Source organism: Coriobacteriia bacterium (genome assembly GCA_034370385.1).
Classification (GTDB): Bacteria; Actinomycetota; Coriobacteriia; order Anaerosomatales; family PHET01; genus JAXMKZ01.
This window is the reverse complement of the sequence record JAXMKZ010000023.1, coordinates 1-57,671: the sequence shown is the minus strand read 5'-3', so window position 1 is coordinate 57,671 and position 57,671 is coordinate 1. Positions and strand designations below refer to the sequence as shown.

56 protein-coding genes (1 of these 56 running past the window's edge) are annotated in these 57,671 nt (G+C 64.9%); 50 read left to right on the top strand and 6 right to left on the bottom strand.

What is annotated here, in order from left to right; genetic code table 11:
• The 11 genes from accB to U1E26_05625 all read left to right on the top strand — a co-directional run.
• Positions 1-213, top strand: the 3' portion of a protein-coding gene (gene accB, locus U1E26_05675; GenBank protein MDZ4169126.1) for an acetyl-CoA carboxylase biotin carboxyl carrier protein. The gene continues 1,635 nt to the left of window position 1, outside the view; only the last 213 of its 1,848 coding nucleotides appear in the window; the start codon falls outside the window, past its left edge; the stop codon is at positions 211-213.
• A 17-nt stretch (positions 214-230) separates the two neighbouring features.
• Positions 231-1,580, top strand: coding sequence for an acetyl-CoA carboxylase biotin carboxylase subunit (accC, locus tag U1E26_05670; protein MDZ4169125.1), 1,350 nt, complete (start codon positions 231-233; stop codon positions 1,578-1,580).
• A gap of 24 nt (positions 1,581-1,604) precedes the next feature.
• A complete protein-coding gene (locus tag U1E26_05665) occupies positions 1,605-1,955 on the top strand; it encodes an Asp23/Gls24 family envelope stress response protein (GenBank protein ID MDZ4169124.1) in 351 nt (116 codons plus the stop codon).
• 3 nt (positions 1,956-1,958) lie between these two features.
• On the top strand, positions 1,959-2,387 hold the full coding sequence (gene nusB / locus U1E26_05660; GenBank protein ID MDZ4169123.1) for a transcription antitermination factor NusB: 429 nt from the start codon (positions 1,959-1,961) through the stop codon (positions 2,385-2,387).
• Positions 2,380-2,661: an exodeoxyribonuclease VII small subunit gene (xseB, locus tag U1E26_05655; GenBank protein ID MDZ4169122.1), complete on the top strand. Its 282-nt coding sequence runs from the start codon at positions 2,380-2,382 to the stop codon at positions 2,659-2,661. The genes nusB and xseB overlap by 8 nt, the downstream gene beginning before the upstream one ends.
• Before the next feature lie 5 nt (positions 2,662-2,666).
• Entirely contained in the window at positions 2,667-4,619 is a 1,953-nt protein-coding gene (gene dxs, locus U1E26_05650) for a 1-deoxy-D-xylulose-5-phosphate synthase (protein ID MDZ4169121.1), read from the top strand.
• Positions 4,585-5,403 carry a TlyA family RNA methyltransferase gene (locus U1E26_05645; GenBank protein ID MDZ4169120.1) on the top strand — a complete coding sequence of 273 codons (819 nt, stop codon included), beginning with the start codon at positions 4,585-4,587 and terminating at the stop codon, positions 5,401-5,403. Before dxs ends, U1E26_05645 begins: the two co-directional genes overlap by 35 nt.
• A complete protein-coding gene (locus U1E26_05640; GenBank protein MDZ4169119.1) occupies positions 5,381-6,232 on the top strand; it encodes an NAD(+)/NADH kinase in 852 nt (283 codons plus the stop codon). The genes U1E26_05645 and U1E26_05640 overlap by 23 nt, the downstream gene beginning before the upstream one ends.
• On the top strand, positions 6,233-7,858 hold the full coding sequence (gene recN / locus U1E26_05635) for a DNA repair protein RecN (GenBank protein MDZ4169118.1): 1,626 nt from the start codon (positions 6,233-6,235) through the stop codon (positions 7,856-7,858).
• 127 nt (positions 7,859-7,985) lie between these two features.
• Positions 7,986-9,113, top strand: a complete 1,128-nt coding sequence (steA, locus tag U1E26_05630; GenBank protein MDZ4169117.1) for a putative cytokinetic ring protein SteA — start codon at positions 7,986-7,988, stop codon at positions 9,111-9,113.
• Between the two features lie 15 nt (positions 9,114-9,128).
• Positions 9,129-9,977: a copper transporter gene (locus U1E26_05625; protein ID MDZ4169116.1), complete on the top strand. Its 849-nt coding sequence runs from the start codon at positions 9,129-9,131 to the stop codon at positions 9,975-9,977.
• A 17-nt stretch (positions 9,978-9,994) separates the two neighbouring features.
• Here U1E26_05625 and U1E26_05620 read toward each other — a convergent pair whose 3' ends face one another.
• Together U1E26_05620 and murJ are read right to left on the bottom strand one after the other, a co-directional pair.
• Positions 9,995-10,669, bottom strand: a complete 675-nt coding sequence (locus U1E26_05620) for a glycosyltransferase (GenBank protein MDZ4169115.1) — start codon at positions 10,667-10,669, stop codon at positions 9,995-9,997.
• On the bottom strand, positions 10,669-12,270 hold the full coding sequence (gene murJ, locus U1E26_05615; protein MDZ4169114.1) for a murein biosynthesis integral membrane protein MurJ: 1,602 nt from the start codon (positions 12,268-12,270) through the stop codon (positions 10,669-10,671). Before murJ ends, U1E26_05620 begins: the two co-directional genes overlap by 1 nt.
• A gap of 170 nt (positions 12,271-12,440) precedes the next feature.
• Here murJ and U1E26_05610 point away from each other — a divergent pair, with 170 nt between their 5' ends.
• The 11 genes from U1E26_05610 to U1E26_05560 all read left to right on the top strand — a co-directional run bounded on the left by U1E26_05610 (position 12,441) and on the right by U1E26_05560 (position 26,905).
• Entirely contained in the window at positions 12,441-14,753 is a 2,313-nt protein-coding gene (locus U1E26_05610; GenBank protein MDZ4169113.1) for a hypothetical protein, read from the top strand.
• Entirely contained in the window at positions 14,750-15,787 is a 1,038-nt protein-coding gene (locus U1E26_05605; GenBank protein ID MDZ4169112.1) for a hypothetical protein, read from the top strand. The genes U1E26_05610 and U1E26_05605 overlap by 4 nt, the downstream gene beginning before the upstream one ends.
• Positions 15,788-15,852: 65 nt before the next feature.
• The gene (locus tag U1E26_05600) at positions 15,853-17,466 is read left to right on the top strand and encodes a CTP synthase (protein MDZ4169111.1); all 1,614 of its coding nucleotides are present in this window, start codon (positions 15,853-15,855) and stop codon (positions 17,464-17,466) included.
• Between the two features lies 1 nt (position 17,467).
• Complete coding sequence (locus tag U1E26_05595) at positions 17,468-18,601, top strand: M20/M25/M40 family metallo-hydrolase (GenBank protein ID MDZ4169110.1); 1,134 nt, start codon at positions 17,468-17,470, stop codon at positions 18,599-18,601.
• Positions 18,602-18,604: 3 nt separating this feature from the next.
• Complete coding sequence (locus tag U1E26_05590) at positions 18,605-19,690, top strand: DUF3866 family protein (protein MDZ4169109.1); 1,086 nt, start codon at positions 18,605-18,607, stop codon at positions 19,688-19,690.
• Positions 19,691-19,852: 162 nt separating this feature from the next.
• Positions 19,853-20,968, top strand: coding sequence for an alanine dehydrogenase (ald, locus tag U1E26_05585; GenBank protein ID MDZ4169108.1), 1,116 nt, complete (start codon positions 19,853-19,855; stop codon positions 20,966-20,968).
• Between the two features lie 75 nt (positions 20,969-21,043).
• The gene (locus tag U1E26_05580; protein MDZ4169107.1) at positions 21,044-21,949 is read left to right on the top strand and encodes a site-specific tyrosine recombinase; all 906 of its coding nucleotides are present in this window, start codon (positions 21,044-21,046) and stop codon (positions 21,947-21,949) included.
• A gap of 94 nt (positions 21,950-22,043) precedes the next feature.
• The gene (locus U1E26_05575; protein ID MDZ4169106.1) at positions 22,044-23,120 is read left to right on the top strand and encodes a BMP family ABC transporter substrate-binding protein; all 1,077 of its coding nucleotides are present in this window, start codon (positions 22,044-22,046) and stop codon (positions 23,118-23,120) included.
• Between the two features lie 99 nt (positions 23,121-23,219).
• A complete protein-coding gene (locus U1E26_05570) occupies positions 23,220-24,812 on the top strand; it encodes an ABC transporter ATP-binding protein (protein ID MDZ4169105.1) in 1,593 nt (530 codons plus the stop codon).
• Positions 24,805-25,956, top strand: a complete 1,152-nt coding sequence (locus U1E26_05565; protein ID MDZ4169104.1) for an ABC transporter permease — start codon at positions 24,805-24,807, stop codon at positions 25,954-25,956. Before U1E26_05570 ends, U1E26_05565 begins: the two co-directional genes overlap by 8 nt.
• Positions 25,946-26,905, top strand: coding sequence for an ABC transporter permease (locus U1E26_05560; GenBank protein ID MDZ4169103.1), 960 nt, complete (start codon positions 25,946-25,948; stop codon positions 26,903-26,905). The genes U1E26_05565 and U1E26_05560 overlap by 11 nt, the downstream gene beginning before the upstream one ends.
• A 48-nt stretch (positions 26,906-26,953) precedes the next feature.
• Here the strand turns inward: U1E26_05560 and U1E26_05555 are convergent, their stop codons facing one another.
• From U1E26_05555 to U1E26_05545, 3 genes are all read right to left on the bottom strand, one after another.
• The gene (locus U1E26_05555; protein MDZ4169102.1) at positions 26,954-27,214 is read right to left on the bottom strand and encodes a hypothetical protein; all 261 of its coding nucleotides are present in this window, start codon (positions 27,212-27,214) and stop codon (positions 26,954-26,956) included.
• A gap of 13 nt (positions 27,215-27,227) precedes the next feature.
• Positions 27,228-28,262, bottom strand: a complete 1,035-nt coding sequence (locus U1E26_05550; GenBank protein MDZ4169101.1) for a DUF4349 domain-containing protein — start codon at positions 28,260-28,262, stop codon at positions 27,228-27,230.
• A 121-nt stretch (positions 28,263-28,383) separates the two neighbouring features.
• On the bottom strand, positions 28,384-28,524 hold the full coding sequence (locus U1E26_05545) for a hypothetical protein (protein MDZ4169100.1): 141 nt from the start codon (positions 28,522-28,524) through the stop codon (positions 28,384-28,386).
• 402 nt (positions 28,525-28,926) lie between these two features.
• On the opposite strand from U1E26_05545, the gene mraZ reads away from it, so the two are divergent.
• From mraZ to ftsZ, 14 genes are all read left to right on the top strand, one after another.
• The gene (mraZ, locus tag U1E26_05540) at positions 28,927-29,361 is read left to right on the top strand and encodes a division/cell wall cluster transcriptional repressor MraZ (protein ID MDZ4169099.1); all 435 of its coding nucleotides are present in this window, start codon (positions 28,927-28,929) and stop codon (positions 29,359-29,361) included.
• 9 nt (positions 29,362-29,370) lie between these two features.
• Positions 29,371-30,321, top strand: a complete 951-nt coding sequence (gene rsmH, locus U1E26_05535) for a 16S rRNA (cytosine(1402)-N(4))-methyltransferase RsmH (GenBank protein MDZ4169098.1) — start codon at positions 29,371-29,373, stop codon at positions 30,319-30,321.
• A 47-nt stretch (positions 30,322-30,368) separates the two neighbouring features.
• On the top strand, positions 30,369-30,935 hold the full coding sequence (locus U1E26_05530; GenBank protein MDZ4169097.1) for a hypothetical protein: 567 nt from the start codon (positions 30,369-30,371) through the stop codon (positions 30,933-30,935).
• A 26-nt stretch (positions 30,936-30,961) separates the two neighbouring features.
• On the top strand, positions 30,962-32,719 hold the full coding sequence (locus U1E26_05525; protein MDZ4169096.1) for a penicillin-binding protein 2: 1,758 nt from the start codon (positions 30,962-30,964) through the stop codon (positions 32,717-32,719).
• A 44-nt stretch (positions 32,720-32,763) separates the two neighbouring features.
• A complete protein-coding gene (locus U1E26_05520; protein ID MDZ4169095.1) occupies positions 32,764-34,212 on the top strand; it encodes a UDP-N-acetylmuramoyl-L-alanyl-D-glutamate--2,6-diaminopimelate ligase in 1,449 nt (482 codons plus the stop codon).
• Positions 34,206-35,621, top strand: a complete 1,416-nt coding sequence (gene murF, locus U1E26_05515; GenBank protein MDZ4169094.1) for a UDP-N-acetylmuramoyl-tripeptide--D-alanyl-D-alanine ligase — start codon at positions 34,206-34,208, stop codon at positions 35,619-35,621. The genes U1E26_05520 and murF overlap by 7 nt, the downstream gene beginning before the upstream one ends.
• Complete coding sequence (gene mraY / locus U1E26_05510; protein ID MDZ4169093.1) at positions 35,611-36,690, top strand: phospho-N-acetylmuramoyl-pentapeptide-transferase; 1,080 nt, start codon at positions 35,611-35,613, stop codon at positions 36,688-36,690. The genes murF and mraY overlap by 11 nt, the downstream gene beginning before the upstream one ends.
• 2 nt (positions 36,691-36,692) lie before the next feature.
• Positions 36,693-38,072, top strand: a complete 1,380-nt coding sequence (gene murD / locus U1E26_05505) for a UDP-N-acetylmuramoyl-L-alanine--D-glutamate ligase (protein ID MDZ4169092.1) — start codon at positions 36,693-36,695, stop codon at positions 38,070-38,072.
• Positions 38,069-39,313 (top strand): putative lipid II flippase FtsW, encoded by a 1,245-nt coding sequence (gene ftsW / locus U1E26_05500; protein ID MDZ4169091.1) that lies wholly within the window; start codon positions 38,069-38,071, stop codon positions 39,311-39,313. Before murD ends, ftsW begins: the two co-directional genes overlap by 4 nt.
• The gene (gene murG, locus U1E26_05495) at positions 39,267-40,385 is read left to right on the top strand and encodes an undecaprenyldiphospho-muramoylpentapeptide beta-N-acetylglucosaminyltransferase (protein MDZ4169090.1); all 1,119 of its coding nucleotides are present in this window, start codon (positions 39,267-39,269) and stop codon (positions 40,383-40,385) included. The genes ftsW and murG overlap by 47 nt, the downstream gene beginning before the upstream one ends.
• A gap of 8 nt (positions 40,386-40,393) precedes the next feature.
• Positions 40,394-41,776, top strand: coding sequence for a UDP-N-acetylmuramate--L-alanine ligase (gene murC, locus U1E26_05490; GenBank protein ID MDZ4169089.1), 1,383 nt, complete (start codon positions 40,394-40,396; stop codon positions 41,774-41,776).
• The gene (murB, locus tag U1E26_05485; GenBank protein ID MDZ4169088.1) at positions 41,773-42,690 is read left to right on the top strand and encodes a UDP-N-acetylmuramate dehydrogenase; all 918 of its coding nucleotides are present in this window, start codon (positions 41,773-41,775) and stop codon (positions 42,688-42,690) included. Before murC ends, murB begins: the two co-directional genes overlap by 4 nt.
• Positions 42,635-43,663: an FtsQ-type POTRA domain-containing protein gene (locus tag U1E26_05480; protein ID MDZ4169087.1), complete on the top strand. Its 1,029-nt coding sequence runs from the start codon at positions 42,635-42,637 to the stop codon at positions 43,661-43,663. Before murB ends, U1E26_05480 begins: the two co-directional genes overlap by 56 nt.
• Positions 43,664-43,888: 225 nt before the next feature.
• Complete coding sequence (ftsZ, locus tag U1E26_05475; protein MDZ4169086.1) at positions 43,889-44,965, top strand: cell division protein FtsZ; 1,077 nt, start codon at positions 43,889-43,891, stop codon at positions 44,963-44,965.
• Between the two features lie 146 nt (positions 44,966-45,111).
• Here ftsZ and U1E26_05470 read toward each other — a convergent pair whose 3' ends face one another.
• Entirely contained in the window at positions 45,112-46,053 is a 942-nt protein-coding gene (locus U1E26_05470; GenBank protein MDZ4169085.1) for a DUF4013 domain-containing protein, read from the bottom strand.
• A gap of 92 nt (positions 46,054-46,145) precedes the next feature.
• Here U1E26_05470 and U1E26_05465 point away from each other — a divergent pair, with 92 nt between their 5' ends.
• The 14 genes from U1E26_05465 (at position 46,146) to U1E26_05400 (ending at position 57,524) form a co-directional block, all read left to right on the top strand.
• Complete coding sequence (locus U1E26_05465; protein ID MDZ4169084.1) at positions 46,146-47,009, top strand: polyphenol oxidase family protein; 864 nt, start codon at positions 46,146-46,148, stop codon at positions 47,007-47,009.
• Between the two features lie 115 nt (positions 47,010-47,124).
• Positions 47,125-47,790: a phosphate signaling complex protein PhoU gene (phoU, locus tag U1E26_05460; protein MDZ4169083.1), complete on the top strand. Its 666-nt coding sequence runs from the start codon at positions 47,125-47,127 to the stop codon at positions 47,788-47,790.
• Positions 47,791-47,799: 9 nt separating this feature from the next.
• A complete protein-coding gene (locus U1E26_05455; GenBank protein MDZ4169082.1) occupies positions 47,800-48,480 on the top strand; it encodes a YggS family pyridoxal phosphate-dependent enzyme in 681 nt (226 codons plus the stop codon).
• A 24-nt stretch (positions 48,481-48,504) separates the two neighbouring features.
• Positions 48,505-49,065, top strand: a complete 561-nt coding sequence (locus U1E26_05450; protein MDZ4169081.1) for a cell division protein SepF — start codon at positions 48,505-48,507, stop codon at positions 49,063-49,065.
• Positions 49,066-49,072: 7 nt separating this feature from the next.
• Positions 49,073-49,906, top strand: coding sequence for a pyrroline-5-carboxylate reductase (proC, locus tag U1E26_05445; protein MDZ4169080.1), 834 nt, complete (start codon positions 49,073-49,075; stop codon positions 49,904-49,906).
• On the top strand, positions 49,903-50,166 hold the full coding sequence (locus U1E26_05440) for a YggT family protein (GenBank protein ID MDZ4169079.1): 264 nt from the start codon (positions 49,903-49,905) through the stop codon (positions 50,164-50,166). Before proC ends, U1E26_05440 begins: the two co-directional genes overlap by 4 nt.
• A 45-nt stretch (positions 50,167-50,211) precedes the next feature.
• The gene (locus U1E26_05435; GenBank protein ID MDZ4169078.1) at positions 50,212-50,997 is read left to right on the top strand and encodes a DivIVA domain-containing protein; all 786 of its coding nucleotides are present in this window, start codon (positions 50,212-50,214) and stop codon (positions 50,995-50,997) included.
• Positions 50,998-51,002: 5 nt separating this feature from the next.
• A complete protein-coding gene (locus U1E26_05430; GenBank protein ID MDZ4169077.1) occupies positions 51,003-51,281 on the top strand; it encodes a DUF167 domain-containing protein in 279 nt (92 codons plus the stop codon).
• 49 nt (positions 51,282-51,330) lie between these two features.
• A complete protein-coding gene (locus tag U1E26_05425) occupies positions 51,331-51,579 on the top strand; it encodes a hypothetical protein (GenBank protein ID MDZ4169076.1) in 249 nt (82 codons plus the stop codon).
• Between the two features lie 135 nt (positions 51,580-51,714).
• Positions 51,715-52,269, top strand: coding sequence for a hypothetical protein (locus U1E26_05420; GenBank protein MDZ4169075.1), 555 nt, complete (start codon positions 51,715-51,717; stop codon positions 52,267-52,269).
• A gap of 423 nt (positions 52,270-52,692) precedes the next feature.
• Positions 52,693-55,458, top strand: a complete 2,766-nt coding sequence (gene ileS / locus U1E26_05415) for an isoleucine--tRNA ligase (protein ID MDZ4169074.1) — start codon at positions 52,693-52,695, stop codon at positions 55,456-55,458.
• Between the two features lie 108 nt (positions 55,459-55,566).
• The gene (locus U1E26_05410; GenBank protein ID MDZ4169073.1) at positions 55,567-55,932 is read left to right on the top strand and encodes a TraR/DksA C4-type zinc finger protein; all 366 of its coding nucleotides are present in this window, start codon (positions 55,567-55,569) and stop codon (positions 55,930-55,932) included.
• Positions 55,905-56,498, top strand: a complete 594-nt coding sequence (gene lspA, locus U1E26_05405; protein ID MDZ4169072.1) for a signal peptidase II — start codon at positions 55,905-55,907, stop codon at positions 56,496-56,498. The genes U1E26_05410 and lspA overlap by 28 nt, the downstream gene beginning before the upstream one ends.
• Positions 56,499-57,524, top strand: a complete 1,026-nt coding sequence (locus U1E26_05400) for an RluA family pseudouridine synthase (protein ID MDZ4169071.1) — start codon at positions 56,499-56,501, stop codon at positions 57,522-57,524.
• Positions 57,525-57,671: the final 147 nt, after the last annotated feature.

Here is a 57,671-nt window from a genome sequence, read left to right as displayed (position 1 = left end):
GGTACGTTCTACGCGGCTCCGGCGCCAGGCGCCGCGCCGTTCGTCGCCGTCGGCGATGCGGTGGCCGAAGGTCAGGCGCTGTGCATCGTCGAGGCGATGAAGCTCATGAACGAGATCACCACCGAAGAGGCGGGCACCATCCGTGAGATCGGTGTCGAGACCGGCGATCCCGTTGAGTACGGGACGGTGCTCTTCTACTACGAACCCGCCTAGCGGGGAGAGGCGGAAGCGTGTTTCAGCGTATTCTCATCGCCAACCGCGGCGAAGTGGCGCTGCGGGTCATCAGGGCCGCGCGCGAGATGGGCATAGAGACGGTCGCCGTCTACTCAGAGGCCGATCGGGACTCGTTGCCCGCGCGCATGGCCGATCACGCGGTATGCGTGGGGCCCGCCCCGTCCACTCAGTCCTATCTCAACATGCCCAACATCATCTCCGCGGCGCTGACGACGGGTGCCCAGGCGGTGCACCCGGGCTACGGGTTCCTGTCGGAGAACGCCGCGTTCGCCCGAGCGTGTGCCGACTCGGGCCTGACCTTCATCGGGCCATCGCCTGATGCTATCGACCGCATGGGCGACAAGGCGCAGGCGCGGACGACGGCTGCGGCGGCCGGTGTGCCGTGCGTGCCGGGTTCGGACGGCCCGGTGGATACTGCCGAGGAGGCGTTGCGCTTCGCCCGTGAGGTCGGCTTCCCCGTACTGATCAAGGCATCGGCAGGCGGTGGCGGCAAGGGCATGCGAGTCGCCAAGGACGAGTCCGAACTAGCAGCCAACTTCACGGCCGCAAAGACCGAAGCGGCTGCGTCATTCGGAAACGACGAAGTCTATCTTGAGAAGTATCTGCTCCGGCCACGGCACGTGGAGATCCAGGTGCTGGCGGACACCCAGGGCAACGCGGTGTATCTGTTCGAGCGAGACTGCTCCATTCAGCGGCGCCACCAGAAGCTCGTCGAGGAAGCGCCGAGCCCCGCGCTTGACCCCGAGACGCGTGCAGCGATGGGCGAGGCCGCCATCAAGCTTGTCAAGAACGTCGACTACGTCAACGCGGGCACCATCGAATTCCTGCTCGACACCGACGGCCGCTTCTACTTCATGGAGATGAACACCCGTGTGCAGGTAGAGCACCCGGTGACCGAGCAGATCACCGGCGTCGATATCATCAAGGAACAGATTCGAATCGCGGCAGGTCTGCCCATGAAGCACGCGCGGCAGGACCAGATCGTGCTGCGCGGCCACGCCATCGAGTTTCGCATCAACGCTGAAGACCCGGCGCACAACTTCCGTCCTAATCCCGGGACGGTCGCGGTGTTCAGCCCGCCCGGCGGCTTCGGGGTGCGTGTGGACAGCCACGTGTACTCCGGCTACACGGTTCCGCCGAACTACGATTCGCTCCTGGGAAAGCTCATCGTGTGGGGAGAAACGCGCGAAGAGGCTATAGCGCGCGGGCACCGCGCCCTAGACGAGTTCATCGTCACGGGAATCGCCACGACGATACCGTTCCACCTGAGCGTGCTCGAGACCCCCGCGTTCGTGCGAGGCGAGGTCTATACTGACTTCATTGACACCGAGATGAACGCCGGATGACCGGCGTCTGCCAGGAGCGACACCATGTCTGATGAGATTCGCCTTGAGGGGCTCGGCGTAGCGCCGGGAGTCTTGGACACGATCGTCATCGTCGCGACCGAGGGGGTCGATGGCGTCGCGAGCGTCGGTGCACCCGGTATCGCCGGGCTCGTCCAGAAGGGCGCGCGCAAGGGCTCGTCGCGGGCAGTCGATGTGACCGTGGGCGAGGACAACGCTCTCACGGTGACGGTGCACATCCAGATCACGTACGGCGAGCATCTTCGCGTGGTGGCGGCGGGTGTGCAGCAGGCTGTGGCAGAGGCGCTGGCCAGTCAGGTCGGGGTCCCGGTTGAGGCGGTCGACGTGTACGTCGACGGCCTCGTGTTCTCCGAGTAGGCCATGGTACGAACCGAGCGCCATCGCGCACGCATCCAGGCTTTGCAGATGCTCTATCAGCGCGAAGTGACCGGTGATGGAATCGAGAAGATCCTCGCAGACGAGAGCTACACTCTCGAAGAGGGTGTCCCCGACGAATTCTCAAGGCAACTCGCACTGGGCGTCGAAGAACACATGGGTGACCTCGACAGCGTGATCGGCGAGACCTCCGAGCACTGGTCCGTCTCGCGCATGCCGCTCGTGGACAAGAACATCTTGCGCATCGCCACCTATGAACTGCGCTATCTGGCTGACGTTCCGCACAGCGTCGCCATCAACGAGGCCGTCGAACTGGCGAAGGTCTATGGGGGAGACGAGTCATCGAAGTTCGTCAATGGAGTGCTTGGCCGAATCGCCGAGCGCAGTGGCACCCCGGGAGGGTTGCATGACTGAAGAACCGCGCACTTTCACTCAGGCTCGTGCCCGACTCGAGGAGATCGTGACGCAGGTCCGCAAGAAGGACACGTCGCTCGAGAAGAGCCTCGACCTGCTTGAAGAGGGCGTCAAGCTCGCCAACCAGTGCACCGAGCTGATCGACCACGCCGATTGGGAGGACGCAGGTAGCGCAAGCGAGCTCGACGACGCGGACTCCGCCGACGAGACCGCTGACGGCGATAGTGCGCCAACCGCCGCAGGTGCCGACGATGAGACGACGGAGCTGAACTGAGCCAAGTGAATCCCGTCCGGCTGCTCGATACCATCGAGTCCCCCTGTGACGTCAAGGGGTTGGACTCAGACGAGCTTGTCCAGCTGGCGAGCGAGATCAGAGCGGAACTCATCAGCACCGTTTCATCGACAGGCGGGCACCTCGCACCCAACTTGGGAGTCGTTGAGCTCACCTTGGGCATACACCGGGCGCTGGATTGCCCCGACGATCGTGTGATCTTCGATGTTGGCCACCAGAGTTACGTCCACAAGTTGCTGACGGGGCGGCGTGATCGCTTCTCGACGTTGCGCCAGTACGGTGGAGTGTGCGGTTTCCCTAAGCGCAACGAGTCGCCGTTCGACTCCTTCGACGCGGGGCACGCCTCAGACTCGCTGTCGGTAGCGCTCGGCATGGCGCTCGCCCGGGATGCCCGAGGCGGTGCCGAGAACGTGCTCGTGGTCATAGGCGACGGTTCGATGACCGGCGGGATGGCGTTTGAGGCCCTCAACCACATCGGACACCTCGGGGCACGGATGGTGATCGTGCTCAACGACAACGAGATGTCGATATCTGAGAACGTGGGAGCGCTCGCGAGCTATCTGGCCCGGGTGCGGCTGGACCCGCGCTACGTGCGGCTTCGTGATGGCGTGGAGTCTCGCCTGTCAACCATGCCGCTTGGGCGCGCTATGGTCGATGCCGGCGAGGCGGTCAAAGAATCCGTGAAGCAGTTGTTGGTCCCCGGCATGCTGTTCGAAGAGCTGGGACTCAAGTACGTCGGTCCGATTGACGGGCACGATGTCGCGGCCGTCGAATCAGCCGTTGCGGCGGCAGCCCGTACCGACGGACCGGTGATCATCCATGCGGTGACGCGCAAGGGTGCGGGCTACGAACACGCAGAGGATCAGCCCGACGCCTTCCATGGCATCGGACCCTTCTCGATCGAGACCGGTAAGGCGAACGGTTCGGGCGGGCCGATCAGCTTCACCGAGGCCTTCTCGCGCGCGCTTGTCGAAGAGGCCCGGCGTGAGGAGCGGATCGTGGCGATCACCGCAGCGATGCCGTCCGGCACCGGACTCGATCGGTTCGCGGACGAGTTTCCCGCACGGTTCTTCGATGTGGGCATAGCCGAGGAGCACGCAGTTGGCCTCGCCGCCGGTCTGGCGCTGGGCGGCAGACTCCCCGTCGTCGCCATCTACTCGACGTTCATGCAGCGGGCGTACGACCAACTCATCATGGACGTATCGCTTCAGAACCTGCATGTGGTCTTCTGTCTGGACCGGGCCGGACTCGTGGGGGAGGACGGACCCACGCACCATGGCGTATTCGACCTCACGTACCTGAGGTCCATTCCAAACATGATGGTGCTTGCGCCCTCCGATGAGGCGGAGCTTGCGCATGCACTCCATACCGCGCTTGCGGCGGACGGCCCTGTGGCCATCCGCTACCCGCGCGGAGCGGGCAGCGGTGTCGGTCTGCCCGCGGAGACGCAGATCTGGACGCCGGGCTGTGCGGAGATCAGGCGTCGGGGCACGGACGTGGCCATCTTGGCGGTAGGCCGGATGGTCGGCGCCGCCGAGGCCGCAGCGGAGCTTCTCGCCGAGGAGGGCATCACGGCGTCCGTGTACGACATGCGCTGGGTCAAGCCGCTTGATAGCGATGCAGCCAAGGAGGCCGCGCTCGGTCACCGCTTGGTGGTGACGGCAGAAGAGAACACCGCCTGCGGTGGGTTCGGTGCCGCGGTCGCCGAAGTGTATGCCGACATGGGCCTTGCGGTGCCGCTGCTCCGTATCGCCGTCCCCGACTGCTTCGTCACTCACGGGGCGATGGGTCTGCTCCTTGAAGAGGTCGGTCTCACGCCCCAAGGAATCCGTGATGGCGTTCTCAGACGGCTCAACGAACGGCCTGGCACGCAGCCAGGCACGAACGAATCGACGGTGGGATCCGATGGTGCGCCGGCGCATCGACGCGCTGCTCGCTGAGCAGGGGTTGTTCGCCTCCCGCGAACAGGCTCGTGCTGCCGTCTTGGCGGGCGAGGTCCGCGTAGCCGGGCAGATCGTGCTCAAGGCGGGCGATCAGGTAGACGAGGACGCGCCGATCGAAGTAACGCAGCGTCGGCGATTCGTCTCTCGCGGGGGAGACAAACTGGCAGCGGCTCTTGATGAGTTCGCGCTGGATGTCTCGGGGTTGCGGGCGGTCGATGTCGGTGCGTCGACCGGTGGCTTCACCGACTGTCTTCTGCAGGCTGGTGCGGCATCGGTGGTTGCGGTCGACGTCGGCTACGGGCAGTTGGCGTGGTCCCTGAGGTGCGATGACCGCGTGACCGTCTTCGAGCGCCTGAACATCCGCGCCGCTGACCCTGCGGCGCTCGGTGCACCGTTTGATGTGGTCGTTGCGGACCTGTCGTTCATATCGCTTCGGATCGTACTACCGAGCCTGCTCGCGCTCATGGGCGCCGATGCCCATCTCGTGATGCTGGTTAAGCCGCAGTTTGAAGCTGGTAAGTCGAACGTGGGAAAACGAGGCGTCGTGAAGGATCCGGCGGTACACACGGAGGCCCTGAGCGACGTTGTGCGGGCATTGGAGGCTGGCGGGCTCGTGGTCAGAGGGCTGACCTTCTCGCCCCTGACAGGGCCGCAAGGTAACATCGAGTTCCTGACATGGGCGAGCTTCGGTGGCGAGCGGGTGGACGTATCCGCGGAGTCCGTCGTCGAAGCGGCCCACGAGGCACTGGGAGGCATGCGTGCGCGTCCTGCTCGTACCTGATATCACGAACGAATCCGCACTCCGCGGGACGGGCGAGATAGCGGCCTGGTGCGGCGCTAACGGCATCGAGCCGGCGCTGGTCGCCGCGGACGCCGAGGCGTGCGGGCTCGAAGGATTCGGCATAGCCAGCCGCGACATCGGCGAGCCCGTGCTCGTGGTGGCCCTCGGCGGCGACGGCACCATTCTCAAGGCGGTTCACCTGGTGGGTGATGTGGCCGTGCCCATCCTCGGGGTGAAGTTCGGACGGCTGGGATTCCTGTCCGGAGCGACGCCCGAGCGCATGCGCGAGGCGATTCTGTCCACCCTGGCGGGCGATGTCTTGATCGAGAGACGCACCACGCTCAAGGCCGAGGTGATCATGGACGGACGTAACGCCGGAACGTATCGCGCGCTCAATGAGGTGGTCGTCTCGAGGGGCACCTCGCGCCGCGTGATAGCGTTCGACATCCATGTGGGCGGCCACGAGGTTGCGCGGCTGTCTGGCGACGGCGTGATAGTGGCAACCGCCACCGGTTCGACCGCCTACGCCCTTTCTGCCGGCGGGCCTGTGGTGGCACCCGGTTTCGGCGGCATGGTCATCGTGCCGGTCGCTGCGCACACGCTGCGCAGCCGAGCGTTGGTGACCGAGGCGGCTGAGACGGTTGAGATCGTGCTGTCCGACCCGCAGCGATCCGACGCGTGTATCACGGTGGACGGCGCCCCGATGCCCTGTCGGCGTGCGGTGGAGCGGCTGGTGGTCTCTAGGGCGGAGCACGACGTGCTGTTGGCCAAACTCGACGGTCGGGATTTCTACGAGACCGTCGCCGAGGAGTTCTTCGGGGGTCGCTAGATGCTCGAAGAACTCCATGTTCGCGACCTCGCGCTCATCGAGGAGGCCTGGCTCGGATTCGGCAGCGGGATGACCGTGCTGACCGGCGAGACCGGCGCGGGCAAGACGGTCTTGCTCGGAGCGCTCAAGCTGCTTGTCGGCGAGCGAGCCGACACCTCAGCGGTGCGCGCCGGTGCGGTCGAGGCCGTCGTGGAAGGCACGTTCACGGCCTCGGGGTGTGATCTGATCGTGAGGCGTCGCGTGAGCGCCGACGGGCGCAGCCGCTGCGTCGTGGACGGGGAGATGGCGACGGTGGGCGCGCTTGCAGAGCGCGTCGGGCCCCTGGTCGACCTGCACGGCCAACACGAGCATCAGGCGCTGCTCGCCACAGCGACCCACATCGGCTTCCTCGACCGGTGGGCTCCCGAGTCGTGCGAACCGGCACGTGCGACCTACCGTGAGGCGTTCGAGGCCTATGCGCAGTCGGTGGGGGCGTTGGCGCAACGTGAGCGCCTTGTCGCCGAAGCACTGCACGACGCGGACCGCCTGCGATTTCTCGTCGATGAGGTCGACAAGGTTGCTCCCGCCCCGGGTGAGGACGAGATGATCGAAGCGCGTCTGCCTGCGTGGACGCACGCCGAGCGGCTCGCCGAGGCCGCCTCTGAGGCCGTCGGGCTTCTGCGCGGTGACGGCGGAGCGCTCGATGCGGTCTCAGCCGCCCAGGCGGCGCTTGCACGTCTCGCCGGTATCGACCCCGCACTCGACGACCTCGCCGCTCGTGTGGGAGAGGCAGGCACGTTGGTCGATGATGCGAGTGCCACGCTGCGGCGCTATCGCGATGGCGTCGAGCATGACCCGGCCGCCCTCGATGCCGCGCACGTGCGACTTGCGGCGCTCACGTCACTCAAGAGGCGCTACGGGCCCACCCTGGGCGATGTGATCGACGCACGAGAGCGGGCCGCACACGGCCTTGCGGCGGTTGATGCGGGCGAGGAGGCACTCGCCGAGGCGCGTGCGCTCGTGGAGCGCACCGGCAGCACGCTCAAGGATGCCGGGGGCGCTCTCGACGGCGTGCGCCGCGCCGCTGCGCCCGGATTCAGCGAGGCGCTCGGCCGGGAGGCCGCTGAGTTGGCGATGACGGGGGCTTCGTTCGAGATCGCGTTCGCCGACCTGCCGTGGGGCCAGTGGAACCCCGAGGGACCGCATACGTGTGAGTTCCTGTACTCGCCGGCCGAAGGGCAACCCGCTCGCTCCCTTGCGCGCATTGCATCAGGCGGCGAGCTCTCCCGCGTGATGCTCGCCCTGAAGGGGGTCTTGGGAAGCGCGGATCGGGTCGAGACGCTCGTGTTCGATGAAGTGGACGCCGGCATCGGTGGGGCGACGGCGATCTCGATCGGCCAGCGGCTGGCCCGGCTCGCGCGCACCCATCAGGTCATCGTCGTGACGCACCTGGCGCAGGTCGCCGCGTTTGCGGACGCACATCTCGTGGTGCGCAAGCTCGCGCAGGACGAGGGCGTGGCCACGACGGTGGTGCCTGTGGAGGGCGAGGACCGAGTCGCCGAGATCGCCCGGATGCTGTCGGGCGCGGTCTCGGACGCCAGCAGGATGCACGCTGCCGAGCTTCTTGCGCAGGCGCGGGAGGCATAAGAGAGGCCGCAGGTGTCTGCGCGGCTCGCTCACAAGGGCGCTATGGATGCGTGGTAGGATACCGCGCAGGTCGCGCCCGCCGCCTGTCGCAGGGGCATGCGTTTTCACCGTCTTTGACCGGAGTGAGATGCGCCACCAGGGAACAGCGAGACTCGACAAGCGTACGAAGGATCTCGTGCAGCGCCTCGGCCCCGAGGACGTGGCCATCATCGACCACGTCGACATGGACCGCGTGAGTGCTGAGGCGCTCGTCGGCACCGGTGTCGAAGTCGTCGTCAACGCCGCACCGTCCATCTCCGGGGCGTACCCCAATGTCGGGCCGCTGCTCCTGGCGCGCGGTGGGGTGACCCTCATCGACGCGGTCGGCGCCGAGATATTCGAGTGCCTGCACGAGGGCGATTCCATCGAGGTGGTCGGCGACGACGTGGTCATCAACGGCCGGGTGTGCGCATCGGGAGAACGCCTTTCGGTGGCCGAGATCGAAGCCAGGATGGAGGCCGCCAAGGCCAACCTCGGCGACCAGCTGGATTCGTTCGCGCGCAACACCCTGCAGTATCTGGACCGCGAACGCGCCATACTCACTGACGAGATGTGGGTGCCGGTGGTCAAGACGCCCATCCACGGACGCCACGTTCTTGTGGTCGTGCGCGGCTACGACTTCAAGGAGGACATCGACGCGCTCAAGCCCTACGTGCGCGAGATGCGGCCGGTCCTTGTAGGCGTCGACGGCGGAGCCGACGCGATCATCGATGCGGGATTCAAGCCGGACATCATCGTCGGGGACATGGATTCGGTGACCGATGCGGCGCTCACCAGTGGCGCTGAACTCATCGTGCACGCCTATGCAGACGGCCGCGCGCCCGGCCGCGCGCGACTCGAAGCGCTCGGCGTCGCCGATGCGGCACACACCTGGCCTCTGACTGCCACGAGCGAGGATCTCGCTCTTCTGCTGGCCTGGGAGTCCGGAGCCGATCTCATCGTCGCAGTGGGCACGCACGCTAACCTCGTGGAGTATCTCGACAAGGGGCGCAAGGGTATGGCCTCGACGTTCCTTGTGCGCCTGAAGGTCGGACCGAAGCTCGTCGACGCCAAGGGCGTGAGCAAGCTGTATCGGAGCGCCGTCGGCCCCGCCCACCTGATGGTGATCGTCGGAGCCGCTCTGGTGGCCGTCAGTGCCGTCGTGCTGATCTCGCCCGACGTTCGTTCGTTCCTTGAGCTCTTCATTCTGAACCTGCGCGCGCTTATCGGCGCGTGACCCGAGGGGGGACCTGTGTACAACCTTCGCTACCACATCGCATCTCTTGTGGCCCTGTTTCTTGCTCTGGCGCTGGGACTGATTCTTGGTGGTCTCGTGGTGCAGAGTGGAGCGGTCTCGCGCCAGCAGAACGCGCTCGTCAAGGGCTTGGAGAAGCAGTTCGCCGAGCTCCGTGAGGAGAACAGCGGCCTGTCTGCGGACAACGAGGTGCTCGATGCGTTCGGCTCGACCCTGACCGATGAGTGGGTGCGCGGACGACTCGAGGGCAAGACGGTCATCGTCGTCACCAACGGCGGGAGGGCGAGCGGTGGCGAAGCGGCGCTCGAAGCGGTCGAGGGAGCTGGCGGGGCGGTCGCAGGTGTCGTGCTTCTACAGCCGGACCTTGGGCTCGAAGACGTCGATGTGCGCTCGCAAGTGGAGAGCCTCGTGTCATCCGACGGCGAGTTGCTCGAAAGCGTCGTGACCTCGCTTGTGGCCGAGTGGGCGTCTGCGGAGACGACGAGGCCGGTGACCGCCGCGTTGGTTGAGGCGGGGGCACTGAGAATCGACGGCTTCACCGATGGGATGGACGTCGTCGGCCTGCTGGATCTTGCGATGACGCAGGGTAAGGTCGAGCCTGCCGGCATCGCTCTGGCGACGGCGTTTCAGGAGTTCGGCGTCGGCGTTGCCGCCCAGGTCGAGGGGGAAGACCCGGGTATCACGCAGGCAGCCGATGATGCGGGGATCTCGGCGTTCGACACCCTTGGAAACGACGTAGGGAGCTACACCCTCGTTGCGTTGTTCACGGGCTCGAAACCGGGCATCTACGGCACGGGCGAGGGTGCGAACGCGGCGTTTCCGGATCCACCTGAGATCACGCCGTAGTCGAACTGCTTGCGCGGCTAGCGCTTCTCGAACGCCAGCTTCGTGAGCGCGATCGAGACGTGCACGAACTGCCGCCCGCGATGGGTGAACCCCGCCGCGTCCCGTCCCGTGGCCGCGTGCGCCATCTGGGTAGGCACCTCGACCACACGCAGTCCCTTGCGCAGGGCTCGGACCGTGAGGGCGACCTCGACGCCATACCCCGATGCGAACGGGCGTGTCGCCTCTAGGCACGCGCGGGTGAGCGCACGCTGGCCCGACAGAGGGGCCATCGCCTCGAACCCGCCGCCCATTCTCCGGATGCCGGACCGAGCCATGCCTTTGACGAGTCCGAACCCCGCCTTGCCGACGGGCGGTGGGAACGTCGCAACGCTCATGTCGGCCCGCCCGGCCAGCACGGGCTCCAGCAAGAGGGTGGCCTGTGAAGCCGTCTCGCCCAAGTCCGCGTCAAGGAGAAGGATCACGTCGGCATCGGCCACCCGTGCTGCACCCGCTTCCAGCGTCGCTCCCTTGCCGACGTTGAACGCCAGGCGGACGACCTTGGCTCCGGCCGCATGAGCGATGTCGGCGGTGTCGTCGGCCGATGCGTCATCGACGACCACGCAGCGGGATATACCCGGTAGCGCCAGCACCGCGGTTACGGTGGCGCCGATACGCTCGGCCTCTTGGAACGCCGGGATGAGCGCGGCGATCATCACGTGTCATCACCCTTCTTCGAGCCGCTCAGGCGGCGTGTGACCCTGGTGCCCAGCTCGGCGACGATCGCCATCTCTTCGATGCGCAGCAGTCGGGCGACGACAAAGGCGGTAGCGAGCCCGGCGATGCCGGCCACGGTGACTTGCAGGAGGGCTTGAGCCACGCTCGGTCCGGTACCGGCCAGGGCACCTGATACATACCAAGCGACTACGCCGGCTGCGATCGAAGCCACAATGGTGCGTGCGAAGGTGGACATGAAACCGCGCATATCGAGCTCGCCGACGCGTTTGCGCAGGAGTAGGGCGAGGATGCCGAACTGAACCGCGTAGAAGAGCCCGTCGGCCACGGGTATTCCGTTGAGCCCAAGCCCCGACCATGCCCCGATCCCGGTGGTCAGAACGAGGTATCCGATGATGTGCAGCGTGGTCGTGAACAGGTTCGTGAGCATCGGTGTCAGGGTGTCCTTGAGCGAGTAGAACGCACGCAATACGAACATCATGCAGGCGAAGAAGACGAGCCCCAGTGCCCAGAATCTGAGCGCCCCGGCGACCGCAGGGACATCCGTGGCGCTGAAGCGTCCGATGAGGTAGAGCGTGGCAAGAGGTGTCGATAGCGCCACAAGCAGAGCCGACGTAGGCATGACCAGCAATGCTGTGGCTCGCAGGCCCTTCGAGAACGTTGTTCGAAAGGCGGCGATGTCCTGTTTGCCGGCAGCGTCTGACATCTCGGTGAAGACCGCGGTGGCGAGTGCGACCGCCAGTATGCCGTAGGGAAGCTGGTAGAACGTCCACGCGTACGCCAGTACCGCAGGCCCGTTCGGGGTGACTGACAGTGCGCTGGCGTTGCGAAACGAGACCGCTACCAGGTTCGTCACCACGTAGATGACGGTGGGAACGGCCAGCACCAGCATCCTTCGCACATAGGGATCGTTCAGCCCGAGTGAGGGCGTGTAGCGCACGCCGGTGCGCACGAGCGAGGGAATCATGACGGCGAACATGGCTACGACGCCCAGCGTCGTGCCGACGGCGAGAACGACGAGCGTCGTCCGATTGAGCGGCATGCGATAGACAGCCAGCATCGTAGCGATGACGACGAGGTTGTTGAACACCGGGCCAAGCGCGGGCCACAGGTACTTGCGCTCCGCGTTGAGCAGCCCCTGAATGACCATCCCGCCGCCGTAGAAGACCACCTGGATGGCGAAGAACGTGAAGAAGAAGGCAGCCGCGGTTTGAACGGCAGCGCCAGAAGCGCCGCTTGAGCGGAAGGTCTGGGTCCAGATGAACGGCGCCGGGAAGAGCGTTCCGGCAACCGCCACCACTCCCAGTGCGAGCACGATGAGCGTGAACACGCGGCTCGCGAAGCGCCCTGCCTCCTCGGGACCGCGGGCGGCTTTGACTTCGAGGTAGGTCGGGATGAACAGGGAGGAGAGGATGCCTCCGGCAACCAGTTCGAAGATCATGTTGGGGACGTTGTTCGCGACCCCGTAGGCGGCCGTGAGGCCGCTGGCTCCCAGCGCGAGCGCCATGGCCCACATGCGCACGAAACCCGTCACGCGTGACAGCAGCGTCGCGACTGACATCAGGGCGGTCGAACGGGCTATCGAGGGCGCGGCGATGATGGCTCCCGTGTACGTCGGCGCTGACCGTGCCGCGCGAGGTCGCGCGGGCCGTGACCAGTGTACCTGAGCTCAGATGGCACGATTCGGGCGTCGCGAAGGCGTCAACCGCTCGTCACCGCGCCGATCACGCGCATCCGCTACCATAGGCACCGATGAAACGCCTCTTCACGACAGCAGTGCTGGCTGCCGCGCTCTCTTGCGCGTGGCTCAGCGCTACCCCTGCCTCCGCGCAGCCTCAGGCGAAACGCGTCGTCATAGTGCTTGCTCCCTACCTCACGTGGAGTGATGTCACGCCGACGTCGACGCCGACGATCTGGAAACTCGCGGACAAGGGGGCGATCGGCGATATCAACGCGCGCAGTCGCGCGAGGAGACTCGGTGAGCCGTCTTCGCCCCTAGAGGGTGCACTCACGATCTCGGCAGGCGCGTGGTCGGTGCCCGACTTTCAGGCTGCTGCCGCGTACCACGTCAACGAGCGCTACGAGGTCGGTGACGCGGCCGAGGCGTTTCGGCGCACGACCGGCTATCAGGTGCGGGCCAACCAGATCGTCTTCCTCGGAATGCCCGTCACGCAACGCGCGAATGCCGAGCGTTCGTTCGAGGTGGTCCTCGGCACACTCGGCCAAGCCGTCGAGGATGCGGGCGGTCTTACGGCGGCGGTCGGAAACTCCGACGTCGGGTACGTGACCGGCGAGCAGCGCAAGGTCCGTGCGGCCGCATTGGCGGCCATGAACCAGCAGGGACTGGTCGCTGCGGGAGATGTGTCCGCGCGGCTGCTCCGTGAGGACCCGAACGCGCCGTTCGGCATCGAGACCGACCCCGATGCATTCGACCGGGCCCTTCAAGATGTGGCGAGCGCCTCGATGGACGTCACCGGACCCGCGCTGGTGGTGCTCGATGCGGGCGACGCGTACCGGGCAGCGAGATTCGAGTCACAGGTGACGACCGCGATCGCTGCCCGGCACCGCCAGCACGCGGTAGAGGCCCTCGATCACGTGGTCGCGATGGCGGGGGAGCGCTTTCCTGACGCCACCTTGATCGTCGCCTCACAGTCGACGCTCGATCCGAGTATCGGTCGGCTCGAGGGGCTGGGTCCCATCGTCGTGTCGGGCGAAGGTTGGTCCGGGTTCCTGACGTCGAGCTCAACCCAGCGATCCGGATTCGTGACGAACCTCGATCTGACCGCGACGGTGCTCGATATCTTTGGAATCGAGCGCCCCGTCCAGGTTCTGGGCAACGAGATGACGCTTCTCGCCGCACCGGAGTCTCTTGAAGCACGCATCGCGATTCTCGATCGGATGAATCGCACCGCCGTCTCGGTCGATGCGGCGAAACCCGGCGTGGTGAACGGCTTCGTCATGTTCACGGTGCTCGTACTCCTGCTCTCGAGCATGGTGATCGTGCGCTCGCGGCTGTGGTCGTCGAGGTTGCGCACTGCGTGGGTGTACGCGCTGGGCGCGGCGCTGTTGTACGCCTTGTGCATCCCTGTCTCGTCGTGGCTGATGTTCGCCTGGATGCCGTGGCCCGCAACCGTGGCTGAGGTGCTGGTCGGATTGTTCGCCTCCGCGACGGCACTGTGGCTGCTGTCGCTCATCTCGCTGAAGTTCCTCCCGCCGAGGGTGCCGGTAGCGGCGCTCTCACTGCTCACGAGCCTCGTGCTTCTGGTTGACCAGTTCCTCGGCGCACCCGCATCCTTCACCAATATCTTCGGCTACTCGCCCCTGATGGCGGCTCGTTTTTACGGCATCGGCAATGAGGCCTCGGCGATACTGTTCGGGGCCACGATAGTCGGCCTTGCGATGCTGTTCGATGAGTGGGCCGGAAAGCGTTGGACGAGCGTGTTCAAACGCCTCGGGCTGCCCGTTGTGGGTGTAGTCATCGTCGTCGTCAGTGCGGCACCCTTCCTCGGGGCCAACGTGGGTGTGGTGGCGTGGGGCACGGTGGGCTTCGTGCTCGCCTGGGTGCTCATGAACGGGCGTCACGTGTCCTTCAAGACCGGGGTCTGGATTGCTCTGATCGTCATCGTGGTCGTGGGGGCGTTCGCCGCCATCGACCTGTTCGGCGGTGGCGAGAAGACGCACCTCGCGCGCGCGCTGGAGTCTGCGGACTCCGGAGGCGTCATCGAGCTATGGAAGATCGTGGCGCGCAAGGCGGAAACCAACATGCGCGTTCTGACCCACACACGCTGGGCCTACATCCTCATCGCGGTCGTGGCGTTCTTGGCGTTCATGAGGTGGCGGCCGCAAGGCGATTTCGCGGACACGCTGGCCGAGAACCCGAACTTCGCTGATGCCATCACCGTCTCGCTTGTCGCGGGCCTTGCGGCGTACTTCACCGAGGACTCGGGCATCGTCCTGCCTGCGCTCGAGGTGTTCTACATCGGCGTGGCCTTGGCGTGGCTCATGCTCGCGCGTCTGCTCGATGCGCCAAGCAGGCCCGACACGCAACGGGCGGACGTACGGTGAGCACCGCAGCGCCCGCGGCATTGGTTCTGGGCGCTGCACTCCTTGGGGCGCTCCTCCCGTGGCTCTTCATGCGCATGCTGGAGCCCGCGCTGGCGACCGCGTCCAAGGCGGCCGCGTTGAACTACCGCGGCACGCGGGTCCACCTCGGGCTTGGCGTGGTGTGGTTGATCTGGGCCGGCGCAGCCATCGTGGGCGGCATTGCCGCAGCCGCAGTATCTGATACGAGCGTGCTGCGGGTGCTGACGCTGGCGGGCCCTCTGGCGCTTGTCGCGTTCGCGCTGGGCATGGTCGACGATGCGTTCGGGACCGGTGAGACACGCGGGTTTCGGGGGCACCTCGGCGCGATGCGTCGGGCGCGCCTGACGACCGGTGGCCTGAAACTGGTCGGCATCGGACTGGCGTGCCTGGTGGCGGCTGCTATCGTGTCCCAGGTCGCGCCGTGGGGAACGACACGGGTATCTGACGCTGCGCAAGTGGGGGTGCGATTCGCTCTCACGCTCGTGGCGGGGGCGGCGATCGCGCTGACTTCGAACTTCGTGAACCTCATGGATCTGCGCCCCGGGCGGGCGCTCAAGACGTACTCACTGCTCGCCTTGGTGGGTGTGGCGTCAACGGTGATGGCGGCCCTCTACCGACCGACCGTGTTCGGGAGCACGACCGGGCATATCGCCGTGGACGGCTTGGCCCTGTCGGTGTTTCTCCTTGGCCCTGTTGCCGCAGTGTGGCGAAGCGACCTGGGTGAGCGCGGGATGTTGGGCGATGCGGGGGCCAATCCGATGGGCGCCGTGGCGGGGATGTTCATCGTACTGGGGCTGCCGGTGTGGGGACTGCTCGTCTACGCATCACTCATGTTCGTCGCCAATGCAGCGAGCGAGCGCGTCAGCTACTCGCGCGTTATCGAGGCCAACCCTGCGCTGAGGTGGCTTGATGGCCTGGGGCGCTTGGGCGGTGGCGAGCCCTCTCAAGGCGCGTCCACGAGGTTCGAATCCGATAGTGGGCAATCCGATGGCGACGATGTCGCATCGTCGAAGTAGAATCGACGGAGTCAGGGTATTTGCGATTTTCAGACGCTGGTGACGATGGAGAGAAGAAGGAGCACATGACCAAGCACATCTTCGTGACCGGTGGAGTAGTCAGTTCGCTGGGAAAGGGCATCACGGCGGCCTCGCTTGGCCGACTTCTCAAGTCCCGTGGCCTCAAAGTCACCATCCAGAAACTCGATCCCTATCTGAACGTCGATCCCGGCACGATGAGTCCCTTCCAGCACGGCGAGGTCTTCGTGACCGACGATGGGGGAGAGACCGACCTCGACCTCGGGCACTACGAGCGGTTCGTGGATGAGTCGCTGTCGCGCGACTGCAACGTCACTGCCGGATCCGTGTATCAGAACCTCATCGGCAAGGAGCGCCGGGGAGACTTTCTCGGCGGCACCGTCCAGGTCATTCCGCACGTCACGAACGAGATCAAGGAGCGCATCAACAGGCTCTCCGAGCAGACCCGCCCCGACGTGATCATCACCGAGGTCGGCGGCACGGTCGGCGACATCGAGTCCTTGCCGTTCTTGGAGGCGATACGGCAGATGCGCAAGGACAAGGGTCGCGACAACGTGTGCTACATCCACGTGTCTCTCGTCCCGTGGATCGCCGCGTCGAGCGAGCTCAAGACCAAGCCGACGCAGCACTCAGTCAAGGAGCTGCGCTCCATCGGTATTCAGCCCGACTTCATCGTATGTCGCAGCGACCGTCCCATCGACGTGAGCATCCGTCGCAAGATCGCGCTGTTCTGCGACGTCGAGCCAGAGGCCGTCGTGTCCGCGCAGGATGCCCGCAGCATCTATGAGGTACCGATGCGGTTGCGGGAGCAGAAGCTCGATACGATGGTCATGGATCGCCTCGCGCTGACCGCGGGCGAGCCTGACATGGCCGAATGGGAAGCCTTCGTGGCGCACTCAGCCGCGCTGCCCGATGAGGTTCGGATCGCCCTCGTGGGGAAGTACGTGGCACTGCCGGATGCGTACCTGTCGGTGACTGAGGCACTTGACCACGCCGGCATCTACCACGAGCACAAGGTGAAGATCGAATGGGTGGACGCTGAGTCGCTCACCCCCGAAGAGGTGGCGACCACGTTTGCCGCCTTCGACGGCATCCTCGTGCCCGGCGGTTTCGGTATCCGCGGTGTGGAGGGCAAGATCCGCGCAGCCCGGTACGCCCGCGAGAACGATGTCCCCTACTTCGGCATCTGCCTGGGCATGCAGGTGGCCGTGGCCGAGTTCGCTCGGCACGTTGCGGGTCTTGATGGCGCCAACTCAAGCGAGTTCGATCCGGTGACCGAGCACCCGGTCATCGACCTGATGCGCGACCAGCACGATGTGGCTGACATGGGTGGCACCATGCGGCTTGGAGCCTACCCGTGCAAAGTCACGCCCGATACCAAGGGATGGGCTGCGTACGGAGAGGAAGTCATCTACGAGCGTCACCGCCACCGCTATGAGGTCAACAACGCGTACCGTGACCAGCTCGTCGAAGCAGGCCTCATCGTGAGCGGCGTGAGTCCTGATGGTCGCCTCGTCGAGATGGTGGAGTTGCCCGGACACCCGTGGTTCCTGGGCAATCAGGGGCACCCCGAGTTCAAGAGCCGGCCCACGAGGCCCGCACCACTGTTCCGCGACTTCGTGGGCGCCGCGGTGGCGTTCCGGCGCTCGCGCGAGGGCTGACATGGGCGAGCATCCGCCGATCGATGCGGGGCGGTTGCTGGCGACCTTCCTGGAGCTTTGCCGAACGTACAGCCCTTCCGGCACCGAGAGTGCCTGTGCCGCGCTGTGCGCAGATGCACTCAGATCCGCAGGGTGCGCCGTGCGTTTTGATGACTCAGCCGCCACCACAGGGTCCGACACAGGGAACCTGATCGCGGTGCTTCAAGGCACCACACCCGGAACCCTCGTGCTGTGCGCACACCTCGACTGCGTGGAACCGTGTGATGGGGTCGAGCCGATCATCGAGGATGGCATCATCACGTCGGCAAGCCAGACGGTTCTTGGAGCCGATGACAAGGCGGGCCTCTCTGCGGCCATCGAGTGCGTTGCCGTGATGGCCGCTTCGAGCAAGCCGCGACCTACCCTGAAGTGCGTGTTCACCGTACAGGAGGAGGTCGGCCTGCGAGGGGCCAAGGCGCTCGATCCATCAGTCGTATCGGGTGACGTATGCCTCGTGCTCGACGCTGAGGGCGAGCCGGGCGGAATAGTCATCGCGGCGCCGACCCACATCACCTTCACAGCCGAGTTCACAGGCCGTGCGGCTCATGCCGGGGTCTCGCCTGAGCAGGGCGTGTCGGCCATTGCCATGGCGGCTGATGCCGTGTGCAGGCTCCCGAGCGGGAGGGTCGACGAGTTGTCAACGGCCAACGTCGGCACCATCGAGGGGGGAACGGCAACCAACGTGATCGCCGGATGGGCCCGGTTGACCGGCGAATGCCGCTCTATTGACAGGGTGCGTGCCGAGGCGCTACAGGGCACGATGGATCAGATCATCCGTTCAGCAGCTCGAGAAGCCGGCGGTGAGGTCGAACTCCTGTGGACTGTTGAGTACGAGGGGTTCACGTTCGCTGAGACTGAGGGGCCGGTGGAGCTCGTGCGGGCGGCGTGCATCGATGTCGGAATACCTCCCCGCTTCTTCGCGACCGGGGGCGGGAGTGATGCGAACGTCATCGCCGCCCTCGGAGTGCCTGCGGTCGCCTTGTCGTGCGGGATGAAGGGCGTTCACGGCACGGCCGAGTCGCTCGCCGTCTCCGACCTGGAGCGTCTGACAGAGCTGTGCGTGGCGGTGGCCGCGCGCATGGCTCGGGAGGACTGAGCCATGCGACTGGTCTGGGGGACGATCAGCGCGATCAAGGATGCGCACGACGGCATGCAACGGCTTGCCGTGGCGCTGGATGACGGCAGCGTCGGCTACGCGATCTGCTACCTGGGGTTGTCCGGCGCATGCGGGCCGGGTGACCGCGTCGTGGTCAACACCACGGCGATGGACTTGGGGCTCGGAACCGGCGGCGCCCATTTCGTGGTTGCGCGCGCCGGTCGTGGCGAGGGCGTCATACATGATGTCGCCTCAGGTGGTCACATCATGAAGCTACGGTACTCGCCACTTCAGGTCGACGTGCTGGCTGCGGAGGCGCAGGAGTCGCCCCACCACGAACGCCTGCGCACTGCTGATTCACTCGGAGGCCTTCCCGTTGTGTGTTGCGGGCTGCACAGCCAAGTTCCTCTTGTCGCCGCTGCAGTCAAGCAGGCAGACCCGGATGCCGTTGTCGTGTACTGCATGACCGATGATGCTGCACTGGCACTCGGTCTGTCCGACGTGATTCGGTCAAGTATCAGCGCCGGGCTGATCGATGCCACGGTGACGTGTGGCCAGGCCTTCGGCGGTACGCTCGAGTCCGTCAACCTACACTCCGGGCTGCTTGTGGGCGCGCACATCTGTGGCGCCGCCGTGTTGATCGTCGCGATCGGACCGGGCGTCGTTGGGACGGCCACCCCCTTCGGGCACGGCGGGGTTTCGCAAGGGGAGGCCATCAATGCGGTGGCAGCCCTCGACGGCGTGCCGATAGCCTGCCTTCGGGTCTCCTTCGCCGACTCTCGGCAACGGCACAGGGGAGTCAGCCATCACTCCATCGCCGCACTGACGCGCATCGCGCTTGCTCCTGCGAAGGTGCCGGTACCCGACGTCATCGCTGAGCAGAAGGCCGTGATAGACGCTGCCCTGGAGCAGGCGGGAGTGTGGGTGCGTCACGAACGGGTGGATTCCGCTGCCGGCGCATCTCTGCCGTCGATGCGCGGCGTCCAGGTGTCCAGCATGGGACGGGTGCTGGCCGATGACCCCGCCTTCTTCGCTGCGGCGTTCGCTTCGGGCGATGTTGCGGCGCGGTTGGCGCGTGCGGCGACCTAGTTCGCTGCGCATATAAAACCGTTGCGCTCAGGATTTCTCTCTGAGGCATTGCGCCCAGCGTCCAAGACGTTACACTTAGCAACAATCTCGTTCCCAATAGCGAGATTCCGTAAATGGACAACGTCCCCGCGATAGCAGTTCGTCAAGGAGGTCTGGTCAGCCGTGATCATCGGAGTACCCAAAGAGATCAAGAACAACGAGTTTCGGGTCGGCCTTACGCCCGGTTCCGTGCGCGAGTTCGTTCGTGCCGGTCATGGTGTGCTTGTTGAGAAGACGGCGGGTGATGGATCCTCATTTCCCGATGCGGAGTATGCGGCTGCAGGAGCGCGTATCGTCGAGAGCGCTGATGAGGTCTTCGCCAGCGCCGACATGATCGTGAAGGTCAAGGAGCCGCAGGCGGTCGAGATCGCCCGCCTGCGCCCGGGTCAGATCCTGTACACGTACCTGCATCTGGCGCCCGACCTCGCACAGACCGAGGGGCTCATCAACTCGGGTGCCGTGTGTATCGCTTACGAGACCGTCGAGTTGCCCAACAAGACGTTGCCGCTGTTGGCGCCTATGTCCGAGGTCGCGGGTCGCATGGCCTCGGTGGTCGGAGCCGAGTACCTCCAGAAGCCGCGCGGTGGACGCGGCGTGCTGATAGGTGGTGTGCCTGGCGTGCTCCCGGCAAGCGTCGTGATCCTGGGCGCGGGGGTCGTGGGCATCAACGCGCTGTACATGGCGGTCGGTATGGGTGCCAATGTCACGGTCATGGACGTGAACCTTGACCGGTTGCGTTACATCGATGAGCTGTGGGGCAACCGAGTCCGCACGGTGTACAGCAACGCCCACAACGTCGAGGAGGCCGTCTACGGCGCAGATCTCGTGATCGGCGGCGTTCTGCTCCCCGGCGCTCGTACGCCGTGGCTCGTTACGAAGGACATGCTCCCCAACATGAAGCGCGGTTCGGTGGTTGTTGACGTCTCCGTGGACCAAGGTGGCTGCATCGAGACCACGAAGGCGACAACTCATGCCGATCCGACGTACTTCGTCGACGGCGTGCTCCACTACGGCGTGGCCAACATGCCCGGTGCCGTGCCCAACACGTCGACCCTTGCGCTCAACAACGCGACCCTGCGCTACGGACTGGCCATAGCCAACAAGGGGTGGAAGCAGGCGGTTGCCGACGACGCCGCTTTGGCGAAGGGCGTGAACGTACTGGACGGCAAGATCACCTACAAGCCGGTCGCGGATGCGCACGGACTCGAGTATGTCGCTCTCGAGGGGCTTATCGCCTGACCCTGGTAGTCCAAGCAAAGATCGAAGCGGCCGTCCCGGTTCAAGGGGCGGCCGCTTCGCGTATCATCTCGTGGCGTGGAGACACTCATCAGCGAGTACCTGGCACACCTCGTCGTCGAGCGCGGAGCGAGCCCCAACACGGTAGCCGCTTATCGCGCCGACTTAGCCGAGTACGCGCGTTTTCTGCAAGGCCGCGACATCACCTCACCCGATGCAATCCGGCGCGAAGACATCACCGCTTACCTGCTTCATCTTCGCGAGCGGGGTCTTGCGCCGGGCTCGGTGGAGCGCAAAGCCGCATCGCTCAAAGGACTTCACAAGTTCCTTGTGCGAGAAGGTATCACCGAGAACCACCCGACGGCGCGGCTGGCCTTGCCCAAGGTGCCCGAACGGCTTCCTGACGTGATCTCGGTCGACGAGGCCGCCCGCTTGTTGTCGCAGTCGTTTCCCGACGGACCCGTGGGGTTGCGGGACCGTGCGCTGTTGGAGGTGCTCTATGGCTGCGGGCTGAGAGCCAGCGAGGTGACGGGTCTCGAGATGATGGATGTGGACTTGGATGCCGGGGTGGTGCGTGTCACGGGGAAGGGCGATAAGCAGCGGCTGGTGCCGATCTGCGGCATGGCGTCGCGGACCCTTGCGGCGTACCTGCAGACCGGAAGGGCGCATCTGCGCTCCGCGCGCAGTGTCAGCGGCGTGGACTCAGCAGTGTTCCTCTCGCGGCGGGGGAGGCGCATGTCGCGGCAGAGCGTGCACACGATGGTGAGCAGCTACGGCGCGCGAGTCGGTCTCGAGGGATTGCACCCACACACCCTGCGTCACTCCTTCGCGACGCACATGCTGGAAGGCGGCGCTGACCTTCGGGCGCTGCAGGAGATGCTCGGTCATGCGGACATCTCGACGACTCAGGTCTACACACATGTGGATACGCGCCATATTCGGGAAGAATACCTATCGACACACCCTCGTGCGCGCATGCGCTGAGCAGTCAGGGTGTCACGTATCCGGTTGGTGGGCCACTCCTGCCCCAATAGCAGTAGAATGAATACGCAGGGGTTGTCCGTGTATAGGGAGGGAGATGTCTGTGATATCGAAGTGGAGCAAGTTGCTGGCCCTCATGCTGGCTCTCACGCTCATCGCGTCGTTTGCGGTGGGTTGTGCCCAGCCTGAGGAGCCGGCCGAGGATCCGGTTGCCGAGGAGCCGATGACCGACGTCAAGGCAGCGATGGTCACCGATATAGGCGGGTTGGGCGACGATTCGTTCAACGACCTGTCCTACGCGGGTCTCGAGAGGGCCAAGGCCGAGCTGGGCGTCACCATCGAGGCCCTCGAGTCCAAGGAGCCGACCGACTACGAGAGCAACATCAACCAGCTCGCGTCGGCCGGTTTCAGCCCGATCTTCGCCGTCGGGTTCCTGATGACGGACACCGTTGTCAAAGTGGCGCCGCAGTTCGCAGACGTCAACTTTGGAGGCATCGATATCTTCTTCGAAGAGCCTTCCGCCAACGTGGTCGGTCTGCTCTTCAAGGAGCAGGAGGCCGGATACCTCGCGGGTGTGGTCGCAGGCAAGCTGACGGCTATGCCGGACGTGGATGATCGCCTCAACGACAAGAAGATCATCGGCTTCGTCGGCGGTATGGAGATCCCGCCCGTCCAGAAGTTCGAGGCCGGATTCATCGCGGGCGCCAAGTCGGTACTGCCCGACGTGGAGATCAAGACCATCTACACCGGCACGTTCACCGATCAGCAGAAGGGCCTCGAGGCCGGCAAGACCCTCATCGAGTCTGGCGCCGACATCATCTTCGCCGCTGCGGGAGCCACGGGCTCTGGTACCGCAAAGGCGTGCCAGGACAACAAGGCGCTGTTCATCGGCGTCGACGCCGACCAGTACAACACCATCGAGGGCATTGGTGACACGATTCTGACCTCTGCGATCAAGCGGGTCGACAACGCCGTGTTCCTCACGGTCAAGGAAGCTGTCGACGGCGTCCTCAAGGGCGGAGAGAACCGCGTCTTCGGTCTTGCAGAGGATGGCGTGGGCCTTGCCCCGTATCACGATTGGGAGACGAAGATGCCGGCTGAGGTCAAGGAGGCCGTCGACAAGGCGATCGCCGACATCAAGGCCGGAACGGTTACGGTTCCCGAGACCAAGTAACGACTCAACGGATCCACGCCGATGCGACCGGCGGGCGGGCGTTCACTCGCCAGAACAACGCCCGCCGGTCGCGCGGTGTGCCTCGTGCCGGGAGAGCCCATGGAAGCCGAGCCCAGCCCGACCTGCGACGCGCCGCAACCGAGCGGACGTCGCGAACCCATTCTTGAACTCAAGCACATCACCAAGCGCTTCCCCGGCGTTTTGGCCAACGAGGATGTTTCCATCGACGTTGCGCCCGGCGAAGTGCTCGCGCTGCTCGGCGAGAACGGCGCGGGAAAGTCCACACTCATGAACGTCGCCTACGGTCTGCTCGCCCCGGATACGGGTGAGATGCTCGTCGACGGCGAGGTGGTGAGCGTGCGTGCGCCCCGCGATGCGATCGCGTTGCGCATAGGCATGGTCCACCAACACTTCATGCTCGTGGAAACACTCACGGTCACCGAGAACATCGTTTTGGGACTTGAGCCCACCGTGACGGGTGGAGTCATCGATCGCGACGCCGCCCGGAGTCGCGTCACCGAGCTGTCGGAGCGCTATGGGCTCAAGGTCGATCCGGACGCACGCGTCCGGGATCTGTCGGTCGGTCGCCAGCAGCGCGTTGAGATACTCAAGGCACTCTACCGCGACGCCCGGATCCTGATTCTTGACGAACCGACCGCCGTGCTCACGCCGCAGGAGGTGCACGAACTTTTCAACATCGTTCGCGGTCTGGTCAGCGAAGGGCTTGCGGTCGTGATCATCACCCACAAGCTCGACGAAGTCATGGCGTTCTCCGATCGTATCGTGGTCATGCGAGCGGGACGCGTGGTGGGCGAGACGACACCCAGCGTGTGCAGCGAGGAGTCGCTCGCGCGCATGATGGTCGGTCGCGACGTGGTGCTGCGCGTGGAGAAGCCGGATCACGTTTCCGGCGATGTGCTGCTCGACGTGTCCGCCCTGTCCGTGATGGATGACCGCAAGTTATCCGCCGTGCGTGACCTTTCTCTGACAGTGCATGCGGGCGAGATCGTGGGCATCGCAGGTGTCGACGGTAATGGGCAGCGCGAACTCGTCGAGGCGATCATGGGGCTGCGGCGTCCGGTTTCAGGCACGGTCACCCTCAAAGGCAAAGACATCACTCACGATGATCCTCGTCGTACGATAGCCTCAGGGGTCAGCCACGTGCCGGAGGATCGTCATCGGCGCGGTCTCGTGCTCGACTTCGATCTCGTTGAGAACGTGGCGCTGGGTGATCACCGGCGTGCACCGTTCTCGAAGTTCGGCGTTCTCAACCGTCGCGCCATGGAGGCCGAGGCCAAGAGCCGCATCGCCGACTACGACGTACGCACGCCCAGCGCGCACATAGCGGCCGCGAACCTGTCCGGCGGAAACCAGCAGAAGTTGGTGCTCGCCCGCGAACTAGGCAGAGACCCCGATGTGCTGATCGCCGCGCAACCGACGCGCGGTCTGGATGTAGGCGCGATCGAGTTCGTGCATCGCCGCATTCTGGCCGAGCGCGAGGCAGGCAAGGGTGTCTTGCTCATCAGCATGGAGCTCGAGGAGATCTTGGCGCTGTCCGACCGCATTCTCGTCATGTACGAGGGCGCCATCGTCATCGAGTTCGTTGGGGGTACGGTCACCGAGGAGGAGCTTGGGTTCCACATGACGGGCGGGTCGAAGAAGGCGGCGAAGGACGAGGTGACCGATGCCTGATCCTTCTGACAAGACGATCGAACAGATCGAACAGGAGCGCGAGGCTGCTGAGCGCAAGAACGCGCTCGATCAGCAGCGCATTCGGCGGGCGATATCGATCGCGACGCCGTTCATCTCGGTGGCTATCGCGGTCATCATCGGATCACTGCTCATGCTTGCGGCCGGCAAGGATCCTGTTGCCGCGTACGCGGCGATGTTCAAGGGCTCATTCGGCGGCACGCGGCAGATCGGCGAGACGCTTCTGCGAGCGACACCGCTCATATTCACCGGACTCGCCGTGGCATACGGCTTCCGCGCCGGGTTGTTCAACATCGGCGCCGAAGGCCAGCTCTTCTTGGGCGGCCTGGCAGCGGCCTTCGTCGGGGTCAAGGTGGCAGGGCTGCCGTGGGCACTGTCGATTCCGCTCATCATCGTGGCCGCGGCCCTCGCCGGTGCGGCATGGGCGTTCATTCCGGCTCTGATGAAGGCGAAGATCGGCGCGCATGAGGTCATCACGACGATGATGTTCACCTACATAGGCCGCTACTTCGTCTCATGGATCATCCTCGATCACTTCCGTGCTGAGGGGGCGATCCCTCAGACTCCGATGTTGCCCGAGACGAGCCAACTGCCCCGTATCAGTGATGTCTTCACCTTCGTCGAGCCGAACCGCGCGCACCTGGGGCTCGTTCTGGGAATCCTCGCCGCGGTTCTGGTGTGGTGGATTCTCAAGTACACAACCCTCGGGTTTGAGGCCCGAGCAGTCGGGTTCAACCCGACCGCGTCGGAAACGGGGGGCATTTCGATCGCCTCCACAACGATCAAGTCACTGTGTCTTTCGGGTGCGTTGGCCGGTCTTGCCGGGGCGGTGGAGGTCATGGGGGTCCACTTCCGCTTGTTCGACCAGTTCTCACTGGGGCTTGGTTTTGCGGGTATCGCCGTTGCGCTTCTGGCCAAGAACAACCCGATCGGGGTGATAGCGGCGGCGATCCTGTTCGGCGGCCTGTCTGCCGGGGCCGGCACCATGCAGCTGGAGGCAGATGTATCGCAGAAGGTCATCTCCATCATCCAGGGCGTGATCATCTTCATGGTTGGGGCCGAGACCATCGTGACCTGGACGGTAGCCAGGATCCGTGACCGAAAGGGGGACGCTGATGCTGTTTAGCGACATCGTCACTCCTGAGCTTTTCGCCTCGGCGGTTCGTTTGGCGACACCGATCGCACTTGCTGCTGTGGGCGCCTCGATCTGCGAGCGCTCAGGCGTGGTCAACATCGCCATGGAGGGTCTGATGCTCATCGCCGCGTTCTCCGGAACAGCGGTGGCGCTTCTGACGGGCTCCACGTGGCTCGGGGTTATCGGAGCGGTACTCGCCTCGTTGATCTTCGCCTCGCTGCACGCGTGGGCATCGGTCAATCTGCGATCCGACCAGGTCATCTCCGGTACGGCCATCAACATCCTGGCGCTCGGCATCACGGGCTATCTCATGGAGACGATCTTCGGTCGTCCCGGCACGACCGAGTCCGTCCAGACGATTCCGCCGGTGTTCGACTTCCCCTCAGGCGGTGAGGGCTTCCTCGGCGAGGCCTGGCACTGGATCAACACGGTGGTCTTCAGCTACACCCCGATCGTCTACTTCGGCATGTTCGCCGCTGTGTTCCTCACGTGGGCGCTCTACCGGACACGCTGGGGTCTACGGCTTCGCTCGCTGGGCGAGCACCCGCGTGCCGCCGACACGATGGGTGTGAACGTCTCTGCCGGTCGCTGGTTCGCCATTCTGGTCTCGGGCTTCATGAGCGGCCTGGCCGGAGCCAACCTGACGCTGGAGCAGGTGGGCAGCTTCACCGAGGGAATGACGAACGGTCGCGGCTTCATCGCCCTTGCGGCGATGATCTTCGGTCGATGGGTTCCCGGGGGAGGCTACCTCGCCTCGCTGCTGTTCGGATTCGCCGAGGCGTTGCAGCTCAAGCTGCAGATCTTCGGAGACCTCATCATCGTCCCGCGGCAGTTCTTCCTCGCGCTGCCCTACCTGCTTACGGTCATCGTGCTCGCGGGCGTCGTAGGTCGCGCGACGGCTCCCGCGGCGATCGGAAAGCCTTACAAGAGCAAAGCCTAGAGGCGGCGCCAAGACCGGGGGCTATCTAGCGCAGCCGCGTGCGGCACGCTACGGTCGATTCGTGGCGTCTTCGCGCGTGTCTGTCGCGGTGTCCTCCGCGTGGTCTTCGGTCGCTTCTTCGCCGTTGGAGGCGCGCGCCTGTCCGACCAAGATGAGTGCTGCGATGATGATGATCGCCACGATAAGATCACCGGGCATGTCGGGTGAGAAGTCACCATTGCGGATGACGAGTGAGCGAACCACGTAGGCGGCGCCCGGGATTGCGAGCGCCGCCCACAGGGGCAGTCGGATGCGGGGTCGAGGCAGCATTCTGGCTGCGGACCTACACGGCGTCTTCGGGACCCATGGGCGCCTGGGGGCCCACACGGTCGTTGACTACGCTCGTGGCGTCTGTCTGGTTGGATGCCCGCTGTGCCCGGCGTGTGCGGCGGCGCACGAGGGCAACGACCACCCAGACGAACAGGCCGATGACGAGGGCAAGCGGCAGAAGCGCGATGACGGTCGTGATGATGACCTGAACAACCTGGATCGCCCCTTGGACTCCGCGGCTGAACGCCTCGCGTATGCCGTACCACGGGTTCTCGGGTCCGACGACCGGCCCGGGCTCGCTGAGATTGACCACGAGAGTCGCGCGGGCCACCTGACGCTTCAGGTAGGTGAGCTGAGCGTCCATCGCCTCGATCTCGCCACGGACGCGCGATAGCTCGCCCTGAACCGCCAGCAGGTCGTCGACGTCCTTGGCCTCGTCAAGGAAGGTGCGCAGGCGGACTTCTTCCGCTCGGAGGTTGCGCAGGCGTGCCTCCATATCGACTGCCTGCTCGGTGACGTCGCTGGAGCTCTCGGACTGGGACGTGACATCGCCGAGCTTGGCTACCGCAGCGCTGAGCGCGTCGAGCTTGGCTGCGGGAACGCGCAGCGTGATCGAAGCGTAGCTCGGGCCCCCCGAGGATTGCCCTTCCATGCCGGGGTACGATCCGGCGTTCATCGACAGGTCCGCGACCTCCGCACCCATCTTGGTCGCCACCAGCCTGATGGCGGGGAGGGCCTTGTCGACGTCCTTGACGCGCAGCTCGATCGCGCCGTTGCGGATGATCATCGGCTCGGTGATCGCATTGGGCTGCCCGCCGCTGTCGACGCCTGCGGACTTCGCGGACTCTTCAGCGGTCAGCGCCTGGGGAGCTGCAGCGGTGCCGCCAGCGCGCCCATCCGCCGAGGGAGGAGAGGGTGAGACAGCCACATCCGAGTAGCCGGAGTAGCCGACGTCAGTGGACTCTTCGGTCACCGAGCCGCATCCCGTCGGGAGGAGCACGGCGGCGATCAGCGAAGTGGCGACCAGTACTCGCAGTGACGTGCGCATGGCGAAGGACCTCCTCATCGGCGTGGGCGGACCCGGGTGGGCCGTCCGAACGAACACAGACGCCCTCGCTTCCCACGGGGGCTGCAAGGGCGTCGGGTGCCGATCGTGTGAAGCGGTGCGTCTACGCGCTCGTGTCCGTGTCGTTCTCGCACTTCTTCAGCGATTTCGCGGCGTAGGCGCCCAGAGCGACGCCGATCGCGATGACCACGAAGAATGCGAGGACGAGAACGTTCACGACGGCGCCAGGCCAGTTGGCAGTCATACAGCAATCAACCTCCGAGTCGCGATGATACCCGTGACGATTCTACCCGCACCTTTCGCCATGGAGCAAACGGCTCCTGCGCGAACCTCGAGATCGACCCTTCCGCGAGCACCCGATACGCCTGTGTCCGGTTGTCAACGCGGAATCGATGGTTTCGTCCCGCAGTAACTCAGACGCAACGCGGACGGTTCTGGTTCGCGTGATTCTCACAGATCGGGGCCGCGTGGATCCTGGCACCCGCGTGGGGTCCGGTGGGGGCAAAGGAGACCGTGTGTCATCAAAGTGTTACGAAATCCCATACAAGGGTTGCATAGTGGGATGAAGTGTCATAGGATTGCAGCTGTCAGGGAGGGGCTCCCACGACACGACCGGGAATCGGGGACTGCGAGAGGAGGGCGGGAGATGTTCTTCGGCGAGTATCAGCACACGCTGGATGCCAAAGGACGCGTCTCACTGCCCGCGCGCTTTCGCAATCAACTCGGCGGCGCAGTCACCGTGGCCAAGGGGCTCGATCACGCGTTGTACGTGTTCCTGCCTGAGGACTACGAGCAGTTCATGGGCGACCTGCTCGCCAAGTCGGACTTCAACCCGAAGGTCCGCGAGGTGCGGCGCTTCTTCGCTTCGGGCGCGCTTGAGATCCAGCTGGATTCGGCGGGCAGGGTTTCGCTCAGCCAGCAGCTGCGCGAGTGGGCGTCCCTCGATAAGGACGTCGTCGTCATCGGTTCCGGTGACAGGATCGAGCTTTGGGACTCGGCCCGCTGGGACGAGTACAACGGCCGCACGGCCGATAACGTTGAGGCCCTCGCCCAGGAGCTGGCAGAAGCCGGCCTCTTGTAGGGATTGACAATGGAATACCGGCACACCCCAGTTTTGCTGGCCGAGGTCACGCAGCAGCTTTCGTTGCACCCCGGTTCGATCGTCGTCGATTGCACCTTAGGCGGGGCAGGACACGCGAGACGGATTGTAGACCTCATAGCTCCCACGGGCATGCTCGTGGGCATCGATCAAGATGACGCAGCACTAGACGCAGCAGCATCCACACTACGCCTCGGCCAGCAGATACCTTCAGAGCGTGTCGTACTACTGAAGGGGAACTTCGGCGACCTCGATGGCCTGCTCTCTGAGGCCAGAGTCCCGTACGTCGATGGCTTCCTCTTCGACCTGGGGGTTTCTTCTCCCCAGATCGACATGGTCGAACGGGGCTTCTCGTTCAAAGAGGATGCCCCGCTGGACATGCGGATGGATCCGGGTCGACAGACCCGAACCGCAGCCGAGATCATCGCAGCCTATGACGAAGCCGATCTCGCCCGGATCATCCGCGAATACGGTGAGGACCGGTGGGCGTCGCGCATCGCAGCATTCATCGTAGCCGCGCGCGCCCGCCGCCCCATCGTCACGACGGGAGAGCTCGTCGAGGTCATCAAGGCCGCGATTCCTGCATCAGCGCGTCGCAGCGGGGGACATCCCGCGAAGAAGACGTTTCAAGCGCTGCGCATCGAGACCAACGACGAACTCGGCGTCCTGCGAACCGGTCTTGAATCCGCTATTCGATGGCTCGGACCCCGTGGTCGAATCGCCGTCATCAGCTACCACTCTCTCGAGGATCGCATCGTCAAGCGGCTCTTCTCCGAGCTGTCCACGGGGTGTATCTGTCCGCCCGACCTTCCGGTCTGTACATGCGGGCATACGCCGGTACTCCTCACCGTCACGCGCAAGGCGGTCGTCCCGACCGCAGCCGAGATCGATCAGAACCCGCGCGCGCGGAGCGCGAAGCTTCGCGTGGCGGAGAAGAGGTAGCCGTTCCGATTCGGCCACAGGCCGATGAGTTGTGAGGGAGGTGCGTTATGGCTGTTGCAGCAAGGGATCTTCGCCACGAGCGGCAGCACGCGCGCCGTCCGCGTCTCGCACTCGCCCCTCCCGTGTCGCGCACCGCGCGCGGTCGCACCACGGCGAAGAAGAGCCATGTCGCCTCAAGCAGGCCGCGCTGCGCCTCCCGAAGCGTTGCCCGCAACAACTATCGTATGCTCGCCGTCGTAGTGATCGTGCTCATGACGCTGGGCATGGGTCGCGTGTGGTTGTCGGTGCAGGCAGCGGAGGCGTCGCTGGAATCCTACGAGTTGAGACGCGGCATCAAGGCCGAGCGCTACAAGGGTGACATGCTCGAGATTCAGCAGAGCGCTCTGTCGTCGCCATCGCGCATCCGTGCCATTGCTGGCGCGACCATGGATATGACCACCGCAGGCGAAGCCACCGTGCTCGATCTTCCTCCCGAGGCGTTGCCGCGCAGGGTCGCCTCGCAACCGAAGACCACATCTACCTTCGAGCGCGTGCTAGCTGACGCGATGGGCCTGGCCGCCGGTGAGGCCCAGGTGCTGCTCGTAGGCGATGTCGGGCTAGCTTCGGCCCGGTGAGCGACGCAGGCAGGAAAGGAGAGGGCGTGAGTCGGAGCAGGCGTGTGACGCCGGACAACGGACGCCACGCCGTTCTGATGGTTGCCTTCGTCATCGCGTTCGCGCTGCTCGCCGTTCGGCTCGCGTGGATCCAGGTAGTCGAGGCGCCCGCCTACGCCGAGCGCGCCACCTCTCAGCGAATGCGCGATATCGAGCTGTCACCACGTCGCGGGACGATCTACGACCGTGAGGGTGAGCCGCTTGCCGTGTCGGTCGAGGCCAAGACGGTGTTCGCGTCACCGCGTCAGATATCCGACCTGCCCGGCGCCGTGGAGGTGCTCGCCACCACCTTGGGTGGCAAGCCCTCAGACTACGAAGAGCTTCTGACCAAGGGCGGTAGCTTCGTCTACATCCAACGCAAGGTGGATCTGACGCGCGCCACCGAACTCGAGGAACTCGTGCGCGAGAATAAGATCGAGGGCATCGGCTTCATCGATGACTTTCGTCGCATGTACCCGTCCGGGGAGCTTGCCTGCCAGGTGCTGGGCTTCGTCGGGGTGGACAACGACGGACTGGCTGGAATCGAGAGCCAGTACGATGATTTGTTGCGAGGGACGCCGGGGGTGATTCTTGGCGAGCGGGACCCGCAAGGGCGCCCGATTCCTGGAGGCATCCAGAAGACCATCGAGCCGCAGCACGGCCAGGACATCATGCTGACCATCGACAAGGACATCCAGTATCAGGCTCAGGTGAGCGTGACCGAAGCGGTCAAGAAGTGGGGTGCCCAAAGCGGCTCGGTCCTTGTGATCGATCCGCGCAATGGCGAGATCCTAGCCATGGCGACAGCCCCCGGTTTCGATCCGAACAAGTACGGTCAGGCTAAGGCTCAAGCCATCCGTAACAAGCCGCTCACCGACTCCTACGAGCCGGGCTCGACGTTGAAGTGTCTGACGACGGCTGCGGTCATCGAGGAGGGGCTGTTCAAGCCGAACTCGGAGCTCCAGCTTCCTCCAACCCTGAGGGTGGGAGGACGGACCATCAAAGAGGCCCATCCGCGCGCAGCGGTGCGGTGGAGCTTGACCAAGATACTCACCGAGTCGAGCAATGTGGGCACGGTCAAGATCGGCATGAAGCTTGGAGAAGAGGGCCTCTACAAAGCGTTCTCCGAGTTCGGGTTGACCCAGACTCCGGGTACTGACTTCCCAGGCACGACGAAGGGCTGGCTGCCGCCCACCGACCAGTGGTCGCCGACGTCGATCGCGAACATCCCGTTCGGTCAGGGTGTGTCGGTCACCCCGATGCAGCTTGCCCGAGCCATCGGCGGAATCGCGAACAGGGGCATCATGTCGACGCCCCACTTCCTGCTGGCCGTGCCCAATCGGCCTGATGCGACCATGAGCTGGCCCCAGGAGCGTGCGATCTCGGCCAAGACCGCTCAGACGGTGACGGGTATGCTGGAACTGGCGGTTACCGAGGGCACAGGCGAAGCCGCCGCGGTGCGAGGGTATCGGGTAGCCGGCAAGACCGGAACGGCCCAGAAGGCCAGGGCCGACGGCCGGGGCTACAAGGGCGGCGGATACGTGGGCTCCTTCATCGGATACCTGCCTGCGGAAGACCCGCAGCTACTTGTCTGTGTGACCATCGACCGTCCTACCAACGCGATCTACGGCGGCGTCGTGGCCGGGCCGACATTCTCGAAGGTGGCAGCGTTCAGCATGGCGCACCTCAAGATTCCGCCGAGTTCACAGGATTCGACCGATGATGCAGGTGTCGGTCGGGTGTCGGAGCAGCCCGCCCACGACTGACGAGTGCTAGGATTCCGCGACCGACGAAGCTGTGTGGGGAGACTGTGAGTCAGACGACCGCCATGAGTGTGCTGTCCGGCACCGACGCACGATCGGTGCGCGGTGTCGATGTGCGCATCGAGGGGGTCGCGTACCGGGCGGACGAGGTGTCCATCGGCGATATGTTCGTGTGTGTTCGTGGTTTCGCGCACGACGGACACGACTTCGCTTCGGAGGCGCTGTCGCTTGGTGCGGTCGCGCTGGTGGTGGAGCGAGAGTTGCCCCTGGACGTGCCCCAGTTTGTCGTCGCGGACTCGCGACGCGCGCTAGCCATGGCTTCATCGGCGGTGCATGGTCACCCCAGCCACGACATTCGGGTGGTGGGCGTCACCGGTACCAACGGCAAGACGACGACGACCTATCTCATAGACTCGGTTCTTCGAGAAGCATCTGTGTGCGCCGGGGTGGTCGGCACGGTGGAGACGCGCATCGCAGATCGGCAGCTTCCCGCCGTGCGCACGACCCCTGAGTCGGCGGACCTACAGGGACTCTTCGCACGGATGCGCGACGCAGGCGTGTCGGTCTGCTCGATGGAGGTTTCGAGCCACGCCATCGATCTGCGCAGACTCGACGGTACCCGGTTCGCGGTGGCGGCGTTCACGAACCTCACGCAGGATCACCTCGACTTCCATCACACCATCGAAGAGTACTTCGCCGTGAAGAAGCGACTGTTCACGGATTTCGATGTCGGTGCTCGCGTGGTCAACATCGACGACCCGTTCGGTAGGGGCATCGCCTCAGAGATACCCGGGTGCATCACCGTGGGGCGTGCCACGGGCGCCGCTGTTCGAGCCGAGGACGAGGTTCTGACCGCAGAAGCGTCGGAGTTCACGCTGGTCACAGTCGATGGATTCCGCCGCGTCAGGATGCCGATTCCGGGGGCGTACAACGTGAGCAACGCACTGGTCGCAGCCGGTTGTGCGATGGCGTTGGGTATCGGGCTCGATGATATCGTCGCGGGACTGGAGTCGGCGCCACAGGTCCCCGGTCGCCTAGAGCGCGTTGATTGCGGTCAGCCATTCGCCGTCGTCGTCGACTACGCACATACGCCCGATTCGCTCGCCAAGGCGATTGACGCGATGAAGACAGTCACTTCCGGACGGGTCATCGTCGTGTTCGGTTGCGGCGGCGATCGCGATTCCGACAAGCGCTCTGTGATGGGGTCAGCGGCGGGGAATGCGGCCGACTTCTCCATCATCACCAGCGACAACCCGCGCTCCGAAGACCCGGTCGGCATCATCCTTCAGATCGAGGACGGTATGCGGCCCACGGGTGGACACTATGAAGTCGTCATCGACCGCCACAAGGCGATAGAGCGGGCGATTCTTCTCGCGAATCCGCGTGACACGGTGCTGATCGCCGGCAAGGGACATGAGGACTACCAGATATTCGCTGACCGCACCGTTCACTTCGACGATAGGGAAGTCGCGCGGGAGGTGCTTGGCCGATGCTGAGGATCTCGGTGGACAACCTTGTCACCGTCACCGGCGGAGAGCTGTTGTGTGGGTCGGTCGAATCGCACGCCGTCGGCTTGACGATCGATTCACGCCAGAGCACCGCCGGGTGTGTCTTCGTCGCGCTGCCCGGCGCCCAGGTCGACGGCCACGATTTCGCACGCGAAGCGCTGTCGGGCGGCGCTCGAGTCCTCGTCGTGACGCGGGGGCGTGAGGAGTTGCTGCCCGTGCTCACGTCTGCGATGGGTCGCGGAGCGAGTGTGGTGCGCGTGGCTGACGCTCTAGGCGCAGTCTCCGATCTGGCTGCCTGGCATCGGAGCCGGATGCTGTGCGCTGTTGTGGGCATCACCGGTTCGACCGGTAAGACCACCACGAAGGACATGCTCACCGCGGTGCTTCGCACCGAGATGCGCGTCGTGTCTACCCAGGGCAACCGCAACAACGATCTGGGTGTGCCCCTGACGCTGCTCGAGGCGGGTAGCGACACCGACGTGCTCGTCGTGGAGATGGGTATGAGGGGTCCCGGGGAGATCGCGCGGCTCAGCCGTCTGGCCAAGCCGACGATGGGGCTCGTCACCAACGTGGGCACGAGCCATATCGAGCGTCTCGGCAGTGTGGACGCCATCGCGCAGGCGAAAGGCGAGCTCGTCGAAGCCATCCTGTCGGACGGGGCGGTCTTCTTGAACGGTGACGATGTGAACACCGACCGCTTGGCAGCGATGGCGGTGGCTCCCGTGACGCGCTACGGTCTGTCTGACCTGTGTGAGGTGAGGGCGGAGCGCGTTGCCATCGACGAGAACAGTCTGGCAAGCTTCGACTTGGTGACGCCGCAAGGCGAGGTCCCGGTCACGCTCTCGGTGCCCGGACGGCACAACATCTACAACGCGCTGGCTGCGGCGAGCGTCGCACTTCGGCTCGCGGTGTCCTTGGAGCATGTGGCCGAGGGCCTTGCGCGCGCCGAGGTCACGGCGATGAGGATGGAGATGTTCACGACGGCTTCGTCGGTGACGGTGATCAACGATGCCTACAACGCCAACCCCGTGTCGATGCGAGCGGCGATCGAGACGCTCGCGGCGTTGCGCGTCGACGGTCGCCGGATCGCTGTTCTGGGCGACATGGGTGAACTCGGCCAACTTGCCGACCTTGCCCACTTCGAGATAGGGGAGCTCGTCGCCCGATGCGGCATCGATGTGCTCGTGACGGTCGGCCGCAGGTCGCGCCGCATCGCTGAGGGCGCGCGTGCCGAAGGGATGGCTGCGACCGATGTCCGGCCTTGCGCACAGGTCGGTGAAGCACATGGGGTACTCGATGACCTTGTGGAGTCCGGCGACACGGTGCTCGTGAAGGCGTCGCGCTTCATGGGGCTCGAGGCAGTGGTGGACGGGCTGGTGAGTCCCCATGATCGCTAGTCTGTCTCAGTATCCCACCTATCAGGTGTTCATCGCGGTGGTCATCGCGCTCGTGGCGTCGGCCTTGGTCATGCCGCTGTGGATCAAGCTGCTGCGTGTGCGCAGCATCGGTCAGCAGGTTCGGGCAGACGGGCCCCAGGGTCACCTCGTCAAGCAGGGCACGCCCACCATGGGCGGAGTGATGATCCTCTTCGTGGTCACTGTCACCTTCGTGTTCATGGCACTCGGTGAGGGAGTCGTTGCCGAGAAGCTGCGTCCCCCTCTGTGCGCGCTGTTCGCGATGCTCGCCTGCGGGGCCCTTGGGTTCTTTGACGATTTCGCAAAGGTGGCCCATGAGCGTTCCTTGGGCCTCAAGCCCCGTGCGAAGCTGCTGTGGCAAGGCGCTATCTCGATCATCTTCGGTCTGCTTGCCGTGAACTGGGCAGGCATCCAGACGTGGGTGCAGATTCCCCTGACACGCACGCGGATCGAACTGGGAGCCGCGTTCGTGAGCGAGATTCCTATGGGCGGCGGCCTTACGTTGCTCATCCCCTGGGTGTACTTGGCCTTCGTGGCGTTCATGATGATCGCGATGAGCAATGCGGTGAACCTGACCGACGGTCTGGACGGCCTCGCGGCCGGGACGGTCACTGTCGTGACGCTGGCTTTTGCCGGCATCGCGTTTCGGCAGAACTCCCTCGCGAGCGCACTGCTCGGCGCAGCGATCGCGGGGGCGTGCATCGGGTTCCTCTGGTACAACAGCTATCCGGCTGACATCTTCATGGGCGACACCGGCTCACTCGGCCTTGGTGCGGCGATAGCCGCGCTCGCGGTCATCACGAAGACCGAACTGTTGCTGGTCATCATCGGCGGCATCTATGTGATCGAGACGATGTCAGTCATCCTTCAGGTCGCCAGCTTCAAGATGACGGGGAAACGCATCTTCCGGATGGCACCGATCCATCACCACTTTGAGATGCTCGGCTGGTCTGAGACCAAAGTCATGGTTCGCTTCTGGATCGTGACCGGGATCATGGCAGGCCTCGGTTTCGCGTTCTACTTCGCTCAGAGCGTTCGGCTGAAGGGCTGATCATGAGCGCTCTTGGTGACATTCTCGTGCTCGGTCTGGGGTCGAGCGGTGAGGCAGCTGCCAGCTACTGCGCGTCACTGCTCGGCACGGAGGTTGACTCGGTGACGGCCGCCGATTCGGGAGCCGACGATGCGCTAAGGGAACGTGCGACGCGCCTTGAGGCGCTCGGTGTACGGGTCCATGTGGGGGTTGACCGTCTCGATGGCGAGTACGAGACCACGATCGCAAGCCCGGGCATACCACCGCACGCGCCGCTCATGGTCAGCGCCCGCGGGGTTTCGCAGCGCGTGGTATCTGAGATCGAGTTCGCCTGGGAACGCTCGACGGTACCGTGGGTTGCCATCACCGGCACCAACGGCAAGACCACGACGACCGCGCTCGTAGCGCACCTCATGACCGAGGGCGGGGTGGCGGCGCGTCCGGTGGGCAACATCGGTCCTCCTGCGATCACGGCGGTTCTGAAGGGCGGACCGGACGTGCTCGTCGCGGAGGTCTCCTCGTTCCAGCTGGCGCTCACTCAACGGTTTCATCCACGGGTGGCGGTGGTGCTCAACATAACGCCTGATCACGTCGACTGGCATGGTTCGCTCGAATCGTACGTGGCTGACAAGTCGCGCATCCTGGCAAACCTCGACGCTGACGACGTGGCCGTCATCGATGTGGACGATGAGGGTTCTGCCCGCCTGGTCGAAGCCGCACTTCAACGGGGCGCGCGGGTCGTCCGGGTGTCGCGCGAGGAGCTTCCCGGTGGCGGCGCGGGACTTGTGGGCGGAGTCCTGACGCTATCTACGTCCTCGGGGCCGGTCGAGCTCGTTTCGGCAGACGAGCTGCTCATTCGCGGACCGCACAACGTGAGCAACGCGCTTGCGGCTGCAGCCGCAGCTCACGCGATGGGAGTGGGCATCACGGCTCTACGGTGTGGCCTGCGATGCTTTGAGCCCATCGAGCACCGCCTCGAGCCGGTGGGCGAGGCCTGTGGGGCAGAATGGTTCAATGACAGTAAGGCCACCAACCCGGACGCGGTACTCAAGGCGCTCGCCGCATTCGGCGATCGGCCGCTCGTGCTTCTGCTCGGGGGACGGAACAAGAACAACGACATGCGACCGCTTGCGCACGCTGCGGCGCAGCGTGCCCTGAGTGTCGTGTGTTTCGGCGAGGCCGGGACTGAGATCGCCCAGGCCTTCGAGACTCAGCCCGGCGCAGGAGTGTTCACCGTTGCAGGCCTTGCGGATGCAGTTGCCCAGGCGAGCGAGCTCGCCGTTCCGGGTGGCGCCGTCGTCTTGTCGCCTGCCTGTGCGTCGTTCGACGAATTCTCCAACTACGAACAGCGGGGACGAGCGTTCAAGGACCTTGTTGCGCGTCTCGAGTGTGAGGAATCGTGAGCGCCAAGAGGGCAGACACTTACGCAGGCGGAGCGGTCGCACGCTACACGCTGCTCGGATCAGCATTCGTGCTCACGGCGTTCGGACTGCTGATGATCTACTCGGCTTCGTCGATCACCGCGGCGGTTCGCGAGGGTGCGAGCTGGCACTACCTTGCGCGGCAGGCGGTGTTCGTCACGTTCTCGGGCGGTATCGCATGGTGGCTGTCCAGGGTGGACTATCGCCGGCTTCAGTCGCGGGCCTTCCTGCTGTGGGCGGTGAGTCTGGGGCTGCTCATGGCGACGTTCCTCGTCGGCGTGGTGCGAGGCGGCGCCCGGCGTTGGATCGATCTGGGGATTCTCAATCTCCAGCCGTCGGAGCTCGCCAAGATCGCGTGCGTGCTTTTGGTCTCCTCCGTCGCGATCGAGTGGATGCGCGGGCGTATCGAGACGAGGACCCTCATCTCCCGGACTCTCGTGTTCACGGGGCTGCCGACGCTGTTCGTCATCCTTCAGCCTGATCTGGGCACGACAATCACCCTGGTCGTGGCCGTCGTCCTCGTGCTGATCCTCGCCGGGTTGCCCATGCGGTGGATCGCCGCGGCTGCCGGACTCGTTGTCGGCCTGGGCGCTCTCATGATTGCCATCGAGCCGTTCCGGGTGACCCGCGTCCTGTCCTTCCTCGATCCGTGGAAGGACCCTCAAGGGAGTGGTTTCCAGATCATTCAGGCTTTGTTGGCGTTCGGAACCGGCGGTGTGGATGGCGTCGGCCTCGGTCTGTCTCGCCAGAAGTTCTTCTATCTGCCTGCAGCGCACACGGACTTCATCCTCGCGATCATCGGCGAGGAGGTCGGCCTTGTGGGGACGCTCCTGGTTGTGGTGGGTATCGCCGTCTTCGTGTGGGCAGGCATGCGCATCTCGGCCGGTGCGAGAGATCCCTTCGGCCGACTCGTCGCAGGCGCTCTCACGGGTATGCTTGGCGTCCAGGCGGTACTGAACATCGCGGCGGTCACGGGCGTGCTGCCGATCACCGGGAAGCCCCTCCCGTTCGTGAGCTACGGTGGATCATCGATGCTCGTGACGATGATATGTCTCGGGCTGTTACTCTCGGTATCGCAGTTCGGTGCGCTTGCCCCCCGGGCGGTGCGCACGAAGTCGAAGAGTGAGGTTTCCAACCGTGAAGGTAGTCCTGAGCGGTGGGGGGACCGCGGGGCACGTGCATCCCGCCCTGTCCGTCGCGGCCCTTCTTCTCGCCGAGCATGACACGGTTCTGTTCGTCGGCACTCCCGACGGACTGGAGTCGCGCATAGTGCCCGCGGCCGGCATTCCGTTCGTGGGCGTGCCCGCGAGCGGTTTTGACCGCGCTCGCCCGCTGACGCTGCTGACGTCATCAGTGAGAATCCTCACCTCGACCTTTCGGGCGTGGCGGCTTCTGGGTCGGAATCGACCCGATGTCGTCGTGGGCTTCGGTGGGTATGTCTCGATACCGGTCGGGATGGCGGCGGTGGCAAGGGGGATTCCGCTCGTCGTGCACGAGCAGAACTCAGTGCCGGGCATGGCAAATCGCATGCTGTCTCGGTTCGCGGTGTCTGCAGGAGTCACGTATCCGGAGTCGGCCGCGCTTCTGGCTCATCCGGAACGAGCGGTCGTGACGGGTAACCCCGTGCGCCAGGACGTGCTCACCGCTGACCGGGCATCCGCACGCGCCAACCAAGGATTCGGCGACGACGAACTCGTTCTTCTGGTGTTTGGAGGAAGTCGAGGCTCTCGGCACGTGAACGAGGCGCTTGCGGCTTTGGCACCGCGCATCCTGAGCATCGAGCGTCTCCAGGTCGTGCACGTGTCGGGTCCGGCCGAGGTCGCGAATACGCGGGACGCGGTGACCGCTGCGCTGAGCGGCGCGGGGCACAGGGGTACCCCATCGGAATCGGGAGATCCTGATCCTCGGTGGCGCGTGGTCGGCTATCTTCAGGACATGGCATCGGCACTGTGGGCCGCCGATGTCGTTGTCGCGCGGGCGGGCGCCACATCGATCGCGGAGCTGACCGCGGTCGGGGCGCCTGCGGTGTTGGTGCCCTACCCGTACGCCACCGATGACCATCAGACGAAGAACGCCGTGAGCATGGAGCGCGCGGGTGCCGCGATCGTCATACCCGATGGCGAGATCGACTCGGACCGGTTCGCGGGCGCCGTGCTGGGACTGCTCGGTGATGCACCAGCCCGTGCTACCATGGCTGCCGCATCGCGAGCCGCCGGCAGGGTAGACGCCGGTGCTCGGGTCGTGAAGCTTGTGCGCTTCGCCGTACGCCCGGATGATTCCTCGGACAAGGACTGAAACGCGAGATGCCGAGCACCTACGCACACTTCATCGGGGTCGGCGGTGCCGGCATGAGCGGCATTGCGCTCGTGCTCCACGAGCGCGGGGTTGCGGTGACCGGGAGTGATCTTCGTGAGTCCCGGTACTCACGTGCCTTGGCCGCAGCCGGCGTTCCCATCCACATCGGACACGACGCGGCGAACCTCGGCGATCCGGAGGTCGTTGTGGTGTCGTCCGCGATTCCCGAGGCCAACCCTGAGCTTGCCGAGGCCCGCCGGCGCGGCGTGGAGGTGTGGCCGCGCGCCCGGATGCTTGCCCATCTGGCCGAGGGCCGCAAGACGATTGCGATAGCAGGGACGCACGGCAAGACGTCAACCTCATCGATGGTTGCCGCGATGCTCGCGGGAATGGGCATGGAGCCGAGCTTTCTCATCGGGGGCGAGCTCGACGGATTCAACACCAACGCGGTGAACGGCGCAGGCGAGCACTACGTGGTGGAGGCTGATGAGAGCGACGGCTCGTTCGTCTACCTCGATCCGTTCGTTGCGCTGCTCACCAACGTCGAAGCCGACCACATGGATCACTACGAGTCTCTTGAGCAGATAACGCACACCTTCGTGGAGTTCACAGCGCGGACGGCGGAGAACGGGTTCGTGGTGGCATGTGCCGATGATGAGGGTGCCCTGGGCGTGGCGTCCGGCTCCGGACGGCGGGTCATCACCTATGGGTTCGCCGCCAACGCCGATGTGCGCTGCGAAGTGATCGACCGGCTCGGCGCGGGATATCGGTTCTGCGCCTGGGTCGGGGCGCAGCGGGTCGAGGCGTCGACGTGTATCCCCGGCCTGCACATGGTGAGCAATGCCACGGGCGCGCTCGCGTGTGCGCACGCGCTGGGTCTCGACCTGAGCGATGCAGGTCGTGCCCTGTCCGGCTTCAGCGGAGTTCGTCGTCGCTTCGATCGCGTCGGCGAAGTGGCAGGAGTGACGATAGTGGACGACTACGCCCACCACCCCACAGAGGTCGCCGCAACCCTCGAGGCTGCAGCCGGACTCGGGTACCGTCGTGTCTGGGCGCTCTTCCAGCCGCACCGCTACAGCCGTACGGCTGCCTTCGCGCGCGAGTTCGGCAGGGCGTTCGGGTCTGCGGACCGCGTCGCCTTGATGGATGTCTACAGCGCGGGCGAGACGCCGATCCCCGGAATCGACGGCAAGACGCTCGTCACGTCTGTTCTGGAGCAACGGCCGCGGACAGCGGTGGCGTACCTGCCGCACCGCCTTGACGTCGTGCCGTACCTGGCGGCGCACGTCGCCCCGGGTGACCTTGTCCTCACGATGGGGGCTGGCGACATAACGTCATTAGGGCCAGAGCTGCTGGTCGCGCTGTCTGAGATCGCTGCGACGGGCTCATGAGCGTCGCAGCCGCCCATGCTCGTCTGGCCGCCGAGATGACCGGATCGGTCAGGGCGGGCGAGTCGCTCGCAAAACACACCTCGTTTCGAATCGGAGGCCCCGCGGCCCTGTTCGTCGAGTGCGACTCGGTCGGCGATCTTGCCCTTGTGATGCAGGTGGCCGAGGAAGAGGGCGTGGCCTGGAGCGTGATGGGCAAGGGGAGCAACGTACTCGTCTCGGACGCCGGCTACGAAGGAATCGTCGTCGTGCTTGGTCGCGAATTCAAGCGGTTCACCCTCGACGGAGAGCACCTACGATGCGGTGCAGCGGTGATTCTGGCCATTATCGTTCAGGAGGCATTCAAGCGCGGTCTGACGGGGCTTGAGTTCGCGGTCGGTATTCCCGGCACCGTTGGTGGCGCTCTGGCGATGAACGCCGGTAGTCGCGAGATCTGGATCGGGGAGATCGTCGAGTCCCTCACCGTTTACTCCTCGGGATCAGGGCTTTCCTGCATCCGCGGAGAGGAAGTGGGCTGGTGCTACCGGTCCGCGGGGATTCCCCCCGCATCGGTGGTGGTAGAGGCGTCGCTTCGCCTTGAGGCGGGCGAGGTCGATCAGATTCGACGCGTGATGGAGGCGAGTCTGCGCCGGCGCAGGCGTTCGCAACCACTCGGGGTCCCCAGCGCAGGTAGCGTATTCGTCAACCCCGAAGGGGACTCGGCAGGGCGCCTCATTGAGGCGGCTGGGCTGAAGGGTGCGAGCGTTGGCGGCGCGACAGTGTCAGACGTGCACGCCAACTTCATCGTCAATACCGGTACAGCGAGTGCGGCAGACGTCGTCGAGCTCATCACACGTATCCGGCGGGCAGTCAGGGAGAACAATGGCATCGAGCTCGAGCCGGAAATCCGGTTCCTCGGGTCGTTCGAACCCGCGTAAGCGCGTCGTCATCGGTGCTCACGAGACCGTGCGGGTACGCTACGATCGAGACAAGCCCGTCGTTGAGTCGGAGCGCACCACGCGCGGTCGCACCGGGTCCGCACGGGCCACGCAGCCACCGGGTTCCCCGGGTGCCAAGGACGCCGCGGGCCCCGATCAGGGCCGCGGGCGTCAACGTCACGCGAAGGCTCCACGCAGCTCGCAAGGCAAGCGGCTGGCCAACACCAAGCGCGACGAGCGCGAGAGGCGACAACGGGGCATCCGTCTGCGTCGGACCCTCATCGCGGTGCTGGCGGTGGCAGGGATAGTCGCGTCCCTCTGGGGGATTGTTGCGCTGGCCGGATCGTCGGTGTTCGCCGTCAATGATGTCGGGGTCGAGGGCGCACGCCATCTCAGTGACGAAGACGTGCGGACCTTGGCCGCTGTGCCCGCTGGCGCAACCATGTTCACGCTGTCCACCCGGGCCGTTGAGCGGCGCGTGGAGAAATCCCCTTGGGTCGCCGAGGCAAGCGTAGAGCGGGATTTTCCCCACGGGCTGGTGATCAAGGTGGAGGAACGGCGGCCTGCGGCGGTCATCGACGCGGGCGGCAAGGAGCTTTGGGTGGTGTCCGCCGACGGCTGGTGGCTGGGTGAGCGCAGCGCAGAGGAGTCCGGGGTCCCCGTGGTTCGCGACGTCGAGGAAGTGAAGCCGCTTCCGGGTCGCAAGGTGACGGTGCGCGAGATATCGAACGCCGCCAGACTGGTGGCCGGGCTATCTCCCGGGATGCTTTCCCGGGTCGCCTACGTTTCTGCACCGAGTGTAGAGAAGACCGCAGTGGTGACTGACGAAGAGGTCGAAGTGTACTTTGGCGAGGCGACGGATGTTGCCACGAAGGAACGCATCGCTCTTGAGATTCTCAACCAGCAGGCGGGAAAGGTCGTCTACATCAACGTGCGAGTGGTTGAGAGTCCCACCTGGCGTGGTCTTGAGTAGGATCTGAGCGCAGCCTCAAGTGCCTCAGTCAATCTCTTGAGGGTTAGGACACACCCTCTGAGCAGGTATTTTGAGCATGCCTCAACCTGAGGTCGAGGCGAATTCCGATTCTTCTCTTGCACTCACCCTGTACTTTATGCAAAGATTGAACGTTCCACCCGAACAGTAACGGTCAACTTGAGGTTAAGGGTTTAGGCTCTGACCGGGCCCACCGGGGAGGCAGATATGCTGGAAACAGGCGCGAACTACCTGGCCGTCATCAAGGTCGTCGGCATCGGCGGCGGCGGTACCAACGCGGTCAACCGTATGGTCGAAGCGGGCGTCAAGGGCGTTGAGTTCATCGCGGTGAACACCGATGCCCAGGCGCTTCTGATGTCCGACGCGGACTACAAGGTCCATGTGGGGGTCAACCTCACCAAGGGGCTGGGTGCCGGGGCTGACCCCGACGTCGGGTTCCAAGCCGCCGAGGAGAACCGTGGCGAGATCAAGGAAGCCCTCCAGGGTGCAGACATGGTCTTCATCACTGCAGGCGAGGGTGGCGGCACGGGCACGGGTGCCGCACCGGTCATCGCCCAGATCGCCAAGGAGGAGATCGGCGCTCTGACGGTGGGTGTTGTGACCCGGCCGTTCGCATTCGAAGGCAGGAAGCGTGCGCTTCAGGCCGAGGACGGAATCAAGCGCCTGCGCGACGTCGTTGATACCCTCATCGTCATTCCCAACGACAGGCTGCTTCAGGTGGCCGAGAAGAAGACGTCGATTCTGGACGCCTTCCGTACGGCCGACGACGTGCTGCGCCAGGGCACCCAGGGAATCACCGACCTTATCACCGTACCGGGACTGATCAACCTGGACTTCGCGGACGTTCGCACGATCATGGCCAACGCCGGGTCTGCACTCATGGGCATCGGCACCGCCACCGGCGACAACCGCGCACATGAGGCCGCGGCCGCGGCAATATCGAGCCCGCTGCTCGAATCCTCGATCCAGGGTGCTCAAGGCGTCCTGCTCTCGATCTCGGGTGGCAGCGACCTTGGGCTCTTCGAGGTCAACGAGGCGGCTGAGGTCGTTGCGGCAGCTGCGGCTCAGGACGCCAACATCATCTTCGGTGCGGTTATCGACGACTCGATGATGGACTCGATTCGTGTCACGGTCATCGCCACCGGGTTCGACGGCGCCAAGAAGCAAGAGACGATGTCGTTCACGGCTTTGAGCGAGGAGGACGCCGGGCTGACGGTTCCGACCTTTCAGCCGATGGACGAGGACCTCGACATCCCGGCGTTTCTTAAGAAGCGCTCATTCTGATAGAATCTTCACCGGTATGGACCCTGTGGCGACGACGGCGGGACCTCGTCGCCACAGGGTCCGACTGCTTCTAGACGAAGAGGCCCTCCGCGCGCTGTGCGCGGAGGGCCTCTTCTTGTTTCATTCATGAAGGATGTATGCGCAGGCTACCCTGTCGGCGGCGATGGGGGTGATGGCGGCGACGGAGGCGACGCGGCCGGGTCGTCGGGGGGCAGGGGTGGAGGAGCGTACTCCACCGGCACGCTCTCAGAGGGAACCGGTGCCGGGGCCGCTGGACTCGCAGGCTGCGTTGTGGGTGGTGCCGGGGGCGCGGACGGCGCGGGAGGCGCGGGAGGCGGCATGTAACCAGCCGGCCCGGCCGGAGCGGGCGGAGGTGCATAGCCGCTCGGGGCGGGGCCTGTCGGGCCGGCGGACGGAGCGTACGCCGCACGCGCCCACTGGCCGAGAACGTGGCCCATCATCATGGCACCCAGGTAGTAGAGGGCAGGCACGAGGATGCCGCCGATACCACCCGTGACACTGGATATGAGGCTGACAGCCGTCGAGAGGGCGAAGGACACGATCAGCACGTAGAGCCACGCGGTGTAGTACCCGGTGCCCCCACGCACCTTCTGCATGATCGCACCGAACTCGAAGAACGCGCCGAACGTGCGACGCATCGCGTAGTGGGTCATAGCGGCGGAGTAGAAGATCGAGACCACGACCGAGTACACGATCGCGATGAGGGTGAACAGGCACAGGCTACCGCCCAAGAGGGCGCCGAACGCATCCGAATCGCCGCCCGAGGCCACAGCGGTGAGCACGCTCGGCACCACCATGATTGCGCCTAGGATCATCACCGGCAGGAAGTAGATGAATCCTGCGATGGCCAGCAGGAGTCCCTCGACCCACTTGCGCCCGAAGTCGTTCCAGTCAGGGAGGCGTTCGTCACCGTGCGAAACGTTCCTGATGTACTCGAGTTGGGCTCCGTAGACCGCGGGGGCCGTGACGCCGAGCAGCCCCCACAGGAAGCCCATCAGCGTGCGATTGACCCAGTCCGGGTCATCGAACGGGGCCTTGAACGCTCTGCCTAAGTCCAAGTTGCTCACGGTCGCCTCTCTCTCGATATGATGATGGGGTCGTCGTCTACCTGCATACCCCAGCACACGTCGCGTTACGCGATGGATGGCGAGATTGGGACATGCAGGCAACCCGGGAGGTACTGGTGGCATCAGGGCTGGAGCGCCGAGATCCGGCGCTTGTGCGCGTTGAGAATCACGGCGTTGCCGTGTGGACCGATCCGTCGCTTCTGGACGCAGCCGGTGTGCTCGTCGCGTTCACCGAGCGCGGTGGGGGAGTAAGCTGCGGCCCCCACGCCTCACTGAACCTTGCCGATCATGTGGGAGACGATCCGAGAGCTGTCGACGAGAACCGGCATCGACTGTTGGAATCCGTGGGGCTTGGCTACGGGAGCGTGCGGCTGGTGATGGCCGAGCAGGTCCATGGCGACCGGGTGGTGACCATCGATGCGGGCGAGTACGCATTGGGTTCGCCTGTGCCGGGATGTGATGCACTGGTCACCCGGGAGCCTGACGTTGCGCTCCTCATGTGTTTTGCCGACTGTGTTCCGGTGGTGCTGGTGTGGCCGGGTGACGGCGAAGGGGGCTCTCGTCCCGCCGTCTCAGTGGTTCACGCGGGCTGGCGCGGAGCACTCGCCGGTCTGCCCGGGATAGCCGTTCGAGCACTTTGTGAATCGGCCGAGAGAAGCCCGGCGCATCTTCGGGCCTACGTGGGTCCCCACATCCGTGCGTGCCACTACGTGGTTGATGAATCGATCATGTCGCATTTCGTTCGCACCTTTGGTACGTTTGCGCGGGCCGAATCGGGGGGACTCGATCTTGGCGCCGTGGTGTCCGCTTCATTGACCGACGCAGGAGTCGATCCGTGCTGCATCGCCCGCCTCGGAACCTGCACGTTCGAGGCGACCGATCGGTTCTTCTCATACCGCGCCGAGGAGGGCCTCACTGGGCGCCACGGGGCGCTTGCGTGCGTTCTGTCGCCGTAGCTGCGGGATCGCACAACGGACGTCACCCCCAGAGTTACCTGCGTGCAACATAACGTTCGCAACGAGACCCTATACTGGGTATGAATCGGAAGAAGGCCTATCGGAGGAGCGCGCCATGCGCGAGCAGTTCAACAAGGAACTCGTCGACCTGCATGCTGAGGTCGTGAGCATAGTCGCCGAAGTGGAGACGGCCACCCGCAAGGCGGTCACCTCGCTCGTGGCAGGCGACGTCGATCTGGCGGTGGAGGTGATCGACGGCGACGACGCGATCGATGTGCTCTGCGCGGGAATCGAGGAGCGCGTCGTGGAGACCATCGCGACGCAGTTCCCCGTGGCGCGTGACCTTCGCCTTCTGATGTCACTGACCTTCATCGCCATGCACCTGGAGCGGATGGCCGACCTAGCCGTCAACATCGCCAAGGCCACCCGTCGCACGGCGGGGCGGAAAGGCCCCCAGACGCTCTACGATCTCATCCAAGCGCAGGGCAACCTCGTCTACCGCGTTCTCGACGCCACGCGTGAGGCGCTGGCAGAGCGCGACCTTGAGCTCGCCTGTAAGCTTCCCGAGCTTGATGAGCCTATCGACCATCTGTACAAGCAGTTCTTCAGGGAGCTGGCGCGCCTCCACGAGGAGGAGGACATCGAGTGGGCCAGCTCGATGGTGCTGGCCAGCCGCTACCTCGAGCGCATCGCGGACAACGCGGTCGACATCGGCGAGCGCATCGCCTATGTGATCACGGGCGATCGAGAGTGGTCCGCTGACACCGCTAAGGAAGAGTAGACAAACAGCATGAGTACCGTTGCGGCTCGCTACGAGGCGATCCGCCGGCAGGTAGCGGATGCAGCCGATATCGCAGGCCGCGACCCGTCCGACGTGACCATAGTGGCCGTCACCAAGACCGTCGGCATCGAGGAGATTCGGTGTGCCGCGGATTTTGGTGTCGCCGACTTCGGCGAGAACCGGGTCCAGGAGTTCTTGGGCAAGTACGGACTGTTTCCCGATGTGCGCTGGCACTTCATCGGCACGCTTCAGACCAACAAGGCCAAAGACATCGTCGGACGCGCTCATCTGATTCACTCCGTGGACAGCCGCCACCTGATCGAGGAGATCGCTAAGCGGGCGGCTCTCGCGGGCGTCGTGCAAGACGTCTTGCTCCAAGTCAACGTCAGCGGGGAGGCCAGCAAGCACGGGTTTCACCCCGACGACGTGAGAGAGGCGCTCATCGATGCATCGCAAGCGCGCGAGTCACTCAGGGTGCGCGGTCTCATGACGATGGCCCCGCTGGGGCGTCCTGCGGACGCCGGCTGGGTCTTCCGCGACCTCAAAGACCTGCGGGATTCCTTCAGAGAGATGCCGCTCAATGGTGTAGAGTTAGACGAGTTGTCGATGGGGATGTCGAACGATTTCCGCGTCGCGATCGAAGAGGGTTCCACCATGGTGCGTGTAGGACGGGCCATCTTCGGCAGGTGAGGGGCGGTCACGAAGGAGTCACGCGTGGGTCTGTGGCACAACATCAAAGTACGGCTCGGTCTTGAGGACGAGTACGACGACGAATACTACGAAGACGACGAGTATCACGGCGACGACGATTACGAAGACGAGGCGCCTGCGCCGCGTCATGCCGGGTTCGAGTCACCCTACGGCTCCGGGGCGGGCGTCAATGCCGTGCGCCGCGTCGACAGGAGCGGCGACTACGGGCGCGATCCGCGCGGCGGAGTCGCCCCGTTGCGCAGCGTGCCCACGGGCGCGGCTTCGATGACGCAGGGAGCGCCCCAGGTCAAGATGCACATCGTTGAGCCCAAGAGTTTCGACGAGGCCAAATCGATCGCGGACAAGTTCAAACAGGGCACGCCGGTCATCATGAACCTCACGATGACCAAGCCGGATGTGGCCAAGCGCTTGATCGACTTCGCATCCGGATTGACCTACGGCCTCGAGGGTGGCTTGCAGAAGGTCTCGGACAAGGTCTTCATGCTCTCTCCCCACAACGTCGAGGTCTCCGAGGCCGATAGGCGCCGTCTCCAGTCCACCGGCCTGTTCCCTACCGCGGAGTAGCTCAGCCATGACCGTCGAGAACATGCCGGGCAATGCGCGGTTCGGTGTCGTTGCCATGATCGGCGGCGGCAAGATGGGCGAGGCTATCGCTGGCGGGCTGGTGGATGCAGGCACGCTGGGCAACTCGCAGATCATCGTGGCCGAACCCGACGCCGAGCGTCGGACGGAACTCATCGACCGGTATCCGTTCATGTGTGTAGCGCGCAACTCGCAGGCCTTGCTTGACGCGAGCATGGCCATACTGGCGGTCAAGCCGCAGGTGCTCGAGCAGGTTGTTCGCGACGTGGCGTCTGAACTTTCCGGCACGCTCGTGGTGTCGATTGCAGCCGGATTCTCGACCGCACGGATCGAGTCTCTGCTGCCCGCCGGCTCGCGCGTGGTGCGCGTGATGCCGAACACACCCGCGTTGGTGGGCGAGGGTATGGCGCTCGTCTGTGGCGGGTCTGAAGCGAGCGAGGATGACGTGGCGCTGGTGGCCGACCTGTTCGCATCGATCGGCGAGGCGCAGGTCATCGACGAGAAGCTGATGGACGCGGCCACCGCGATCTCGGGCTCGGGTCCCGCGTACTTCGCCCTCGTCATCGACGCGCTCGCACGGGCGGGCGTCGCCGAGGGCCTGCCGCGCCCCGTCGCCCAGGACCTTGCGGTCCAGACGATGCGGGGGACCGCGGCGTTGCTGTCCGAGACGGGCATGCACCCCGAGGAACTGATCGACGGCGTAGCCAGTCCGGGTGGAACGACCATAGCGGCCCTCGAGCGCCTTGAAGCCGGGGCCGTCCGCGCATCCTTCGCCGCCGCCGTGGCCGCAGCAGTGCGCCGTGCGCACGAACTGGGAGCGTGAGTCTCACCATGGCCATCGGCATCGTCTTCCAGATCATCCAGTTCTACATCTACCTGATCATCGCCTACATCCTGCTGTCTTGGTTTCCTGTGTCGGGCGTCGTCGCCGACATCAAGGGAGTGCTCGAGAGCATCGTCGAGCCTTATCTGGGCCTCTTCCGCAGGTTCATTCCTCCGATAGGGGCGGTTGATATTTCGCCGATCGTGGCGATACTTGTCCTGCAGTTCGCAGCACGCGCACTCGCGCAGGTGCTGGGCTAAGACGGGACGCGAAGGCGCGGCTCCGGCCACCGGGAAGGACCATCGATGAAGCTCACACCGCTCGACATTCACCATAAGGAGTTCGGCCACTCGTTGCGCGGCTACAACGAGGAGCAGGTCGACGGCTTCCTCGACGAGGTCGCCGACGAGCTCGAGCGGCTCTTCAAGGAGAACATCGACCTGTCCGAGCGGCTCGACACCGCTTCGGCCAAAGTCAACGAATACGAGATGCAGCGCCACACCATCAACAACACGCTGATGGCGGCGCAGCGCTCGGCCGATGAGATCCAGGCCAAGGCGCGTGTGGATGCCGACGCCGTCCTGCGCGACGCCGACAGCAAGGCCAAGGAGATCATCCACAACGCGCTGTCAAAGAAGCAGCTGGTAGCCAACGAACTCGTGCGCATCAAGCAGGCGGAGGAGGAGTTCCGCGCTCGCTATCGTGCGCTCCTCGAGAGCAATCTGCGCGAGGTCAGCGAGATACCGCTGCCGAGCGATATCGATGTTCTGCTCGGGCAGACCGACGAGGGCGTGATCGGCGACGTGGCTGTGCGCGAGGCGGTGGCACCGACGATGCAACCTGCCCCGGTGGTGTCTCAGCCGATTGCTGTTGAGGCACCTGCGCCGGCCGAATCAGTCGACCCGGTCGCTTCTGCCCCGGTTCCCGATCCGCCGAGGCCCGGCTTCGTCCAGAGCGTGACGCTGGGGGAGATCGGCGAGCCCGATGTCCCCGACGACCTGTCCTTCGTCGACCCCGGCGAGTTCAAGATGCCGTCGTTCGATGCGCTGGGCGAACGGGAGGACGATCTCGATATCGAGGAGATCGACTGACCGAGATGGTGCGGCTGCGTGTTCACGCGACCCCCAAATCGCTGCGTGACGAGGTGTGCGGCTGGCGGGGCGACGAGCTGATGGTCCGCGTCACAGCGCCGCCCGAAGGGGGCAAGGCGAACTTCGCGGTGTGCAAGGTGGTCGCTGCGGCGCTCGGGGTGGCGAAAAGCTCGGTGAGCGTGGTGCGCGGAGAGACATCGCGGCACAAGACGCTCGAGGTCGAGGGAGCTGGCGATGCGGAAGTCGAGCGAGTGTTCGGGGGGCCGGGCGCTCCGTTACGGTGAAAGGTAGATTCGAGGGACCGGCGCGAAAGCATCGGCGGGGAGGAACGAAGTGACGCACGAACAGATCAAGGTGCTCGTCGAGACATCAGAGCGCACGTTTCGGGGGGTCGTTCACAAGCCCATCGTGGATGACACCTATCGGCTGTCGGACCACCTCAACAACTACGACAAGAAGTTCTTGTGTTTGTCGGATGTTGCGATCAACGAGCGCGGACAGGAGTACCGCGCCGGTACGCAGCAGGAGTTCGTCGCGATCGCCCTGTCAGCCATCACGTACATCACCCCGATCGCTGACTAGCGGGCCGTCACCTTCGAGCGTGTCAAGAGCCTTCCTAGCTGCGGTTCTTCGCCGCCTCACACGTGCGCGTTTCGCGCGTACGTGCGCGCCACAATGGGTGCGTCCCGTTGGATCATCGCTTCAGGGGAGGAACCAATGCTCAGAGAGGACCTGCGGCTGGCGTTTGATGAGGCCCGCTCGCACTTCGACCCGCGGTGGTTCGTCCGTCCTGACGGCCATGACGCGTCGCGCACCATCCACGGAGTGAACCACGGAGCCCGGGTGCGCGTGCATGCGATGTGGATAGCCGATCGTGAAGGGTTTGCCGCGTACCAGCGCGAGGCACTTCACCACGCAGCGGTGTGGCACGACATCGGTCGCACTCACGATGGGGCGGACTACTACCACGGGGCGAAGAGCGCGGGGAAGCTCGTCGGACTCGGGCTTCACAACGGCATCGACCCGTTCGTGCTTGACCTGGCGCTCTTCGCGATCACCCATCACTGCGGATCTGAGGAGCACGCCGAGCGCGCGGCACGGTGGACCGGGGAGTCCGAGGGCTCCTACCTGTGCGTGTTTCGCGCCCTCAAGGACGCCGACGGGCTCGACCGCGTTCGGCTGGGCGACCTCGATCCGAGCCTCCTGCGCTACGAATGCACGCACCACCGCATCGACGACGCCTACGCCCTGTGGAGCGAGACGGGATGCTAGGCCCTTCCGGTACGGACCGTTTCGTGCCGCTCGTCTTGCTCCTTCGCCGACCGGGCTGCGTGCTACAATCCGGCACTAGGCGTTGACGGGGACGCGTGGCGCGAATCGTCGCCTCACCAGCGAGCGGGATATCGGTGCAAGCCCGCGGGTGCGACTTCGCGAACCACATCACCCCTGAGCCCCGAACCGAACGGCGAGCGATCGCCCGGTAGGCTTCGGCGGTCGCCCCCGTTACCGGGCAGCCGAGTGGCGACGACCTGGCCCGAATGCGGGGTTCAGGGTGAGTCGCAAGCTGGGTGGTACCGCGGAGAGCACTCGTGACGCGAGCGCGCTTCGTCCCGGCGTGTGAGATGCCGTGATGAGGTGCGCTTCTTTGCGTTCGCGCAAGGGACGCGGGGCCAAGACGAGAGAAGGAATACCGACGTGGCTGACTACAAGAGCACGATGAACCTGCCGCAGACTGAGTTCCCCATGCGGGCGTCGCTGTCGCAGCGCGAGCCTTTGTGGCTGGAGAAATGGGATCGGATCGACGTGCACGCACGTGCGCTTCAGAACCGGGCGGGGGCGACGCCGTTCGTGCTGCACGACGGACCGCCGTACGCGAACGGCCACATCCACATGGGAACCGCGTACAACAAGGTCCTGAAGGACATCGTGGTCAAGTACAAGACCATGCGCGGCTTCTACTCGCCGTACGTACCGGGCTGGGACTGCCACGGGCAGCCCATCGAGCATCAGGTCGAGAAAGAGCTCGGACCTGAGGCCATGAAGTTGATCAGCCAGGCGGATCTGCGGGCGAAGTGCCGCGAGTGGGCGATGCGTTTCGTCGGGGTCCAGCGTGATGAGTTCAAGCGGCTCGGGGTGCTCGGTGATTGGGACGACCCATACCTGACGCTGAATCCGGCCTACGAGGCGGGTAACGTACGAATCTTCAAGAAGATGTATCTGGATGGCGCTGTCTACAAGGGCGCGAAGCCCATCCACTGGTGCATCCGTTGCCACACTGCGCTCGCCGAGGCAGAGATCGAGTACTCGGATGAGACATCGAACTCCATCTACGTAGCGTTTCGCTTCACGGGCGAGACTCCGTGGGACGGGTTCGGAGCGGCGTCGATGCTGATCTGGACGACGACCCCGTGGACCTTGCCCGCGAACGTCGCGGTCACCCTCGCGGAGTCTGCCGATTACGTGGGCGTCCGGCTGGCTGACGGGCGCGTCATGGTGCTTGCTGAGGAACTCGTGTCAGCGGTCGCCGAGGTGGCCGGCTGGGAAGCTCATGAGGTCGTCGGTCCGCGCGTCAAGGGCGCCGAACTCGCCGGGCTGAAGTACGCCCAGCCCATCCACGATGACGTGCACGGCGTCATCATCACCGGCAGCCACGTCGAGCTCTCGACGGGTACCGGCGCTGTTCACACCGCGCCCGGGCACGGCGAGGACGACTACCTCGTGGGCCAGAAGTTCGGTCTGCCGATGCCGATGCCGGTTCTCGATGACGGCACCTTCGACGCGGGCGGTGGGCCGTTCGCCGGCCTGGATGTTCGCTCCGCCAACCCGAAGATCATCGAGTGGCTGGGCGAGCGCGGCACGCTTGTCGCCGCCACCAAGATCAGCCACAGCTACCCCCATTGCTGGCGCTGCAAGCAGCCGGTCATCTTCCGTGCGACGGAGCAGTGGTTCGTGTCCATGGATCGCACGGGACTGCGTGACACTGCGATGAAGGCCATCGGCGAGGTGGAGTGGATCCCCGCCTGGAGCGTCAACCGAATCTCGGCGATGGTGGGCGATCGTCCTGACTGGTGCATCAGCCGCCAGCGCGCCTGGGGCGTGCCCATCCCGGTCCACAAGTGCCTGAAGTGCTCCGAGACCATCGCCACGGAAGCCACGCTCGATGCCGTCATCGACCTGTTCGAGACCAAGGGCGCCGACGCGTGGTTCACCCTGCAGCCACGCGAGTATCTTCCCGCTGACACGGCCTGCTCGCGCTGCGGTGCCGGTGTCGACGATATCGCGGCTGAGGACGACATCGTCGACGTGTGGTGGGAGAGCGGCGTCTCGCACACGAGCGTCCTCGAGACCCGTCCCGAGCTGCACCGTCCGGCAGAGATGTACCTCGAAGGTTCGGACCAGCACCGTGGGTGGTTCCAGTCGGCGCTGCTCACGAGTTCGGGCGCGTACGGCCATGCACCGTTCGAGCGGGTCCTCACGCACGGGTTCATCGTCGACGGCGACGGTCGCAAGATGTCAAAATCCCTCGGCAACGTCGTATCGCCCCTCGACGTCATCGCCAAATCGGGTGCAGACATCGTGCGCCTGTGGGTAGCCAGCGCCGACTACGGCCAGGACGTCAGCGTGTCCTCCGAGATCCTCGACCGCACATCGGAGAGCTATCGCCGCATTCGCAACACGTTTCGCTTCCTGCTCTCTAACCTCTACGACTACGATCCTGCGACCGAGGTCGCGTGGGCCGACATGCCTGAGCTGGATCGCTTCGCGCTGGTCGAACTCTCAGACCTGCTTGAGCGGGTCACGACAGTCTATGACGAGTGGCGGTTCTATCAGGTGATGCGCGCGATCTCGGACTATACCGGTGATCTGTCGAGCATCTATCTCGATGTCCTCAAGGATCGGCTGTATGCCGATGCCGCCGAATCAACCTCGCGCAGGAGCGCCCAGACGGTCCTCGCGCGGATTCTTGACGTGCTGGTCCGTGTGCTCGCACCGGTTCTCGCGTTCACCTGTGAAGAGGTGTGGGAGCTGATGCCCGCGTCCCTGCGCGATGCCGACAGCGTCCACCTGGCTGATTGGCCCTCGATGGAGGTTCCCGTCTCAGACGCGGCCGCCCTACGTCGGGAGTACGCCGTGGTGCTGCAGGCGCGCGAGGCGGTCACCAAAGCCCTTGAGGATGCCCGCAACGACAAGAGGATCGGGAAGAGCCAGGAGGCGACGATTCTGCTCACGGCTCCGGTCGAGATGGCAGAGGTGCTGCGCGCGTGCGCCGACGGTCTTCTCGCCGAGCACTTCATCGTCTCCGAGGTGAGTATCGAGACCGGCGAGGAGCTGGCGGTCACGGTCGAATCCGCCTCGGGCGAGAAGTGCCCACGCTGCTGGAACTACCGTGAGCTGGGCACGGATCGCGCACATCCGGACGTGTGCGTGCGGTGTGCCGCAGTGCTGTCAGAGCGCCTGTGACGAGAAGGTTCGCCGTTCGCAGGGTATAATCCACCTATCCGGTCAAGACCGAGCGCCCGGCCCGCATGCCGGGCGCTTGTGTATAGATTCGCCAAGGAGGGTCGCACCATGGATGACACGACACGCTCACATCTCGAGGCCGACCTGCGCGAGCGACTGACCCGCCTTGAGGCGGAGGTGCACGAGCTCGATTCCGGCGAGCGCGAACTGCTCTCTGAGGCCAGCGGCGAGAACGCCTATCGCGATCATATGGCCGATCAGGGCTCCGCGACATTCGAGCGGGAGCTGGACCTTACCTTGGAGGAGAACCTGAGAGACCAACTCGTGGCGGTACGAAACGCCGTGAATCGAATCGATGCCGACACCTATGGAGTGTGTGAGCGCTGCGGCGTCGACATCCCGGAAGAACGGCTGGAGGCTGTGCCCACAGCCAGTCTGTGCGTGAAGTGCAAGGAAGCCGAAGAGAGCCGGTAGAGCTGCATCACCCGGCGCGCGTCTTCTGGGCGATCGCGGTGGTGGTGCTCGCTCTCGACCAGGCGACGAAGGCAGCGGTTCGTGCGTCCATGCTCCCCGGTGAGCTGCGTTCGTTTCTGCCCGGCTTCATCGACCTGACGTACGTTCGCAACATAGGTGCCGCATTCGGGCTGTTTCCGGGACGGCAGCCGGTCTTCATCGCGGTCTCGCTCGTGGTACTCGTCGTCATCGCCGGCTACTGGCGCCGGGCCCGTCCGAACCTCGCCATCATCATCGTCGCCCTGGCGCTCATCACAGCAGGTGCGGTGGGCAACCTGATCGATCGCGCCGTCATCGGGCGCGTCACCGACTTCCTCTCGTTCGCGTTCGTGGATTTCCCCGTCTTCAACGTCGCTGACGCGGCGATCGTCACCGGCACCGCGATTCTGATCGTCTGGCTCCTGTTTGCGCCGGAACCTCAACGCCCGGGGGTGGAGGTCAAGGCTTCCGAAGCGCCGGAGTCGGCGCCCCCGCCCGAAACAGCATCGGCGCTCGATGACGATGCAGTGACCGAAGGACGCGGATAGGTGGCCACCGACTTCCACGAGCACATCGTGACCGAACTCGAGCAGGGGATGCGCCTCGACGCCCTGCTTGGCACGCTTGAGGTCGTGCAGAGTAGATCTGCGGGCGCTCGCCTCGTCGAGGAGGGTCTCGTCACGGTGGACGGGCAGCCTGCGGCCAAGAAGTACGCGGTGCGCACGGGGGAGCGCATCGAAGTGGAGGTGCCGCCCGCTGCCTCGACAGAGCTCCAGCCCGAGCCTATCCCGCTCGACATCCTGTTTGAGGACGATCACATGATCGTGCTGTCGAAGCAGGCAGGCCTCGTGGTCCACCCGGCTCAGGGGCACTGGTCGGGAACCCTCGTCAACGCGCTGCTCTTCCACGCAAAGGAACTCGGCGGCCTTCAGGGCGAGGACCGCCCGGGGATCGTTCATCGGCTCGACAAGGACACGAGCGGTCTGATGATGGCGGCTAAGACCGACGACACCCAAGACGCGCTTCAGGAGGCGATCAAGATCCGTGCGGTCGAGCGCAGATACCTCACGCTCGTGCACGGCTGGATAGCACCCGATTCCGGGATCATCGATGCGCCGATAGCACGTGATTCGCGCGAGAGGATGCGCATGAGCGTGTCCGATAATCCGGACGCGAAGCAGTGTGTCACGACGTTTCGGGTGCTCGGACGCTACGAGGCCGGCGCCCATGACGACGGCTTCACCTTGCTGGAATGCAAGCTCTACACCGGCCGCACGCACCAGATTCGGGTGCACATGGCCTACATCAAGCATCCGTGCGTGGGCGACCAGGTCTACGGCCTCAAGCGTCCCAAGGCCGACCTTGGTTTGGGGCGGCAGTTTCTGCACTCGTACCGGCTCGAGGTCGTACACCCCGTCACGGGCGAGCGACTGTGCTTCGTCGACCCGCCGCCTGCGGACCTGGCGACGCTTCTTTCGCACATCGAACCCGATTCGACGAGCACCACCTCAGCAGGCGACGAGGTCTGGGCGCTGCTTCGGGCCGGCAGGGTCTCGGGCCGCTGCGAGCCCTGATTGCCCGCCCGTTGCCTCACGTAAGAATGTCGTCGAACGTCACCTTCGTTGACTCATCATAGATGTCGTCGAAATCGGGTGCCTGCACCTCCCTTCTCCTGATCGATTCCTTGAGTGAGACGAGCTCATAGAGACGACGCTGCCGTT

Coding starts and splice junctions, on each gene's coding strand:
- U1E26_05665 (MDZ4169124.1), top strand. CDS start 1,605: ATGTCTGATGAGATTCGCCTTGAGGGGCTCGGCGTAGCGCCGGGAGTC.
- nusB (MDZ4169123.1), top strand. CDS start 1,959: ATGGTACGAACCGAGCGCCATCGCGCACGCATCCAGGCTTTGCAGATG.
- xseB (MDZ4169122.1), top strand. CDS start 2,380: ATGACTGAAGAACCGCGCACTTTCACTCAGGCTCGTGCCCGACTCGAG.
- U1E26_05645 (MDZ4169120.1), top strand. CDS start 4,585: ATGGTGCGCCGGCGCATCGACGCGCTGCTCGCTGAGCAGGGGTTGTTC.
- recN (MDZ4169118.1), top strand. CDS start 6,233: ATGCTCGAAGAACTCCATGTTCGCGACCTCGCGCTCATCGAGGAGGCC.
- steA (MDZ4169117.1), top strand. CDS start 7,986: ATGCGCCACCAGGGAACAGCGAGACTCGACAAGCGTACGAAGGATCTC.
- U1E26_05620 (MDZ4169115.1), bottom strand. CDS start 10,669: ATGATCGCCGCGCTCATCCCGGCGTTCCAAGAGGCCGAGCGTATCGGC.
- U1E26_05610 (MDZ4169113.1), top strand. CDS start 12,441: ATGAAACGCCTCTTCACGACAGCAGTGCTGGCTGCCGCGCTCTCTTGC.
- U1E26_05600 (MDZ4169111.1), top strand. CDS start 15,853: ATGACCAAGCACATCTTCGTGACCGGTGGAGTAGTCAGTTCGCTGGGA.
- U1E26_05595 (MDZ4169110.1), top strand. CDS start 17,468: ATGGGCGAGCATCCGCCGATCGATGCGGGGCGGTTGCTGGCGACCTTC.
- U1E26_05590 (MDZ4169109.1), top strand. CDS start 18,605: ATGCGACTGGTCTGGGGGACGATCAGCGCGATCAAGGATGCGCACGAC.
- U1E26_05575 (MDZ4169106.1), top strand. CDS start 22,044: ATGTCTGTGATATCGAAGTGGAGCAAGTTGCTGGCCCTCATGCTGGCT.
- U1E26_05570 (MDZ4169105.1), top strand. CDS start 23,220: ATGGAAGCCGAGCCCAGCCCGACCTGCGACGCGCCGCAACCGAGCGGA.
- U1E26_05565 (MDZ4169104.1), top strand. CDS start 24,805: ATGCCTGATCCTTCTGACAAGACGATCGAACAGATCGAACAGGAGCGC.
- U1E26_05560 (MDZ4169103.1), top strand. CDS start 25,946: ATGCTGTTTAGCGACATCGTCACTCCTGAGCTTTTCGCCTCGGCGGTT.
- U1E26_05555 (MDZ4169102.1), bottom strand. CDS start 27,214: ATGCTGCCTCGACCCCGCATCCGACTGCCCCTGTGGGCGGCGCTCGCA.
- U1E26_05550 (MDZ4169101.1), bottom strand. CDS start 28,262: ATGCGCACGTCACTGCGAGTACTGGTCGCCACTTCGCTGATCGCCGCC.
- U1E26_05545 (MDZ4169100.1), bottom strand. CDS start 28,524: ATGACTGCCAACTGGCCTGGCGCCGTCGTGAACGTTCTCGTCCTCGCA.
- mraZ (MDZ4169099.1), top strand. CDS start 28,927: ATGTTCTTCGGCGAGTATCAGCACACGCTGGATGCCAAAGGACGCGTC.
- rsmH (MDZ4169098.1), top strand. CDS start 29,371: ATGGAATACCGGCACACCCCAGTTTTGCTGGCCGAGGTCACGCAGCAG.
- U1E26_05530 (MDZ4169097.1), top strand. CDS start 30,369: ATGGCTGTTGCAGCAAGGGATCTTCGCCACGAGCGGCAGCACGCGCGC.
- murF (MDZ4169094.1), top strand. CDS start 34,206: ATGCTGAGGATCTCGGTGGACAACCTTGTCACCGTCACCGGCGGAGAG.
- mraY (MDZ4169093.1), top strand. CDS start 35,611: ATGATCGCTAGTCTGTCTCAGTATCCCACCTATCAGGTGTTCATCGCG.
- murD (MDZ4169092.1), top strand. CDS start 36,693: ATGAGCGCTCTTGGTGACATTCTCGTGCTCGGTCTGGGGTCGAGCGGT.
- murC (MDZ4169089.1), top strand. CDS start 40,394: ATGCCGAGCACCTACGCACACTTCATCGGGGTCGGCGGTGCCGGCATG.
- murB (MDZ4169088.1), top strand. CDS start 41,773: ATGAGCGTCGCAGCCGCCCATGCTCGTCTGGCCGCCGAGATGACCGGA.
- U1E26_05480 (MDZ4169087.1), top strand. CDS start 42,635: ATGGCATCGAGCTCGAGCCGGAAATCCGGTTCCTCGGGTCGTTCGAAC.
- ftsZ (MDZ4169086.1), top strand. CDS start 43,889: ATGCTGGAAACAGGCGCGAACTACCTGGCCGTCATCAAGGTCGTCGGC.
- U1E26_05465 (MDZ4169084.1), top strand. CDS start 46,146: ATGCAGGCAACCCGGGAGGTACTGGTGGCATCAGGGCTGGAGCGCCGA.
- phoU (MDZ4169083.1), top strand. CDS start 47,125: ATGCGCGAGCAGTTCAACAAGGAACTCGTCGACCTGCATGCTGAGGTC.
- U1E26_05455 (MDZ4169082.1), top strand. CDS start 47,800: ATGAGTACCGTTGCGGCTCGCTACGAGGCGATCCGCCGGCAGGTAGCG.
- proC (MDZ4169080.1), top strand. CDS start 49,073: ATGACCGTCGAGAACATGCCGGGCAATGCGCGGTTCGGTGTCGTTGCC.
- U1E26_05435 (MDZ4169078.1), top strand. CDS start 50,212: ATGAAGCTCACACCGCTCGACATTCACCATAAGGAGTTCGGCCACTCG.
- U1E26_05430 (MDZ4169077.1), top strand. CDS start 51,003: ATGGTGCGGCTGCGTGTTCACGCGACCCCCAAATCGCTGCGTGACGAG.
- U1E26_05420 (MDZ4169075.1), top strand. CDS start 51,715: ATGCTCAGAGAGGACCTGCGGCTGGCGTTTGATGAGGCCCGCTCGCAC.
- U1E26_05410 (MDZ4169073.1), top strand. CDS start 55,567: ATGGATGACACGACACGCTCACATCTCGAGGCCGACCTGCGCGAGCGA.